This window comes from Lentzea californiensis (assembly GCF_024648825.1).
Taxonomy (GTDB): domain Bacteria; phylum Actinomycetota; class Actinomycetes; order Mycobacteriales; family Pseudonocardiaceae; genus Lentzea; species Lentzea californiensis.
Window position 1 is genome coordinate 114,708 of sequence record NZ_JANBBE010000002.1, and the last position, 55,953, is coordinate 170,660.

The window sequence follows — 55,953 nt, forward strand, 5'->3', positions numbered from 1 at the left end:
CCGCGCTGCTCAAGGTCATCGAGAACTTCGCGGGAAGGTCGTAGACAATGCCGAAGGTCCCAGTCATGCAGGCGGTCGTCGAGGTCCTCAAGTCCGAGGGCATCGACACCGTGTTTGGCTGCCCCGGCGCCGCGATCCTCCCGCTGTACAAGGCGATGGAGCAGGACGGCGGCATCGAGCACCTCATCGTGCGGCACGAGGAGGGCGCGACGCACATGGCCGACGGCTGGTCGCGCACGACCGGCAACGTCGGTGTCGCGATCGGCACCTCGGGCCCGGCCGGCACGAACATGATCACCGGCCTCTACACCGCGCAGGCCGACTCCGTGCCGATCCTGTGCATCACCGGTCAGGCCGCTGTGTCCAAGCTGCACCAGGAGGCGTTCCAGGCCGTCGACATCGTCTCGATCGCCGCGCCCGTCACGAAGTGGGCGGTGCAGGTCAAGGAAGCCGCGCAGATGCCGTGGATCTTCCGCGAGGCGTTCCGGATCGCCCGCTCCGGCCGTCCCGGCCCGGTCCTGATCGACCTGCCGATCGACGTGCAGAAGCAGGAGATCGAGTGGGACTCGAGCATCGACGAGCCGTTGCCCGTCCCGAGGAGCGTGCCGTCCGACGCGCGGGTCGACCGTGCGCTGGAGATGCTGCTGGCCGCCGAACGCCCCCTGCTGCTCGCCGGTGGCGGTGTCATCCTCGGCGAGGCGTCCGCCGAGCTGCTGGACCTGGCCGAGTTCCTGCAGATCCCGATCCAGGCCACGCTGATGGGCAAGGGCGCCATCGACGAGGACCACCCGCTCTACGCGGGCATGACCGGCATCCAGACCTCGCAGCGCTACGGCAACGCGTCGTTCCTGGAGTCGGACCTGGTGCTGGCGCTGGGCGCGCGGTTCGGCGACCGGCACACGGGTGACCTCGCGACCTACCGCGGCGACCGCAAGTTCATCCACGTCGACGTCGAACCGACGCAGATCGGCAAGGTGTTCGGGCCGGACCTGGGGATCGTCGCGGACACCAAGCTGTTCCTGCAGGCGTTGCTGGAGAAGGCGAAAGCACGGGGACCGCGTGCGGCCGGCGAGTGGGTCGACCGCTGCCAGGAGCTCAAGCGGACCCTGTTGCGGCGCGAGGACTTCGACACGGTGCCGGTCAAGGCACCGCGGGTCTTCAAGGAGATCAACGACTTCTACGGCCCGGACACCTACTTCGTCACGGCCATCGGGCTCTACCAGATCTGGTCCGGCCAGCACCAGAAGGCGCACAAGCCACGGCACTACCAGGTCTGCGGCCAGGCCGGTCCGCTCGGCTGGGAGATCCCGGCGGCGATCGGCGTGAAGAAGGCCAGGCCCGACGCCGAGGTCGTGGGCATCGTCGGCGACTACTCGTTCCAGTTCCTGGTCGAGGAACTCGCGGTCGGCGCCCAGTACGACGTGCCGTTCGTGCTGATCATGCTGAACAACGAGTACCTCGGCCTGATCAGGATGGCCGAGGACCACGGTGGCTACGACATGAAGTACGAGGTCGACATCCACTACGACACGAGCGGCTCGGACAACGTGAAGATCATGGAGGCCTACGGCTGCTCCGGCATCCGGGTCGCCGATCCGAGCGAGATCCGCGGTTCGCTGGAGTGGGCGCGCAAGGAGGCCGACAGGACGTCGCGGCCGGTGCTCGTGGAGATCATGATCGAGCGTGAGGGCAACACCGCGAACGGCACGTCGATCGCCGCGATGCGAGAGTACGAGCCGCTGCCGTGACGGAGCGTGACCGCACGCGGGGAGCTTTCGTGCGCTTGGAGCGCACGCAGGGGCCCCGCGTGCCTGAAAAGAGCGTCGTGGTCGTTGCGCCGGACAAGTTCAAGGGATCGCTCACCGCCCCGCAGGTCGCCGCCGCCGTCGCGCGCGGCCTGCGGGAGGCGGTCCCGGACGTGGACGTGCGCCTCCTCCCGGTGGCCGACGGCGGCGACGGCACCGTCGCCGCCGCCGTCGCCGCCGGGTTCGTGAAGGTCGGGCGCTGGGTCACCGGGCCGGTCGGCAGGCCCGTGCCCGCGTCGTTCGCGGTCAAGGGCACGACCGCCGTGGTCGAGGTGGCCTCGGCGGCCGGGCTGACGTTGCTGGAACGGCCCGCACCGCTCGACGCCACCAGTTACGGCGTCGGTGAGCTGCTGAAAGCCGCGCTCGACGTCGGCTGCACCACGATCGTGCTCGGGCTGGGCGGCAGCGCGTGCACGGACGGCGGCGCGGGGATGCTGGAGGCGCTGGGCGAGGCGTCGTTCTCCGGCGTCGACCTGGTGCTGGCCTCGGACGTGGACAACCCGCTGCTCGGGCCGTCCGGTGCGGCGGCGGTCTACGGGCCGCAGAAGGGGGCTTCCCCCGAGCAGGTGGAGGTCCTCGAAGCGCGGCTCGCCGAGTTCGCCCGGCGCGTCGGGCCGGAGTACGCCTCACTGCCCGGCGCGGGTGCGGCCGGCGGGATCGGGTTCGCCGCTCTCGCGGTGCTGGGCGCGCGGTTCCGGCCGGGCATCGAGGTCGTGCTGGAGCTGGCCGGGTTCGCCGAGGCCGTCGCCGGCGCGTCGCTGGTGATCACGGGTGAGGGTTCGCTGGACGAGCAGACCCGGCACGGCAAGGCGCCGTACGGCGTGGTCAGGGCCTCGGGCGCGGTGCCGGTGGTCGCGGTGGCGGGCCAGTGCTCGGTCGAGCCCGGCGACCTGGGGCTCAAGGCCGCCTACGCGCTGCTGGACGTCGAACCGGACGTCACGCGGTGCATGGCCCAGGCCGATTCACTGCTGGGAGTTCTCGGCGGTCGCATCGCCCGCGAGTGGGTGTCAGAGTGAGTGCCATGGACCTGGTCTTCCGCGCCCGCAGGGTCGTGACCCCGCAGGGTGAGATCGCGTGCGACGTCGGTGTCGTCGACGGCCGGATCGTCGCCGTCGAGCCCCGCATCGACTCACCGAACGTCGTGCGCCTCGCGGACGACGAGGTGCTGCTGCCAGGCCTGGTCGACACGCACGTGCACGTCAACGACCCCGGCCGCAGCGAGTGGGAGGGTTTCGAGACCGCCACGAGGGCCGCCGCGGCCGGTGGCGTCACGACGATCATCGACATGCCGCTCAACAGCATCCCGCCCACGGTCGAGGTGGCGGCGCTGGAGATCAAGCGCAAGGCCGCGGCGAACGTGTCGGTGGACGTCGGGTTCTGGGGCGGCATCGTCCCCGGCAACCTCGCGGACCTGAAGCCGTTGCACGAGGCCGGCGTCTTCGGCTTCAAGTGCTTCCTGCTGCATTCGGGCGTGGACGAGTTCCCGGCCGTGACGACCGGCGAACTCGAAGTGGCACTCAGGCAGTTGGCCACGCTCGACGCGTTGACGATCGTGCACGCCGAAGACGCGCACACGGTTCGTGACTCCGAACCCGACTACGCGGGCTTCCTGGCCTCACGGCCGCGCGAGGCCGAGAACAAGGCGATCAGCGACGTCGTGGCGCTGACCCGCAGGACCGGCGCGCGCACGCACATCCTGCACCTCTCGTCGTCGGACGCGCTCTCGATCCTGGGAGCCGCCAAACGCGAGAGCCTGCGGATCACCGCCGAGACCTGCCCGCACTACCTGACGTTCACCGCCGAGGAGATCCACGACGGGCAGACGGAGTTCAAGTGCTGCCCGCCGATCCGCGAGGCGGAGAACCGCGAGGCGTTGTGGCAGGGCCTGCGCGACGGCGTGATCGACCTGGTCGTCAGCGACCACTCGCCGAGCACGGTGGAGCTCAAGGAAGGCGACTTCGCGACGGCGTGGGGCGGCATCGCGTCGTTGCAGCTCGGTCTGCCGGCGGTGTGGACGGGTGCACGGGAGCGCGGTTTCCACCTCACCGACGTCGTCCGCTGGATGTCGGCGCACCCGGCGCGCCAGGTCGGACTGGAGACCAAGGGTGCCATCGAGGCCGGCAGGGACGCGGACCTCGTGGTGTTCGCACCGGACGAAACGTTCGTGGTGGACAAGGACAAGCTCTACCACCGCAACCCCGTCACGCCCTACCACGGCCGCACGCTGCACGGCGTTGTGCGGCAGACGTGGTTGCGTGGCAAGGAAATCAGCACTACGCAAGGCAAGTTGCTCAGACGAGGAGAAGCATGACCCAGTGGACCCGGCTGCCCGATCTCGCCTCGCGCGCGGTCGGTGGTGGTGTGGTGTGGGCGAACGACGAGCTGTTCGCCGAGCGGGAGAACCTGATCAAGCCCGCCGAGCCGGTCTACCAGACCTACACCTTCGGCCACAAAGGCCAGGTGTACGACGGCTGGGAGACGCGCCGCCGTCGTGAGGCCGGCGTGGACCAGGCGGTGGTCAGGCTCGGCATGCCCGGCGTCGTGCGCGGGATCGTGGTCGACACGGCGTTCTTCAAGGGCAACTACCCGCCGTTCTGCTGGGTCGAGGGCGCGCAGGTCGACGGTTATCCGAGTGCTGACGAGATCACCGAGTGGTTCCCGCTCGTCGAACGCGCCGCGCTCAAGGGCGACGAGAAGCACTTCTTCGATGTCACCGAAGGACGCCGCGTCACGCACGTACGGCTGACCATCGATCCCGACGGCGGTGTAGCGCGGTTGCGCGTGCACGGCGAACCGCTCGCCGACCCGCGTCTGCTCGTGGGTGGCATCGACCTCGCCGCGCTGGAGAACGGCGCGGTCGTCACGGGCTGCAGCAACATGTTCTACAGCTCGCCCAACAACCTCATCGCCCCCGGTCAGGCCACGGTCATGGGCGAGGGCTGGGAGACCGCGCGCCGCCGTGACGACGGCAACGACTGGGTGTCGCTCCGGCTCGCCGCCCCTGGCGTGGTTCAGCTCGTCGAGCTCGACACCAGCCACTTCAAGGGCAACGCGCCGGGCTGGGCGTCCGTCCGCGGCCGCGACGAGCGCAAGGACCCCGACGCGTGGTTCGACCTGCTTCCGCGCACTCGGCTGCAGCCCGACACACGGCACCGGTTCGTCGTGGACGCGACCGAGGCGACGGCCGTCCGCCTCGACATCTATCCGGACGGAGGCATGGCACGCCTCCGAATCCTCGGCACCCTTACGGGCGATGGCGTATCACACCTTCAGGCGGTGTGGGCCAAAACGACTAACTGACGGTGGTTGTACGACCACGGTCTGATTCGTGTCCCTACCTAGGTTGGTTGTCTGCGTCACACGATCGGTGGAAGCGTTCCTCCCGCAAGATCGGGGATCTAGGGAGGACATCCATGCAACCGATGGTGCGCGCCTTTGGCGCCGCGATCGCCAGTTCTGCATTGGTTCTAGGTGCGAGTCAGGTCGCGATCGCGGCTCCGGAAGGGCAGCCGGAGTTCAACGTCGGCGCGGTCGACTGGAAGCCGTGTGAAGAGGTGCCGACGGTGGAGTGCGGCTTCCTCGAACTGCCCATCGACTACGCCAAGCCGAACGGTGAGAAGTTCCAGCTGGCCGTGTCGCGCCGCAAGGCGAACGACCCGTCCCAGCGCATCGGCGCGATGGTGATCAACCCCGGTGGACCGGGTGGTTCGGGCGTCGACTTCTCCTTCGGCGCCGACAGGTACTTCAGCAAGGAGATCGTCGACAAGTTCGACGTCATCGGGTTCGACCCGCGTGGTGTCGCGCGCAGTGCGCCGATCAAGTGCTCGGCGGAGGTGCTGCAGAGGCAGCCGTCGGTCTACCCGAAGACCAGGGCCGAGTTCGACGCGCTGGTCACCTACAACAAGGAACTGCGCGCGGACTGCGAGAAGCAGAGCGGCCCGATCTTCAACAACGCCTCGACCGACGAGGTGGCGCAGGACATCGACGCCATCCGCCGCGCCCTGGGCGAGAAGAAGATCAACTACTACGGCATCTCGTACGGCACGATCATGGGCCAGCACTACGCGGAGAAGTTCGGCCGCAACATCCGCGCCATGATCATCGACTCCAACATGGACCACAGCCTCGGCACGAAGCAGTTCCTCGACTCCGAGGCGCGCACCGCCGAGGACTCGTTCAACGAGTGGATCAAGTGGAACGACCGCACGGCGACCTCGCCGTTCCACGGTCAGGACCTCCGCAAGATCTGGAAGGACCTGCTGGCCAAGGCGGAGCGCGGTGAGGTGCCCGCACCTTGGGACCCGGCCGTCAAGATGACGCCGGAGGACCTCGGTGGCGGTGTGGTCAGCATGGCCTACGGGCCGGGCTGGCAGCGGTTCGCCGAGCAGGTCAAGCAGATCATCGACAGTGTCCAGGCGCCCAAGTCGGCCTTCTCGGCGTTCGCGGCCGAGGAGACGTTCGACAACCCGTTCCCGGGCATCTTCTGCAACGACTACAACCTCCGCGTCAGCTCGTGGGGCGAGTACCAGTCGCTGGTGAAGTCCGAGTACCGGATCGCGCCGAACACGCGCGGCTCCTCGCTCGGTCACGGCGCCATGATGGGCTGCGTCGGGTTCCCGAAGGCCACGAACCCGCAGCACCCGCTGAAGATCAAGAACTCGCCGAAGATCCTGCTCACCAACGCCAAGCACGACCCGGCGACGGCCTACGAGTGGGCGGTCAACGCGCACCGCCAGTCCCGTGACACCACCGTCTTCGTGACCTACGAGGGCTGGGGCCACGGTGTCTACGACCGCAGCGAGTGCACGCTGAAGATCAACAACGAGTACCTCGTCTCGCTGAAGCTGCCGCGCAACGGCACCTCGTGTGCCGCTGTCGAGCCGCCGGCCGAGGCGTCGATCATGTCCGCGAAGCCGCGGGTCCCGGCGGGCCCGTTCTCGGTCCGCTAAAGCCGATCAGTCGCGATGCCCCCGGTGTTCGTGCCGGGGGCATCGCGGTGTCACGAGCGATCTCCGACGAGGTGTCCCGCGTCCCCGGAAAGCAGGAGCCCGCGACTACTTCTCGTGACCACTTCGACGCCGTGAGGTGGCCGAATCGAGGCCGTGAACGGCGTGAAACGCGGACGTAACAACGTGGGCCCCACAGTTCACCTCCGCGAAACGTTGCACGTAAGTGCGTGAAACAGGACATCTCGATGCTCCCTGCAACCGACGTGCAGTGGAGGTCGAAGTGGATACAGGGGACACCGCCTGGGTGCTCACCAGCGCCGCATTGGTGCTGCTGATGACGCCGGGCCTTGCCTTCTTCTACGGAGGCATGGTCCGTTCGAAGAGCGTGCTCAACATGATGATGATGAGCCTGGGCGCCATGGCCGTGGTCGGTGTCCTGTGGGTGCTGTTCGGGTACTCGACGGCATTCGGTGCGGACCTCGGCGGAGGCCTGCTGGGCAAGCCGTTCGAGTTCTTCGGCCTCGACGGGCTGCTGGCCGCCGACTCGCTGTTCGGCAAGATCCCGAGCACCGTGTTCGTCGCGTTCCAGGCGATGTTCGCGATCATCACGGTCGCGCTGATCTCCGGTGCGATCGCCGACCGCGCCCGCTTCGGCCCGTGGCTGCTGTTCGCCGGCCTGTGGGCGACGATCGTCTACTTCCCGGTCGCGCACTGGGTGTTCGACTTCGACGGCAAGGACGAGGCCGGCAACGTCGTCGACCCCGGTGGCTGGATCGCCAACAAGCTCCTCGCGATCGACTTCGCCGGTGGTACGGCCGTGCACATCAACGCCGGTGCCGCGGGTCTGGCCCTCGCGATCGTGCTCGGCAAGCGCGTCGGCTGGCCCAAGGAGCCGATGAAGCCGCACAGCCTGCCGCTGGTCGTGCTCGGCGCCGGTCTGCTGTGGTTCGGCTGGTTCGGGTTCAACGCCGGTTCGGCCCTGGGCGCGAACGGCACCGCCGGTGTCACCTTCATCAACACCCTCGTGGCCACCTGCGCCGCGATGCTCGGCTGGCTGCTGACCGAGCGCATCCGCGACGGCAAGGCCACCACGCTCGGTGCCGCGTCGGGTGTCATCGCCGGCCTGGTCGCGATCACCCCGGCCTGTTCCGCGGTCACCCCGGTCGGCGCCATCGCGATCGGCGCGATCACCGGTGTCCTCTGCGCCCTGGCCGTGTCGCTCAAGTACCGCTTCGGCTTCGACGACTCGCTCGACGTCGTCGGCGTCCACCTCGTCGGTGGTCTGTCCGGCACGATCCTGATCGGCCTGTTCGCCAGCGAGTCGGCCCCGGCCAAGGTCAACGGCCTGTTCTACGGCGGCGGCGTCGACCAGCTCTGGCGCCAGGCAGTCGGTGCGTTCGCGGTGCTCGGGTACTCGTTCGTGCTGAGCCTCGCGCTCGGTTACCTGGTGAAGTTCACCGTCGGGTTCCGCGCGTCGGAGGAGTCCGAGGTCGCGAGCATCGACGAGGCCGAGCACGCTGAGCGCGCCTACGAGTACGGCAGCCTCACCAGTGCGCGTGGTACCGGCAAGCCGAGCGTGGCCGCGGGCGCGACCGCGGTCCTCGAGGGGAGCAACAAGAAATGAAGCTGGTCACCGCGATCATCAAGCCGTTCACGCTCGACGACGTGAAGGGCGCCCTGGAACAGCTCGGGGTGCTGGGCATGACGGTCAGTGAAGTGCAGGGCTACGGGCGCCAGAAGGGCCACACCGAGGTCTACCGCGGTGCGGAGTACTCGGTGGACTTCGTGCCCAAGATCAAGATTGAGGTCGTCATCGACGACACGGCCGTCGAGAAGGTGCTGGAAGCGGTGGTCGAGGCCGCCCGCACCGGCAAGATCGGCGACGGCAAGGTGTGGGTGACTTCGGTCGACACGGTCGTGCGCGTGCGCACGGGCGAACGTGGATCGGACGCACTCTAATAATCTAGGAGACGGCCCGTGGAGAACAACGAAACGGCCGTCGTCACGGCTGACGACCTGGTGCGAGCACGCGAAAGGCTGCTCGTGCCAGGTCGTCGTCGCTTGGCCGCCGAACCGCTGCGCGAGGCACTCGTGGACCTGCACGAGTTCTGGCTGACCAAACATGCGGGGGGAGCGGGGGTATCCGGACCGGGTATCGCGCTCGTGGCGGTCGGCGGGCTGGGGCGGCGTGAGCTCGTGCCCTACTCCGACCTCGATCTGGTCCTGGTGCACAACGGCGTCAAGAACGTCGACGAGATCGCCGAGAAGCTCTGGTATCCACTGTGGAACTCCGGCATCGGGCTCGACCACTCGGTGCGAACGGTGGGGGAAGCTCTGAGGGTCGCCGCCGGTGACCTGAGAACAGCGTTGGGGCTGCTGGACATCCGGCACGTCGCGGGTGATCCCGAGGTCACCCAGAAGCTCGCCGAAGGCGCGAAGCAGGCGTGGCGCGGCAACGTCCGCAACCGGCTGGACGAGATGGCCGAGTCGTCGCAGAAGCGCTGGGCGCGCGGCGGCGAGATCGCACACCGCGTCGAACCCGACCTGAAGCACGGCCGCGGGGGACTGCGGGACCTCACGCTCCTGGACGCGCTGTCGCTCGCGCAACTGGTCGACCGGCCGTCCGCCGAGGTCGACGAGGCGCGCCGGTTGCTGCTGGACGTGCGCACCGAACTCCGCCGGGTGGCGCGGAAACCTCGTGACGTGCTGCGGGCGCAGGACGGTGACGAGGTGGCGTCGGCACTGGGGCTGGCGGACCGGTTCGCCTTGGCCCGTTCCCTTTCTTCCGCCGCACGCACGGTCGTCTACGCGTTCGACGTGGCCATGCGGGCCGCTCGCGCCGCCGCGCCGAAACGCGGGCTCGGGGCGTTCCTCCGCGGGCAACCGCCGCGCAGGCCGTTGGACGAAGGCGTTGTGCTGCACGGTTCTGAGGTCTCGCTCGCCCGTGACGCGATCCCCAGCCGTGATCCGGCGTTGTTGTTGCGTGTCGCGACGGCGGCGGCTCGCAGCAAGCACCCGATCGCGACAGGCACGTTGTCCCGGCTCGCGGACTCGGCGCCGGAGCTGCGCCAGCCGTGGCCGCGCGAGGCCCGCGAGGAGCTGCTGGCGTTGCTGGGCAGCGGAAGCGGACTCGTGGACGTCGTGGAAGCGCTGGACCGCACGGACCTGTGGGGCCGGCTGTTCCCCGAGTGGGGTGCGGTGCGGGACCTGCCGCCGCGCGACGCCGCGCACATGTGGACGGTCGACCGGCACCTCGTGCAGACGGTCGCGCACGCGGCCCGGCTGGCGACGACGGTGGCGCGGCCCGACCTGTTGCTGCTGGGCGCGCTGATCCACGACATCGGCAAGGGCCGGCAGCAGGACCACTCCGAGGTCGGGGCCGCGCTGGCGACCCAGATCGGGGAGCGCATCGGGCTGTGGCCGCAGGACGTCGAGACGTTGTCGGCGATGGTGCGGCACCACCTGTTGCTGCCGCACACCGCGACCCGCCGTGACGTCGAGGACGAGGCGACCGTGCACCGGGTGGTGGAAACGCTCGGCGGCGACGCGATCCTGCTGGAACTGCTGCACGCGCTGGCGGAGTCGGACTCCATCGCGACCGGGCCGGGCGTGTGGACGGACTGGAAGGCCGCGCTGATGGCCGACCTGGTCTCCCGTTGCCGCAAGGCCATGGCCGGGGAGGCGCTGCCCAAGCCGGAACCGCTCGACCCCGTGCACGTCGCGATGGCGGAACGCGTTGCGGCGTCGGGAAAGCCGGACGTGCTGCTGGAGAAGCAGGACCACGTGGCGGTCGTCACGGTGATCGCTCCGGACCGCCCGGGCCTGCTGTCCAAGGCCGCGGGTGTGCTCGCGTTGAACTCGCTGGAGGTCCACGCGGCGACGTTGCGCGCACACGGCGGCGCGACGGTGGACGCGTTCACGGTGTCGCCGCGGTTCGGCTCGCTGCCCGACGCCACCCTGCTGCGCGAACAGCTCTCCCGGGCGATCGACGGTTCGCTGTCGCTGGCCGACAAGCTCACCGCGAAGGAACGCGACTACGGTGGCCCGCCGCTCGACCCGCCGCCCGCGAAGGTGCTGTGGTTCGACGACGAGGCGACCGGCGCGGTGGTGCTGGAACTGCGCGCCGCCGACCGGATCGGGCTGCTGCACCACGTGGCGGGCGCGCTGGAGCAGTGCGGCGCCGACGTGCAGTGGGCGCGCGTGTCCACGCTGGGCGCGACGGTCGTCGACTCGTTCAGCATCGCGGGCGCGGACCTCGACCGGCGCCGGATCGAACGGGCGGTGCTCGACGCGGCCAGGTAGAGGTTGAGTAGCTCTACGCACAACCTCTCCGGGTGCTCACGCTCCTGCACGGTTCCGGAACAAGGCAGTGTTCGTGGTGTCCGGAAAGCGTCCTCGAGGGGTGGACCGCTTCCCGGACTGGCAGAGGCGGTGGTGCGCAGTGACGGCGCCGGGGGAGGTACCGGGCACTCGCACCACCGCCGATTCCCTTGTCTGACAACGAGACAGGTTCCTGGACAACCTCCGTCCGGCCTGGGCATGGTCGAGTTCTCGTTGTTCTGACTGGGGAGGAAGAACGTTGAGAATCGCAGTGGTGGCCGCCGTCGTGGCGGCCCTGGTCGTTCCCGCCACCGCACACGCTGCTCCACTTGCCGTGGAGGACCTGGGCACGTTGCCGGGAGATCTGCGGAGCACCGCGGCCGACATCAACGACTCCGGCACGATCGCCGGTGTCTCCCACGGAGCCGGCACCGCGCAGCACGCCGTGCGGTGGGACCGGTGGGACGGCATCAAGAAGCTCGCCGACCTCGGGTTCGACTCGTGGGCGGCGGCCATCAACCGTGACAACGTCGTCGTCGGTTACGCGGTGAACGCGGCCGGTCAGGCGCAGGCCGCGAAGTGGCTGCCCTCCGGTTCACTCGTGCAGCTCACGGTGGCGGGCGCGACGAGTTCCGTCGCGTACGACGTCAACGACTCGGGCACCGTCACGGGTGCCGCGACGATCAACGGCGTGAGCCAGGCCGTGCTGTGGACCTCGTTCGGCGAGGTGACGCTTCTCGGCGCGGGCAGCGGACTCCACGTCACCAACGGCAACTGGGTGGTCGGGAAGACCGGCGGGGACGTGGTCCGGTGGAACGCTTCGGGCGTGCGGACGGTGCTGGACGCGGGCACGTTCGCCGGAGCCAACCAGCTCGGCGACGCGGTCGGCACCGCGAGCACCGGCGGCGTGCTGTGGCTGCGCAGTGGCAAGACCCAGTCGGGCGCTGCCGCCCAGCCGTCCGACATCAACGACAACGGCTACGCGGTCGGGGAACTCTCGTCGCAGGCGACCCGGTGGGACGTCTTCGCCGGCGGCGTCGAGGCGCTGGCCCCAGCACCGTCGAGCGCGGCCGACGTGAACAACTCCGGCGTCGTCGCGGGCACGGTCGGTACTTCGGCCGCCACCTGGAACACGGGCGGCACGCGAACGGTGCTGCCGTCGTTGCCTGGTGCCGCACGTCACTCCGTGACGGGGTTGAGCGAGGTCGGGCAGGTCATCGGCGTGGCGACGTTCGCCAACGGCACCTACCGCGCCGTCGTCTGGCGCTAGCCCCCGTGCATTTCGGCGGAAATCGGACCAAACTGAACGAGAGGGATGGTCGAAACGTCTTCTAGGACATGACCGCCGTGTTGAACACGCAGATCGCAGTCGTCCGAGTGCAGCCGCGCTCGCTCGTAGTCCTCGCCGGCATTCCCGGCGCGGGCAAGACGACCCTGCTCAACCGCCTCGACGCGGACGAGCCGGTCACCGTGCTCGACTCCGACCAGGTGCGCTCGTGGCTGGAGCCGCGAGTCCCGCTCCCGTACAAGTACTGGCGCGTGTTCGTGCACCTCACACACCGGATGCGCGTCTTCTGGGCGGCACTGTTCTGCGCGGGCCTGCTGGTGGTGCACGAGCCGTCCACCCGGCCTGGCACGCGTTCCATGCTGGTGCTCGCCGGCGTGTTGTCGGGGCGTTCCCGTCACTTCCTGTGGCTGGACGCCTCAGCGGCCCAGGCCCTCGACGGCCAGATCGCCCGCAAGCGCGTCGTGCGCACCCACGCGTTCGAACGGCACGTCCGCCGCGGCTCGTCGATGCGCGCGCAGTTCGAGGCGGGCTGGGTGCCGTTCGGTTTCCGCAGCGTGACGCTCCTCACCCGTGCGAAGACCTCGGGTGGTCTGCGCATCATGGTGTCGTGATCAAGGCCGTCCTCTTCGACTTCGCAGGCACCCTCTTCGGGCGCCCGACCTACCAATGGCTCTCGCCGCGGCACCTCTCGGTGCTGCGTGCGCCGGCGCCGTTCGTGGCGCGGATGAACGCCGCCGAGCGCGCGGTGTGGGACGCCCGCGACCTGACCGCGCTGGCGAACCGGTCGGCCCACTGGATCCTGTTCCGCCTCGCGGGGCTGAGTTTCGACGACGAGCTGTTCCAGCGACTGCACAACCCGGCGTTCTGGCTGCCCTACGCCGACACCGCCGCCGCGCTGGAGGCCGCGCGGCCGTTGAAGGTCGGGGTGCTGAGCAACATCTCGTGGGACATCCGGCGGGTGTTCGCGCGTGAGCAGCTGTCCGTGGACGCCTTCGCGTTGTCCTACGAACTGGGCGTCTCGAAGCCGTCCGCCCGCGCGTTCGAAGCCGCCTGCGTCCGCCTGGACGTCGAGCCGTCCGAGTGCCTGTACGTCGGCGACGACCCGGTGGCGGATGGAGCAGCGGTGGCGGCGGGGCTGCGGTTCGCGCAGATCTCCACTGCTCCGGTCGGCCGCCGCGAACCGGTCCTCCTGCAGGCCCTGGCGAGCCACGGGATCGGGTGAACGTTCGGTTAGCTAGTCTGGACGACGTGTTCTCCACGCTTTCCGACCGGCTGACCACGGTTCTCCAGGGCCTTCGCGGCAAGGGCCGGCTCAGCGACGCCGACATCGACGCGACCGCCCGCGAGATCAGGGTCGCCCTGCTCGAGGCCGACGTCGCGCTGCCCGTTGTGCGCAACTTCATCGCGAAGGTGAAGGAGCGCGCCAAGGGCGCCGAGGTCCACCAGGCGCTGAACCCGGCGCAGCAGGTCGTGAAGATCGTCAACGAGGAGCTCGTCAACGTCCTCGGTGGCGAGACGCGACGGCTCAACCTCGCGAAGAACCCGCCCTCGGTGATCATGCTGGCGGGTCTGCAGGGTGCCGGTAAGACGACGCTCGCGGGCAAGCTGGCCAAATGGCTCAAGGGCCAGGGCCACACCCCGCTGCTCGTCGCCGCCGACCTGCAGCGCCCGAACGCGGTGACGCAGCTCCAGGTCGTCGGTGAGCGCGCGGGCGTGCCCGTCTTCGCTCCCGAGCCCGGCAACGGCGTCGGCGACCCCGTCGAGGTCTCGCGCCTCGGCATCGCGGAGGCCAAGGCCAAGCAGCACGACATCGTCCTCGTCGACACGGCCGGCCGGCTCGGCGTCGACGAGGAGATGATGCAGCAGGCCATCGACATCCGGGCCGCCGTCGACCCCGACGAGATCCTGTTCGTGGTCGACGCCATGGTCGGTCAGGACGCGATCAACACCGCCACGGCGTTCCGCGACGGCGTCGGCTTCACCGGTGTCGTGCTCACCAAGCTCGACGGCGACGCCCGCGGTGGTGCCGCGCTGTCGGTCCGCGAGGTCACCGGCCAGCCGATCCTCTTCGCGTCCAACGGTGAGAAGCTCGAGGACTTCGACGTCTTCCACCCGGACCGGATGGCGTCGCGCATCCTCGGCATGGGTGACGTCCTCACCCTGATCGAGCAGGCCGAGCAGCACTTCGACCAGGACCAGGCCGAGAAGGCCGCGGCGAAGCTGCACTCCGGCCAGTTGACGCTCGAGGACTTCCTGGAGCAGATGCTCGCGATCCGCAAGATGGGCCCGATCGCGAACCTGCTCGGCATGCTGCCCGGCGCCGGGCAGATGAAGGACCAGCTCGGGATGCTGGACGAGAAGCACCTCGACCGCATCCAGGCGATCATCCGCGGCATGACCCCGGCCGAGCGCGACGACCCCAAGATGATCAACGGGTCCCGCCGGCTGCGCATCGCGAACGGGTCGGGCGTCAAGGTCAGCGACGTCAACGACCTGGTCAACCGCTTCTTCGAGGCCCGCAAGATGATGGCGTCGATGGCCGGCCGGATGGGCTTCGGCGGCGGTGGCGGCAGCAAGACCCGCAAGGGCAAGAAGGGGAAGAAGGGCAAGGGCGGACGCGGCCCGACGCCCCCCAAGGTCAAGGGCGGCTTCCCGCCCGGGATGTTCCCCGGCGGCATGCCCGGCATGCCCCCCGGTGGGATCCCCGGCATGCCTCCCGGCGGCGGTCTGCCGAACCTCGGCGGCCTGAACGAGCTCCCGCCCGGCTTCGACCCGTCGAAGTTCAAGTTCGACGGGGACGACAAGAAGAAGTGACCATGCACCTGCGTGGCGTCGTCCTGCCGGACGGTGAGCCGCGAGACCTGTGGGTCGTGAACGGCCGTGTTCGCACCAAGCCGGTGCCCGGTGCGGAGACCGTCGTCGACGGCGGGTTCCTCGTGCCGGGCCTGGTCGACGCGCACTGCCACGTCGGCCTGGGCCCGCAGGGCGGCGTCGAGCTGCCCGAGGCCGTCGAGCAGGCTCTGACGGACCGAGACGCGGGCACGTTGCTGATCCGCGACTGCGGCTCACCGATCGACACGACGCCGTTGCAGGAGCGCCTGGACCTGCCGCGGATCATCCGCGCGGGCAGGCACATCGCCCGTCCGAAGCGCTACCTCCCGCACATCGGCGTGGAGGTCGAGACCGACCTCGCGACGGCCGTGGCCGAACAGGCCGCGTACGGCGACGGCTGGGTCAAGCTCGTCGGCGACTGGATCGACCGCGGCGAGGGCGACCTGGCTCCACTGTGGACGGACGACGAACTGGCCCAGGCCATCAAGGTCGCCCACGACGCCGGTGCGAAGGTCACGGCTCACGTCTTCGGCGAGGACGCGCTGCCGGGCCTCATCAACGCGGGCATCGACTGCATCGAGCACGGCACCGGCCTGACCGGCGACACGATCTCGCTGATGGCCGCGCGCGGCACCGCGCTGGTGCCCACGCTGATCAACATCGAGACGTTCCCCGGCATCGCGGACAGGGCCGGCAAGTACCCGAAGTACGCGAACCACATGCGTGAGCTGCACGCCCGCGTCTCCACCACGGTGGCGTCCGCGATCGAGGCGGGCGTCCCCGTCTACGCGGGCACCGACGCGGGCGGTGGCATCCAGCACGGCCGCATCGTCGACGAGATCGTCGCGCTGCACGGCGTGGGGATGAGCGCTGTGGACGCCATCGGCGCCGCGTCGTGGGGTGCCCGCGAGTGGCTCGGCTTCCCGTCGCTGACCGAGGGCGCGGCCGCGGACATCGTCGTCTACGACGAGGACCCGCGGGAGAACCTGGAGACCCTCCGGTCGCCACGCATGGTCATGCTCCGGGGCCGCATCCACTAGTCCTGGAGCTGGGCCAGCGCGCCCACCTGGTACGAGCCGCCCTTCTGGCGCGTGATGACGGCCATCCGGTTGGCGGCGTTGATCAGCCCGAGCAGGCAGACCAGCGCCGCGACCTGCTCGTCGTCGAAGTGCTTCCGCACGTTGTCCCAGGTCTCGTCGCTCACGCCCTCCCGCGTGAGCACTGTGCCCTCCTCGGTGAACGCCAGCGCGGCCTGCTCGGCCTCGGTGAACACCGTGGTCTCGCGCCAGCCGGCGACCAGGTGCAGCCGCAGCGGGTCCTCACCGGCCGCGATGGCCTCCTTGACGTGCATGTCGAGGCAGAAGCCGCAGCCGTTCAGCTGGCTCGCCCGCAGGCTGACCAGTTCCGCCGTGGTCGCGGGCAGCGACGTCTGGTGCACGGCCTGCCCGAGACCCGCGAACCGCTTCGCGATCTTGCCGCCGGTCTCGGTGCCGAAGAGGTTGAAACGCGGTTCCATGATCTTTCCTCCCTCGTGGACTTGCTTGACGACCACGTGATGCCGGCGACCCGTTCCGTGTGACTGTGATCCAGCCCACTGTCACAAAGCCCGGTGGGCTGGTGTCTTGTGACCATGGATGCCGCCACCGACGCGTTCGTCAGCCACCGCAACCTCCTCTTCACGATCGCCTACGAGATGCTCGGCTCCGCCGCCGACGCGGAGGACGTGCTGCAGGAGACGTGGCTGCGCTGGTCGGGCGTCGACCACGGCACCGTCGAGAACCACCGCGCCTACCTGGTCCGGATCGTCACCCGCCAGGCCCTCGGCCGCCTGCGCACCCTGGGCCGCCGCAAGGAGTCCTACGTCGGCTCCTGGCTTCCGGAACCGATGCTCACCGCCCCGGACGTCGCCGACGACGTCGAACTCGCCGACAGCGTCTCGATGGCGATGATGCTGGTCCTCGAAACCCTCACCCCGACCGAACGGGCGGTCTTCGTCCTGCGCGAGGTCTTCGACGTGGACTACGGCGAGATCGCGGCAGCGCTCGACAAGAACCAGGCCGCCGTCCGCCAGATCGCGCACCGCGCCCGTTCCCACGTCGCCGCTCGCCGCCCGCGCGAGGTCGTGACGCAGGCAGCGTCCCGCGAGGCCCTGGCCGCGTTCCAGCGCGCCACCGAGACGGGAGACCTCCAGGCCCTGCTCGACCTGCTCGCGCCGGACGTCGTGTTCCTCGGCGACGGCGGCGGCGTGAAGCAGGCCGTCCCGCGCCCCGTCGTGGGTTCCTCGAAGGTCGCGCGCATGCTGCTCGGCGGCCTGCTGAAGGTGAGCGGCTGGACGATGGAACCGGCCCAGGTCAACGGCTGCCCGGCGTTGATCGTGCGGTTCGGCGGCGAACTCGACACGGTGGTCGCGGTGCGGGTGGAGAACGGGCTGATCAGCGGCCTCTACGCGGTGCGCAACCCGGCCAAGCTCTCGCACATGACCGAGGAGACGACCCTGCGCCGTTGATCAGCGGGCGACGAACCGCGCCACCCCCGCGCCGGCCGCGACGTGCCAGTGCAGGTGCTTGTTGTGCTGCTCGTCGCCGACCGTGGTGAGCACCTGGCAGCCGCCGTGCAGCGCCACGACCTGCGCCGCCGCCTGCTTCACCGCGGCCAGCAACTCGACGGCCAGTTCGTCGTCCAGTTCCAGCAGCGAGGACACGTGCCGGGTGGGGATCACGATCACGTGGTCGGTGCCGAAACCGGGGATCGGCGGACGGAAGGTGAGCGTGTTCGCGGTGCGGGCGAGCACCTCGACCCGCACGTTGCCAGGGATGACGTCGTCGCAGTACCAGTCCGGCCCCATGCCTCGACGTTAGCCGCGCGGCCCTTGGCCTCGGGGGTTTAGTCCCAGCCTTCGCGCGCCGATCCAACCACCAGGAGCAGGACACCCGGCAGGGACCCGATCTGACCATTTTTTGACCAGGTGCTCGATCGGGTTTCGCCGGTGCCGCACAGTAGCCTCGGCTTCTGGGCCGGCGTCGATCGCGAGGTGGGCTGATCATGAGAGTGGCATTGCCTGCTGTTCCACCGCTGGTAGCCGCGGTGTGACTAAATTGCAGAGCGTGAGTGAGCCGGAATCCCTGAAGCCGAGGCGCGGTTTCAAGGAAAGAGTGCGCGACATCCCCCGCGACGCGTTCGAGACAGTGCGGGAAATCAGCCGCAACACGATCGAGAGCGTGCGGGACTTCAACCGCAACCCCGAGCCCGAACGGGTTGGCCAGCGATGGGGATTCGGCGCGTTCCTGCTGGTGGAAGCAGTCTTCATCCTGAGTGCCGTGTTCATCACGGCCGTGGGCGCGAGCTACGGCGCGACGCTCGAGAGCTCGACCACGCTCGTGCTGGTCGGCTCGCTGGTGCCGATCATGCTCGCGGCCTCGCTCGCCGTCGTGATCACGTACGTGCGCGGCAACGGTCCCGTCATCGACCTGCGGCTGAGCTTGACCAAGTCGGACGTGGTCTTCGGTCTCAAGATCGGCGTCGTCGGCCTGGTCTTCACCTACGTCGCCGCCACCGTGTGGGCGAAGATCGTCGGCAAGGACAACGCCACGAGCGCCATCGGCGAGCTCTTCAGCAACGCGAACCTGCCGCTGTCCGCCGCCATCACGATGTTCCTCTACATGAGCTTCATCGGCCCGATCTGCGAGGAGATCATCTTCCGCGGGCTGCTCTGGGGCGCGGTCCTGCGGCAGGGCTGGAGCAGGTTGGCCGCGTTCGTGCTGACCACGGTGATCTTCGCGCTCAGCCACCTCGAACCGCAGCGCACGTGGCTGCTCCTCGTGATCGCCATCCCCATCGGCGTCGCCCGCCTGGTCACTCGCAGCCTCGGGGCGAGCATGGTGGCGCACGTGCTGAACAACTTCCTGCCGGGACTGTCGCTCCTGCTCCTGTCGGCCGGTGTCATCTGATGGACCTGAACAGCGACCTCGGTGAGGGCTTCGGCATCTGGAAGCTCGGCGACGACACCGCGCTGCTGGGCGTCATCACCAGCGCGAACGTCGCGTGCGGCTTCCACGCCGGTGATCCGTCCACGATGCGCAAGGTCTGCGAGGAAGCCGCGAAGAACGGCGTGAAGATCGGCGCCCAGGTGAGCTACCGCGACCTGGCCGGGTTCGGCCGGCGGTTCATCGACGCAGACCCGGTCGAACTCGCGGACGAGGTGCTCTACCAAATCGGTGCGCTCGACGCGTGCGCACGAGCAGCAGGCACCGAGGTCGTGTACGTGAAGCCGCACGGCGCGCTCTACAACGCCACGGTGCACCACGAGAAGCAGGCCGAGGCGGTCGTGAACGGCACCAAGGCGTTCAAGGACCTGCCGATCCTCGGCCTGCCCGGCTCCCAGTTGCTGGAGAAGGCCTCGCGAGCGGGCTTGCGGCCCGTTCAGGAGGCGTTCGCCGACCGCGGCTACACGCCGGAGGGCACGCTGGTCCCGCGCAGCAGGCCGGACGCCCTGCTCACCGACACCGCGCAGATCGTCGAACGGGCCACCCGGCTGCTCCAGGGCGAACTCGTCGCGGTCGACGGCACCGTCATCAAGACGCAGGCGGAGTCGTTGTGCGTGCACGGCGACACGCCGGGAGCGGTCGCGCACGCGCGTGCGGTGAAGGAAGCGCTCGGCGCCGTGACACCGTTCGCGTAGGACCCGATTCGGATCCGCCGGTCCCCATCTGGCACAATTGCCCGCTGTCCGTCGTGGTCGGCCCCTCTGCCCGGGCCGCGACTGTGCGAACCACCAACACAGAGCTCGAGGAGTACCAGGCCAATGGCCGTCAAGATCAAGCTTCAGCGTCTCGGCAAGATCCGCCAGCCGTACTACCGCATCGTGGTCGCCGACGCGCGCACCCGTCGCGACGGCAAGGCCATCGAGACGATCGGCAAGTACCACCCGAAGGACGAGCCGTCGTTCATCGCGGTCGACTCCGAGCGTGCGCAGTACTGGCTGGGTGTCGGCGCGCAGCCGACCGAGTCGGTCCAGCGGATCCTCGAGATCACCGGTGACTGGCAGAAGTTCAAGGGCCTGCCGGGCGCCGAGGGCACGCTGAAGGTCAAGGAGCCGAAGACTCCGAAGGCCGAGCTGTTCGCCGCCGCGCTCGCCGCCGCGAACTCGGAGCCGATGACCGAGGCCACCACGCCGAAGGCGAAGAAGGCCAAGAAGACCGACGACGCGCCCAAGGCCGAGGCCGAGGCGCCCAAGGACGAGGCGTGAGTTTGTTGGCTGACGCCCTCGAACACCTCGTTCGCGGCATCGTCGACCACCCGGAAGAAGTCCGGGTGAACCTCGTCACGACCCGCCGCGGCCGCACCCTCGAGGTCCATGTCCACCCGGACGACCTCGGCAAGGTGATCGGCCGTGGCGGTCGCACCGCGACGGCTCTGCGCACCGTGATGGCCGGTATCGGCGGTCGTGGTGTGCGGGTCGACGTCGTCGACACCGACCGCTGAACGAAGCTGCAAAGGGCAAATGGACGTCGTCGTCGGCCGTGTGGCCAAGGCGCACGGGATCACCGGTGAACTAGCCGTTGACGTGCGCACCGATTCACCCGAAATGCGGTTCAAGCTCGGAGCCACGCTCCAGGCCAAGCTGCGTGACGGCACGTCCCGAAGCCTCACCGTGTCAGCCGCCCGGCCTCACTCCGGGCGGCTGCTCGTGCGTTTCGAGGAAGTCGTGACGCGCGACGTCGCGGAGTCGTTGCGCGGCACGTTGCTGCTGGGCAGCACCGACGACCTGCCGGCGATCGACGACCCGGACGAGTTCTACGACCACGAGCTCGAAGGGCTCGCGGCCGAACTCGTCGACGGCACGAAGATCGGCACGGTCAAGGAGATCCTGCACGGCCCCGGTGGCGAACTGCTCGTGGTCATCCGTGACCAGGGGGAGGCGCTCATCCCGTTCGTGCGCGAGATCGTGCCCACTGTGGACGTTCGCGGCGGCCGTGTCGTGATCGACCCGCCAGAGGGCCTGCTCGATGCAGATTGACGTCGTCACGATCTTCCCCGAGTACCTCGCGCCGCTGCGCGCGGCGTTGCTCGGAAAGGCGATCGACAAGGGCCTGATCAGCGTCGGCGTGCACGACCTCCGGGACTGGACCCAGGACGTGCACAAGGCTGTCGACGACAGCCCGTACGGCGGTGGGCCCGGCATGGTCATGAAGGCCGACATCTGGGGTCCTGCCCTGGACGACGTGTGCACGGACGAGACGCGTCTCATCGTGCCGACGCCGGCCGGACGTCCGTTCACGCAGGCGGTCGCACACGAGTACGCGAACGAGTCCCACCTCGTGTTCGCGTGCGGTCGCTACGAAGGCATTGACCAGCGTGTGGTCGATGACGCCGCACGGCGCGTACGCGTCGATGAGGTGTCGATCGGTGACTACGTGCTGGTCGGTGGCGAGGTGGCGGTGCTCGCGATCGTGGAAGCGGTCGCGCGGTTGCTGCCCGGCGTGCTCGGCAACCCGAAGTCGCACGCCGAGGACTCGTTCCAGGACGGGCTGCTCGAAGGGCCGAGCTACACGCGGCCCGAGGTGTGGCGCGACCTGGCGGTGCCGGACGTGCTGCGTTCCGGTAACCACAAGCTGATCAACCGCTGGCGCCGTGACCAGTCGCTGGCCAGGACCTTCGCCAGGCGTCCTGACCTGCTGGAATCGTTGCCGGTAGAAGCGTTCGACAAGCACGACCGTGCCCTGCTCACGCGCCTGCGCGAGGGCGGGGAGTAGCCCGATTTCGTTCCGGAGTGCCTGGTCTGGCACACTGGAACAGTTGCCGAAGCCGGTGTGATACCGGCATGCGCACACAAGCCGACCCCCATCATGTCGTGCACAGCCATGGAGCATGCTCTGGGGAGTTCAAAACACGTGAGGAACCACCGATGAACATCCTGGACGCGCTTGACGCCCAGTCGCTGCGCACCGACATCCCGGCCTTCCGCGCCGGTGACACGCTGAAGGTTCACGTCCGCGTCATCGAGGGCTCGCGCGAGCGCGTCCAGGTGTTCCAGGGCGTTGTGATCCGTCGTCAGAACGGCGGCATCCGCGAGACCTTCACCGTCCGCAAGGTCTCGTTCGGCGTCGGCGTCGAGCGCACCTTCCCGGTGCACTCCCCGAACATCGCCGAGATCGAGGTCGCCGTCCGCGGTGACGTCCGTCGCGCCAAGCTGTACTACCTGCGCGACCTGCGCGGCAAGGCTGCCAAGATCAAGGAGAAGCGCGAGGCCCGTCCGGTCTCCTGATCGGTGGCTTCGAGCCCAGAAGACTTCGAGGACGCCTCCGCACCGGATGAACCGGAGCGGGGGCGTACTCCTGTCTGGAGAGAAATCCTCTACGTCGTCATGACGGCCGTCGTGCTGACGGTGCTCATCCAGGCGTTCGTGGCGCGGGTCTACGTGATCCCCTCGGCGTCGATGGAGAACACGCTGCACGGCTGCACCGGCTGCGAGAACGACCGCGTGCTGGTCGACAAGCTTACCTACGGCTTCAGCGACGTCGAGCCGGGCGAGGTGGTCGTGTTCCGCGGCCCCGAGGCGTGGACGACGACCGACTTCCGCACGCCCCGATCGGCCAATCCCGTCGCGGGTTTCGTGCAGAACATCGGTTCTCTGCTGGGCATCGCGCCGGCGAACGAGCGCGACTTCGTGAAGCGCGTGATCGCGTTGCCCGGCCAGACGGTGATGTGTTGCGACGAGCAGCACCGTGTCGTTGTGGACGGCAAACCGCTCGACGAGCCGTACGTGCATTGGCAGGCAGGCACTTCGCCCGCGGACCACGAGCCGTTCGCACCGATCCGCGTGCCGGAGGGCCGGTTGTTCGTGATGGGGGACAACCGGATGAACTCCACCGACTCGCGCAAACAGGGCGGTGGTGGCGTAGCGGGCACCGTGCCGATCGAGAACGTCATCGGGAAGGCCCGCTACGTCGTTTTCCCGAAAGATCGGTGGAGTGTTGTGTCGGATCACAACCCCCAGCCCCTAGGCTGATCTCGTGGTCGACGACGCTCCAGAGCAGAACCCTCCCGGTGACGAGCCCAGTTCGGACGCTTCGGACAAGCCCGCGAAGCAGAAGAAAAAGGGCAACTTCTGGAAGGAACTGCCTGTCCTCATCCTGGTCGCGTTCGGCCTCGCGATCGGCATCCAGATCTTCCTCGGCCGCGTCTACATGATCCCGTCCGAGTCGATGGAGACGACGCTGCACGGGTGCACCGACTGCTACGGCGACCGCGTGCTCGTCGACAAGGTCACCTTCCGCTTCAGCGATCCGGCGCCGGGCGACGTGATCGTGTTCCGCGGGCCGCCGTCGTGGCAGAACGACTTCGTCTCCGCCGAGCCGGGCAACCCGATCTCGCAGGGCCTGTCGTGGCTCGGTTCGCTGGTCGGGCTGCCGTCGGCGAACGAGGAGGACTTCGTCAAGCGCGTGATCGCCGTCGGCGGGCAGACCGTGAAGTGCTGCGACGACCAGAACCGCGTGACGGTCGACGGCAAGCCCCTCGACGAGCCGTACAAGCACTTCGACGAGGGCACGCCTGCCGAGCAGGAGTCGTTCGAGGAGCTCAAGATCCCGGACGGGATGCTGTTCGTGCTCGGCGACAACCGCAACCACTCGTGCGACTCGCGCTGCCAGGGCCAGGGCGGCCTCAACGGGCTCGTGCCGGTGGGTGACGTGATCGGCAAGGCGCGCGTGATCGTGCTGCCTCCGTCGAGGTGGGGCGGCGTGTCCGACCACGACCCGCAGGTCGTCTCGATGGGTGCGCCGGGCTGGCAGGAGAACGTCCCGCTGGGCCTCGGTATCGTCGGCGCGTGGCCGCTTCTGCTGCTCGGGCGTCGAGTGCGAGACCGATTCCGCCGATGACCATGCTGATGCCGCCCCGCGCGGTGGTGCGGGGCTCTGCGGGGAACTGGGCGTTGCAGAGCACGCTGGAGCGCCGGGGCCTCGGACCCGTCGCCGGCGTGGACGAAGCGGGGCGCGGGCCGTGCGCCGGTCCGTTGGTGATCGCCGCGTGTGTCCTTCGACCGGGTGATGCTTCGCGGTTCGAAGGGCTGAACGACTCGAAGCTGATGACGGCGGCCGCCCGCGATCGGATGTACGACCTGGTGCTCAAGCGTGCGCTGGATCACTCGGTCGTGGTCGTTCCGCCCGCCGACATCGACTGGCTGGGCATCCACGTCATGAACATCGAGGGCATGCGGCGTGCGGTGGCGCAGCTGGAGACGCACCCCGGCTACGTGCTGACGGACGGTTTCAAGGTGCCGGGAATGCCGGCGCCGAACGTGGCGGTGCTCAAAGGCGACCAGGCCGCGGCGTGCGTGGCGGCGGCATCGGTGCTGGCCAAGGTCACGCGGGACCGCATCATGGCGGATCTGCATGATCGTCATCCCGAGTACGGGTTCAGCGTGCACAAGGGGTACTGCACGCCCGACCACACGGCGGCGTTGATGGAACACGGCCCGTGTGCGGAGCATCGCTGGTCGTATGTAAATGTGGCAGCGGCGGCTGCCAAGCACGGTCTCGCCGCGCCGCACAGGGTGGCGCGCGGCACAACCGCGCAGGCCGTGGTCCAGAATGATGCAACCCCGGCTGACGCCGGGGAGCTCGCGACGAGTGAGGGCGCGGAGCAGATGACCCGCGCGGAGGCGTAATGAGTGCAGAGGATCTCGAGAAGTACGAGACCGAGATGGAGCTGTCGCTGTACAAGGAGTACCGCGACATAGTCAGCCAGTTCTCGTTCGTCGTGGAGACCGAACGGCGTTTCTACCTGGCCAACTCGGTGGACGTGCAGGTGCGCAACGCCGACGGCGAGGTGTACTTCGAGGTGCGCATGTCGGATGCATGGGTGTGGGACATGTACCGCCCTGCAAGGTTCGTCAAGAACGTTCGTGTCATCACGTTCAAGGACGTGAACGTGGAGGAGCTGGACAAGCCGGATCTCCGGTTGCCGGAGAGCGGCCCTTTCCCCAGCTGAAAGAGGAGTGACCCGAAACGTTGGCGGTGCCGTCCGCGGTACCGCGATGAGCCCGTGCGGCCGCGGAATCTCACGGCGGCGTTTCGGGCCACGCTCCTAGCACACCCCACCGACGATTCCGTCGTTCCAAGATCTACAACGGCCGACTTGTCCACAGCCGCCGAGTTGTCCACAGATTCCCCGCGGCCCGGTCGCCCACCCCGTCCCGCCCTGCAAGGTCGTGTCCAACGACCCGCAGGGAGGCGAGGGCAGTGGTGGCACAGGCACTGGTCGAGACCAGGCAGCAGGAGAAGGGGCGCCAGGGCGAAGACCTGGCGTGCAGGTACCTGGAGGGGCAGGGCCTGGTCGTCCTGTCACGGAACTGGACGTGCCGCGACGGCGAACTCGACGTCGTGGCCGTGGAGGGCGACCGCCTGGTCGTCTGCGAGGTCAAGACGAGGTCCGGCCCGGCCTGGGGCCGCCCGGACGAGGCCGTCGACCAGCACAAGCTCTCCCGCCTGCGCCGCACGGCGCTGCGCTGGCTGGCGTCGCACGGCGTCGGCTGGTGCAACGTCCGCGTCGACCTGATCTCGGTCACCTGGCCTCCTTCCGGTGAGGCGCGCCTGCAACACCTGCGGGGAGCCTGAGATGGGCTTGGCGCAGGCCTGGTCCGTCGCGCTCTACGGCGTCGACGGCATCGCGGTCGAGATCGAGGCCGACGTGGGCGTGGGCCAGCCCCGCACCCACCTCCTCGGGCTGCCCGACGCGTCCTTGCACGAGTCGAAGGAGCGGGTGAAGGCCGCCGTCCGCAACAGCGAGGAGGAGTGGCCGAAGCAGCGCATCGTCCTGGGCCTGTCCCCGGCGAACCTGCCCAAGGGCGGCAGCAGCTACGACCTCGCCATCGCCTGCGCCACGTTGGCCGCCGCGGGCTCGGTCCCGTCCGAGCGCCTGGCCACCACCGTCCTGCTGGGCGAACTGGCCCTCGACGGCCGTGTCCGCGCGGTCCGCGGCACGCTGCCCGCGCTACTCGCGGCCCGTCGCGCCGGCCTCACGACAGCGATCGTCCCGGTGGAGGTCCTGCCGGAGGCGTCCCTGGTCGACGGCATCGACCTGCACGGCGCCCAGACCCTCGCCGAAGTCCTGGCATGGCTCCGCGGCGAGCCCGTGGCGCTGCACCCGCCACCGCAGCCGGCCGACCCGCCGCTCCCGGCCGCCCCGGACCTGGCCGACGTGGTGGGCCAGCCAGAGGCCCGCTGGGCCCTGGAGGTGGCCGCGGCAGGGGCCCACCACCTCCTCCTGACGGGCCCGCCGGGCACCGGCAAGACGATGCTGGCCGAACGCCTCCCAGGCCTCCTCCCACCGCTGACACGCCAAGACTCACTGGCGGTCACAGCCGTCCACTCGGTAGCGGGCGTCCTGTCCTCCGACTACCCGCTGGTGGCCAGCCCGCCGTTCGTCAACGTCCACCACACGACGTCGATGGCGGCCCTGATCGGCGGCGGCAGCGGCATGGCGAAGCCAGGTGCCGCCTCCCGCGCCCACAAGGGCGTCCTCTTCCTGGACGAGGCCTGCGAGTTCGGCCAGAAGACCATCGACACCCTCCGCACGGCCCTGGAGGAGGGCGAGGTCCGCATCCCGCGCCGGGACGGCATGGCCCGCTACCCGGCCCGCTTCCAGCTGATCCTCGCCACCAACCCGTGCCCCTGCGCACCACCGAAGGAAACGGACTGCATCTGCACCTCCACAGTCCGCCGCCGCTACCAGTCCCGCCTCTCCGGCCCACTGCTCGACCGCGTGGACCTGAGGGTGCGCATGAGGGCGACAACGGCCATGGCGAACGCAGACGCCACCCCACCAGAGCCGACGGCGGTGGTAAGAGCCAGAGTTCTGAAGGCCAGGACAAGGGCTGCCACCCGCTGGTCCGCTCACGGCCACACCTGGCCGGCGAACGCCCTGGTGCCAGGCCCAGCCCTACGGCGGGAGTTCGCCCTCCCCAGGCCCACGACAGCCCTGCTGGACCGAGCCCTGGCCCTAGGAGCCCTGACGGGCCGAGGAGCCGACCGCTGCCTACGAGTCGCCTGGACCTTGGCCGACCTGGCAGAAGCCGACCGCCCAACCCCAGACCACGTGGCCGCCGCTCTCCACTTCCGAGAACGCAGAGCCCCCTGACCCCACCCCCGCTCAACGCCACAGCCCGCCTACGAGACGCGGATCTTCATCGCCCGCCCCCAAGCCGCCGGTTGCGGAGCTTCAACGCCCCGACTCCGCGTCCGGCCCAGGCGAGCGGGCGCTCGTCCGCTGAGCGCCCGCTCGCCTGACCCGCCGCACCACTTTCGCCGTCTCAGGCCGAGCCTCGGCGCGAATCGCCCGACCCGGCCTGCCCCATGCCGCCGGGTGCGGAGCCCCACTCCCGCTCCGCGCCCGGCACCCACCCGCCCACCGAAGCGGTCGGGCGCCTGTCCCAACCCAGGCGCCCGAACCCGCCGGACAAGAGCTCCGAGCCTCGGCTCGTGTCCGGTCCGAGCGGGTCGCCCGTCCTTCCCAGCGGGCGACCCGCTCGCCTGCTCGTCCCTCTCATCCCGCTCGGACCTCGTGAAACTCCTCCGAAAGGAACGCGACCATGACCCCATGCCTCATGCCCGCCACGACCTGCATCACCACCGCGGCGGCCGCGATGCCCGCACTGCTGCAGTTGCGATGCGCAGTCAGGAGGCGCACATCAGGTGCCAGCCCGCCGAATCCTTGGCGAGCCGAACCCTGGCAGCGCTGGCTGCCGTGGTGGTGGTTCCGGTGACCACAGCGCCGACCACACCGACCGCACCGGCCACCGATGCCGTTCGCCTGGCCAGGGCCTATCTGTCGCGCGTCGCGGAGCCCTATCCGGCGGCGCTGGCGTCCCTGGTCGCCGAAGTCGGGCCGGTGGAGGCCGCGGACCGGGTGAGAGCCGGCGAAGTTTCGCCGTCGGTGGCCAGCCAGACGTCGGCGCGGCGGGCCGAGGAGCACGCCCGCGCAGACCTCGACCTCATCACTCGGCGCGGTGGGCGGCTGGTGATTCCCGAGGACGAGGAGTGGCCGCGGTGGCCGTTTCTCGCGCTCGAGAACGTTGCTGCTCGGCGGTGTGGCGGTGAGCCGCTCGCGCTGTGGGTGCGAGGGCCGCACTTCCTGGCCGACGTGGTCGACAAGGCCGTCGCCGTGGTCGGGTCTCGGGCCGCCAGCGGGTACGGCGAGCACGTTGCCGGCGAGTTCGCCTTCGGGTTGGCGCTAGCGGGGCTGACCGTTGTCTCCGGGGCCGCGTACGGGATCGACGGTGCTGCTCATCGCGGTTCGCTCGGAGCCGGCGGGGTGACGATCGCGGTGCTGGCGTGCGGCGCTGACATCGCCTATCCCGGCGGTCATCAGGGACTGCTCGGCAGGGTCGCGCGGGAAGGGCTGATCGTCAGCGAGTACCCGCCCGGCGTGACGCCCGCGCGGCATCGGTTCCTCACTCGCAACCGGCTCATCGCCGCGTTGGGAGGCGGCACCGTCGTCGTGGAGGCCGGGCGGCGCAGCGGGGCCAAGAACACGGCCGCGATCACGCTCGCGCTGGGGCGGCCGTTGATGGTGGTGCCGGGGCCCGTGACGTCGGTGAGCTCGGTCGGCTGCCACGAGCTGTTGCGGGACGGGCAGGCCGAGTCGGTGAGTTCGGTGGCCGAGATCGTCGAGTCGGTGGGGCGGTTCGGTGACGACCTCGCCACCCGGCCCGCTGAGAAGGAGAGCGACCTCGGGGCACCTCAGGGGGAGGCGATGAGGGTGTACGAGGCACTCGGGAAGCGCAGCGGCGTCAGCGACGAGGCCGTGTCGGTCGAGTCCGGGGTGCCGTTGGACCGGGTTCGGGCGTTGCTGCCAGAACTGGAACTCGCCGGGCTCGCACTGCAGGTGGACCAGGGCTGGCAGAAGCTGGAGGTGAGGTGACTTCCGTCCATTGTGGATAGTTGGCTACTGCTGACCTGCGGCTTCGCCTCGGCTGTGGGAGATGTCGGCCGCTCGGCGGGAGTGTCGCCGGAGCGCGCGCGAGCGGCGTTTGGCCTGCTTGGGGCTTCTGCGATGCCGGAACGGCGCTGATGCCGGACGGCGGCGGGTGCTAGGGCGCGATCTTGCGTGCCGCGTGGCGAGCGATTTCCTCGGCTGTTCGGGTGGCGGTGCCGGCGCCGTCGCTACTCCGAAAGGTGATCTGCAAGTGCCGCCGAACCCCTGCTCGTCACAGGGAGTTGAAACGTTATCGTCATCCTGATCATGAGAGCGCTCCCAAATGGCGCGGGGGTGTGGCGATACTTGACCAAACGCCCCGACTGGCGCAGCGTCTTGGCCTATGTCCCCGCCGCCGCATGGTCGGACACGTCGTGTCGACCTCGTTCGCCTGCGCGAAAAACTGCCGGCGAACGTGGAAGCCGTGTTGCGGCAGTACGAACGGCACCTGATGTTGGAGCGTGACCTGTCGCCGCACACGGTGCGCGCGTACGTCGGTGATGCGGTGGCGTTGCTCGGACACGTCGCGGGGAATATCCCGGAAAACGCAGATCTGGGGCGCATCGACCTGACGAATTTGCGGTCGTGGCTTTCCGCGCAACACACTGCGGGGGCGAGCCGCACGACACTTGCGCGGCGCGCGGCTGCTTCGCGCGCGTTCACCGCATGGGCGCACCGAGCAGGCCATATGGCGTCGGATCCGGGGCCTCGGCTCGCGGCTCCGCGGCCGCACCGGACGCTGCCGTCGGTGTTGCGCGAAGACCAGGCGAAGGACGCGATGAGGGCCGTATCCTCTGGCGCGTCCCAAGGCGATCCGGTTGCGCTGCGTGATCAGGCCGTGGTGGAGTTGCTGTACGCCACAGGTATCCGCGTGGCCGAACTCTGTGGTCTTGACCTCGACGACGTGGACTACTCCCTAAGGGTGATTCGAGTTCTGGGCAAAGGTGGTCGCGAGCGCAGCACGCCGTTCGGCGTGCCCGCTGAGCGTGCGGTGCGGCGATGGGTGGACGAGGGCCGAAACGCCCTGGTAGCACCGGATTCGCCGCCGGCCCTGTTCCTCGGCGCTCGCGGCGGCCGGCTGAACCAGCGGGCTGTTCGAACCCTGGTGCACGAGGTCGTCGCCGTGGTAGCGGATGCACCGGACATCGGGCCGCACGGGTTGCGCCACTCCGCTGCGACCCATTTGCTGGAAGGAGGAGCGGACCTGCGCACCGTCCAAGAACTGCTTGGTCACGCTACGCTCGCAACGACTCAGCTTTACACACACGTCACTGTCGAACGGCTGAAGGCGATCCATGACCGAACCCACCCCCGTTCCTGACGCCGCAGGGGGAGGATCGCGTACGGCGACCGTGCCCCCTGAACCCGTCCTGCCCGCACCAGCGTCGAAGCAGGCGAGCAACGGGCACCGTCAGAACGGCGCGCCACGCACCGAGGCGACCCCCGAGCCCGGTGCCGACACGCATGTCAACGGCACGCCCGCGGCCGTTCCGACTGCGGTGACGCGCGCGGACGTGCGGTCCGGTGACGACGTCGAGGCCGGCATCGTCGCCCTGTGGCGCAGCTACGGCGAGTCCCGCGACCAGAGCCAGCGCGACCGCCTGGTGCTGCACTACGCGCCGCTGGTCAAGTACGTCGCCGGCCGCGTCGGCACCGGCCTGCCCGCGCACGTGGACGTGGCCGACCTGATCCAGTCCGGCATCTTCGGCCTGGTCGACGCGATCGAGAAGTTCGAGCCGGAACGCGGCCTCAAGTTCGAGACCTACGCCATGCAGCGCATCCGCGGCGCGATCCTCGACGACCTGCGCTCCCAGGACTGGGTGCCGCGCTCGGTCCGCAGCCGGGCCCGCGACGTCGAACGAGCCCTCGAACGCCTCGGCGCCAAGCTGCAGCGCACGCCCACCGACCGCGAGCTCGCCGCAGAGCTCAAGATCGGTCTGGCCGAACTCCGCGAGCTCTACGGCCAGCTGCAGCTCACCAGCGTCGTCGCCCTCGACGAGCTGATCGCCCCGAACAAGGGCGGCTCCTCCCTGGCGGAGTCGCTGCCCGACGATGCCGCCGAAGACCCGGTGGCGAGCCTCGTCGACCAGGACAGCCGTCGTCAGCTGGCCGACGCGATCGCCCAGCTGGCAGAACGCGACCGCGTGGTCGTGACCCTCTACTACTTCGAGAACCTGACCCTCGCCGAGATCGGCAAGGTCCTCGGCGTGACCGAGTCCAGGGTCTGCCAGCTGCACACCCGCGCAGTCCTGCGCCTGCGCACGAAGCTCAACGAGCAGTCCGAGGCCTGACGCACCTCGATCACCCAGCAGCCTGGCGACCGCCGGGCTGCCGAACGCCCGTACCGGGAAGCTTCGAGAGCCTCACAAAGCCGCTTCGAACCCCCTTTCTGCTGCCGCCAGGCCTAATTCACTCGAACGGGTGGCGCTTGGACCTGTTCCAAGTACGCCCCGTGCCCACTCGGGCATCGCGCCGATCTCCTGAACCCAAGTCGGGCGAGCACCGCACCGGGCCCACCGAGCGCAACGCCGACGCGACGCTCGGCGGCGTCGCCATCGCACGGTCGGCGAGCGCCTGCGCCGCAAGGCTGAGTAGGGCCTGGGCAGCCGGTCCGCAGGCATCGAGCAGAGGAACAGCTGCGCCGGCAATCGGGCAGCCGGCGGACACGCGCGCCGCCAGCCGGGCGGCCAGAGCTGCCCGGCTGGCGGCAGTGGAGTGCATCGGACGGGCGGGGTTGTCTTGGGGCCGCGCGCCGACCACCCGTTCACGGCCTGACCTGGCTGGCAAGCACCGCTGAACAGCAGCGCCGGGAGCCGGACTTGTTCGGTGACGCCATGAGGCTCCGGGCGGGGTGGCGTGAGGCAGGTGGCCGGGAGGCGGCCTGCGTGAGCGGGCGGCCGCCTCCCGGCGCCTGACGGGCGCTGCGGCGGATGTCGGGGTGCGCCGCTGTCCAGCCGCCTGGGGAACGGCGGGGAGCGCCCGTGCGGAGCGCCGCGCGGGGGAGATGCGCGGCGTGGGTCAGGTGGGGGCTGTCAGCGGCAGCAGGCGCACGCGGCCTGAGCTGACCAGGCGGAGCGGGTCCAGGTAGGCGTGGCCTCGGCGGGCGCCCCAGTGCAGGCACGGGGTCGGGCAGTGGCCTGCCTGCAGGTGGCCGATCACCTCTCCCCGGCGGATCGGGCGGCCTGCGGTGACGGCGGGCGCGATCGGTTCGTAGGTGGTGCGCAGGCCGTTGCGGTGCTGGAGAGACACCAGGGTCCTGGCGGCCACCGCGCCTGCGAAGACGACTGTGGCGTCGCCCGCGGCGAGGACCGCGGTGCCTGCCGGTGAGGACAGGTCGACGCCTCGGTGACCTGGGCCGAACGGGGAGACGGGGGCCTCGAAGGCGCGCACCACCGGATGAGGTGGGGGCAGGGGCCATGAGAAGCGGTCGGCCGGCGGGCTCAGGAGGGTTGTGAGCAGCAGTGCGGCGGGGAGGAGGGGCATGGGTCAACGGTCGGCCAAGGGCACCTCGGCGACCAGCGGGTATCGGGAATCTGTGGACAACTCGCCGCTTGTGGACAACTACGCCCTGCGAGGTGGGGGCGATTCGAAGTTTGTCGGGGATGGGGAGTAGACTTTTGGGCGCGTCCCGTCTGTGTGCGAGACGACTTCGCGTGCCAACGCAGATCCGACCGGGCTGATCCCAGCAGAGTCGAGTCACGACGTTCGACGGTCCTGACGGTGCAGAGATGCTCCGCAGGTGCGGACGGCGGCAATGGCACCAGGGCTGAAGGCCTACCGGCCGGAAGCGACAACCGAACCGACGCGCAAAGGCGAGACCTCGCGCGTCCGACAGATGAGGTGCGAACCGGCCATGGCCGTCGTAACCATGAGGCAGCTGCTTGACAGCGGCGTGCACTTCGGGCATCAGACCCGGCGCTGGAACCCGAAGATGAAGCGTTACATCTTCACCGAGCGCAACGGCATCTACATCATCGACCTGCAGCAGACGCTGACCTACATCGACCGGGCTTTCGAGTTCGTCAAGGAGACGGTCGCGCACGGCGGGTCGATCCTGTTCATCGGCACGAAGAAGCAGGCGCAGGAGGCCATCGCCAACGAGGCGCTCCGCGTCGGCATGCCCTACGTGAACCAGCGCTGGCTGGGCGGCATGCTCACCAACTTCTCGACGGTCCACAAGAGGCTTCAGCGCCTCAAGGAGCTCGAGTCGATGGAGCAGACCGGCGGTTTCCAGGGTTTCACCAAGAAGGAAATCCTGATGATGAACCGTGAGAAGGACAAGCTGGAGCGCACGCTCGGCGGTATCCGCGACATGTCCAAGGTGCCCAGCGCCGTGTGGATCGTGGACACCAAGAAGGAGCACATCGCGGTCGGTGAGGCTCGCAAGCTGAACATCCCGATCGTGGCGATCCTCGACACGAACTGCGACCCGGACGAGGTCGACTACCCGATTCCGGGCAACGACGACGCGATCCGTTCCGCGGCTCTGCTGACCAAGGTCGTGGCCGAGGCCGCCGCCGCCGGTCTCATGCAGCGCTCCGGTGGTCGTCGCGACGCCGCTGACGGCCAGGACAAGCCCGAGGCCGCTGACGAGCCGCTGGCGGAGTGGGAGCAGGAGCTCCTCACCACCAACGCCGCCGTCGCGACCGAGGCCCCGGCCGAGGTTGCGACTGAGGCCCCGGCCGAGCAGCCCGTCCAGTCCTGATTTCCCCACGAGGTGCCCGCACACAAGCGGGCACCTCGTGACCTAAGCGCGTACATCGCAGAAGGAAAACGATGGCGAACTACACCACCGCGGACGTCAAGAAGCTCCGCGAGCTGACCGCCGCCGGCATGATGGACTGCAAGAAGGCGCTGGACGAGGCGGACGGCGACTTCGACAAGGCCGTCGAGATCCTGCGCATCAAGGGCGCCAAGGACGTCGGCAAGCGCGCTGAGCGCACCACGTCCAACGGCCTCGTCGCCGTCAAGGACGGCGCGATGATCGAGCTGCGCTGCGAGACCGACTTCGTGGCCAAGAACGCCGACTTCATCGCGCTGGCCGACGACATCGTCGCGCTCGCCAAGGCGAACAAGGTCGCCGACGTCGAGGCCCTCAAGGCCGTCGAGGTCGATGGCAAGACCGTGGACGCGCTGGTCCAGGAGTTCTCCGCCAAGATCGGCGAGAAGCTCGAGCTGGCCAAGGCCGTCGACTTCGACGGCACCGTCTCGGTCTACCTGCACAAGCGCGCTGCCGACCTGCCGCCCGCCGTGGGCGTCCTGGTCGAGTACACCGGCGACAACGCCGATGTCGCCAAGGGTGCCGCGATGCAGATCGCCGCGATGCGCCCGAAGTTCGTCACGCGTGACGAGGTCCCCGAGGAGCTCGTCGCCAACGAGCGTCGCATCGCCGAGGAGACCGCTCGCGAGGAGGGCAAGCCCGAGGGCGCGCTCCCCAAGATCGTCGAGGGTCGCGTCAACGGCTTCTTCAAGGACGTCGTGCTCACCGAGCAGGCTTCCGTCACGGACAGCAAGAAGACGGTCAAGGCTCTCCTGGACGAGGCCGGCGTGACGGTTACCCGTTTCGCTCGGTTCGAGGTCGGCCAGAGCTGATTCGCACGAGGGCGGGGTTGCGGGTACCAGCGACCCCGCCCTTGGCGTGTCTACAGAAGGCTTCACTCGGGGTGAGGTGCGTTCGCGGACAGCGCGAACCGGGTCGTTCCGCGTCACCGTGGGGGACACCCCCACACCCCCGGCCCAAGGTCAAAGGAGAGGACCCGTGAGCGAAGAAGGTAGCCACGGCTACAGCCGGGTGATGCTCAAGCTCGGTGGCGAGATGTTCGGCGGTGGTGGCGTCGGTGTTGATCCCGACGTCGTCCAGACGGTCGCCCGGCAGATCGCGGCCATCCACCAGTCCGGCGTGCAGGTGGCCGTGGTGATCGGTGGTGGCAACTTCTTCCGGGGATCCGAGCTCCAGCAACGCGGCATGGACCGGTCGCGCGCCGACTACATGGGCATGCTCGGCACGGTCATGAACTGCTTGGCGCTGCAGGACTTCCTCGAGCGCGAGCACGGCATCGACACGCGCGTGCAGACCTCCATCCAGATGACGCAGGTCGCCGAGTCGTACATCCCGCGCCGCGCGATGCGTCACCTCGAGAAGAAGCGCGTCGTGATCTTCGGTGGTGGCGCCGGTCTGCCGTACTTCTCCACGGACACCACGGCCGCCCAGCGCGCGCTGGAGATCGGCTGCGAGATCGTCCTGATGGCCAAGGCCGTCGACGGCGTCTACACGGCCGACCCCAAGATCGACCCGGACGCGCTGATGTTCGACAACATCACCCATCGCGAGGTGCTGGAGCGCGGCCTCAACGTCGCCGACGCCACGGCCTTCAGCCTCTGCATGGACAACAACATGCCGATCCTCGTCTTCAACCTCCTCACCGAGGGGAACATCGCACGCGCGGTGCGTGGTGAGAAGATCGGAACTCTGGTCAGCACCCCCGGTGGCCGCCCGGCCTTCTAGACCTGGTGGGATCTCTCCAGGACCGGGAATTGGGCACGAACACGCAGAGCAAGGAGCAGTCGTGATCGACGAGACCCTCCTCGACGCCGAGGAGAAGATGGAAAAGGCGGTTTCGGTCGCGAAGGAGAACCTCTCCTCCGTCCGAACCGGTCGTGCGACTCCCTCGATGTTCAACCGCATCCACATCGACTACTACGGCTCCATGACGCCGCTGAACCAGATGGCCAGCATCACGGTCCCCGAGGCGCGCATGGCGGTCGTGAAGCCGTACGACGCGGGCCAGCTGAACGCCATCGAGAAGGCGATCCGGGACTCCGACCTCGGCCTCAACCCGAGCAACGACGGGTCGATCATCCGCATCATCATCCCGCAGCTCTCCGAGGAGCGCCGCCGGGACATGGTGAAGGTCGCGAAGTCGAAGGGCGAGGACGCGAAGGTCTCCCTGCGCGGCGTTCGTCGCAAGGCGAAGGAAGAGATCGACAAGCTCGTCAAGGACGGCGAGGTCGGCGAGGACGACGGCGCGCGTGGTGAGAAGGAGCTCGAGGCTCTGACCCACCGCTACGTCGCGCAGGTCGAAGAGCTCGTGAAGCACAAGGAAGCCGAACTTCTCGAAGTCTGATGTTCCACTGATGGTTCGCCCGGCCGAGTCGCCGCAGGCGTGATTGCCCAGGCCGGGCGGAGGTTCTGATGGGAGCACAGGTGGCAGGCGGTCCCGCGGACGTCCCCACGTCGAAGCCGTCGCGCGCGGGGCGTGACCTGCGTGCGGCGATCCTGGTCGGCGCCGGCCTCGGCGCCATGATCATCGTGTCGCTGCTGACGGTCAAGGAGACGTTCATCGCCATCGTCGCGGCCGCCGCGGCGGTGTCGACGTGGGAGATCGCCAACGCGTTCAAGAAGGCCGGCATCAACGTCGCCCTGTGGCCGGCGTTGATCGGCGGCCAGGCGATCATCTGGCTGTCGTGGCCGCTCGAGCGCTCCGGCATGATGACCGCGTTCGTGGTCACCGCCCTGGTGTGCATGATCTGGCGGTTCCGCGGCGGTTCCGACGGCTACCTGCGCGATCTGAGCGCCTCGGTGTTCACCATCGCGTACATCCCGTTGTTCGCGGCGTTCGCGGCCATGCTCGTCGTTCCCGAGGACGGCGCGGGTCGTGCGTTCGCGTTCATCATCGGTGTCGTGCTGTCGGACGTCGGCGGCTACGCGGCCGGTGTCTTCCTCGGCAAGCACCCGATGGCGCCGACGATCAGCCCGAAGAAGTCCTGGGAGGGCTTCGCCGGCTCGCTGACCGCGGGCGCGGTCGGCGGCGCGATCACGCTGACGACGCTGCTCGACGGCCAGTGGTGGCAGGGCGCGCTGTTCGGTGCCGTGCTCGTCGTCACGGCCACCGCGGGCGACCTGGTCGAGTCGCTGATCAAGCGCGACCTCGGCATCAAGGACATGGGCACGCTGCTGCCCGGCCACGGCGGCCTGATGGACCGGATGGACTCGCTGCTCCCGTCCGCCGTCGCCTCGTGGCTCCTGCTGCACCTCTTCGTGCAGTAGTCGCCGCTAGTCGTCGAACGGGTCGTCCACCGCGGCGCGCGGCTCGGCCTCGATCACGCGGGACTGGTCGATCACCGAGAACGCCATCCCCGCGTGGTCCTCGACCACGGTGATGCGTCCGAACGGGGTGTCGTAGGGCTCGACGGTCACCCTGCCGCCCAGCTCCAGCACCCGGTACGCCACCGAGTCGGTGCCGATCTCGGGCGCGGCGTTGAAGTAGACCATCCAGTGGGAGCGCTCTCCGTACGGGAACTCGCGCCCCATCTTCTGCCGGCCGATGACCTCGGTGCCCTCGACGGACCAGGACGCGTAGTCCAGCCGGTGCCCGTCGCCGATCTGCGTGATGTCGTAGTGGCACAGCTCGCCGAAGAACTCGTCGGCCACCGCACCGTCCCGGGTGTTCAGCTCGGCCCACGCGTAGGCACCGTGCCCGCCCGTGCCGAACCGCCAGTCCGGCGGCACGTGCCGGAACCCGACGACGGCGCCGGTCGGGTCCGCGATCACCGTGCTCTGCGTGTGGTCGGAGCCGTCCTCGGGGTTGCGCAGCACCGACCCGCCGAGGTGGAAAGCCTTCTCCGCGGTAGCGCGCGCATGGGGCGTGACCAGATATAACAGCCAGGCATCTGGATCACCCTGGGGTAACCCGGCAACCGGGACGCCGTCCACCATAGCCACCGTGTAGCCGTCGTCGTCGGCGTAGTGCCAGCCGAACAGGCCGGTGTAGAACTCGATCGCGCCCTTGAGGTCGTCGACGGTTCGTTCGACCCAGCACGGACTTCCGGACAGCAACGGCGCGAGCTGGGGCGTGTTGGGCGCGATCGACACTGCCGCCTCCTGCAGGGGAAAGAGATGCTGACACGCTACGCCGTGATTGGACGAATTCGTACGGTCACAGGCAAATGGACGTCCTACAGTGGCTTCGTGAGGGGATTCGTGCGGGCGGCGTTGAACGCGGTGCGTCCGGCAGACGTCGTGCCCAGTCCGAACATCTGGCACTGGCCCGACGTGTACGAGGTCGAGAACCGCGCGCAGGACGTCCACGGCGCGATTTGGTCGGCGTTAAGCGAAGAATGTCCGTTTAGCGGCAAGGACGTCGTAGACGTCGGCTGCGGGGACGGATTCCACCTGCCGCTCTTCGCGCAGGAGGCGAAGTCCGTCACGGGCGTGGAGCCACACCCACCGTTGGTCGTGCGCGCCAAGCACCGCGTCGCCTCACTGCCGAACGCCCGCGTCGTTTCCGGTCCCGCACAAGGCTTGCCGCTGGACGACGCCTCCGCCGATCTCGTGCACGCCCGCACGGCCTACTTCTTCGGGCCAGGCTGCGAACCGGGCCTGCGCGAGGCGGACCGGGTGCTGCGGCCCGGTGGCGCGTTGGCGATCGTGGACCTGGACGGTTCGGCCGATCCGTACGGGCCGTGGCTGCGCGCCGACGAACCGCGCTACGACCCGGCCGTGGTCGAGAAGTTCTTCGCGGACAACGGGTTCTCGCTGCGGCGGGTCACCGCGGAATGGCGTTTCGACAAGCGCGAGGACCTCGAAGCCGTGCTGCGCATCGAGTTCTCCGCGAAGGTGGCCGAAAGGGCGATCGCGTCTGTGAGCGGGTTGAGCTTTCCGGTCGGCTACAGGCTGCACGTGCGCCGCAAGCCGAAGGGCCTGATCCTGTGACCGAGGCGAGGAGCTTTGGTCGCTGTCGTAGATGAAGCCGCTTAGGCCGTCCAGGCCGCTCTGGAGTTTGTGATCATGCCGCAAGAACCGTACAGAGGTTTCGTCGCGGCATTCGAAGCCGCTTCTGACTGGGGTTTGGCTCTGAGTGCGCTTGGATGCGTCCATCGAACGTCGGCCGTTCTGGTGGCTGGAGGCGTTGTGGAGGAGGACGCCGCGCCGTTCTCCACGGGCTCCTTGGTGGAGCTGGCTGAATTGCGTAACACAAGCGCTGTTCTGAGCGCCTTGATGTCGGCGCGGCAAAGTTTGGCGGTCTACGGTGCCGATCCCGAGACTGGTGAGGTGCCAGGGGAGAGTGACCGCGCCGAGCTGCTGGCCATGGCATCGGAACTGGTGCTGAGGGCCGATGCAAACGCGGATCGCGCCTTCCTGGAGGAATGGGCGAGCATGTGCTCCTCCATTTCCATCGATGTGATGCAACACCTGGACTGCATGGAACTGCGGACGGTGGCTGAATTCGGTTCGACATCGCCCAGCCCGTACGAGGACGTCCCGCCGTTGCCCGCGGCGGAGATTCAGGCTCAGCTGGAGGTCTTGAGGCTCGTGGACGGGCGGGACGCTGACGCTTTGACTCACATGGCGGAACTGTCGGATGCGCTGCGAAGCGCACTCGTGGTCATCGCTGCCGAAGCGGTCAGCAGCGGAGAGCTGGAATAGGGTCGATCGGGGCAAGGTGTTTGCGGCTGAGGTGTGCGGAAATGTCGCGTGATGGAAGTTGCTTTGGAAGTTCTGGACAGCAAGGAAATTTGCCACTGCACCTGGAGCACTCTTTCCAGGTGTGGTCGTACAGCAAGTCGCACCGAACGCTCGTCCTGCGTGGCCGCCCAGGTGAGAAGTATGATCACTACGTGGACGTCGTATTTGTCGATGTGCTCGGAATGAAGCTGGTCTCCGGTTACGCGCGACTTTCAGTGGAGGTTGCTGCCGACGTGTCGGAGATGGATGAGCTCCTGCAATGGCCTGGGAGCCACGAACACGAGTACTTGCACCTCGTGGTCTCGGACGGCCGTCGCACGGGATTCGTCGTATGTGGAGCGGTCAGGGTGCTCCGTGGGATCGGCTGGCAGAACCCGAGGCCGTAGGCCCTGTCCGCTCGGCCGTTTAGGCTCGGGTTCGTGGAGAAGCGAAACGCAGGCAGGTTGAACCGTCAGGTCGGCGTCGTGGGGCTGGGTTGCTGGCAGCTCGGCGCAGACTGGGGCGAGGTGGACGAGAGCGACGCCCTCGCGTTGCTGCACGCCGCCGCCGACACGGGGGTCGACTTCTTCGACACCGCCGACGTGTACGGGGACGGCCGCAGTGAGACGCTCGTCGGACGGTTTCTGAAGGAGCGCAAGGACGACGGGATCTTCGTCGCCACGAAGATGGGGCGGCGGCTGCCGGCGCAGGTCTCTGAGGGGTACTCGCGGGAGAACTTCCTCGCGTGGAACGACCGGAGCCGCCGCAACCTGGGTGTCGACACGTTGGACCTCGTGCAGCTGCACTGTCCGCCTACTGCGGTCTACAGCCGTGACGAGGTGTACGACATCTTGGACGAGATGGTCGAGCAGCAGCGGATTGCCGCCTACGGCGTGTCCGTGGAGAAGGTCGAGGAGGCGTTGGAGGCGATCCGGCGTCCGAACGTGGCCAGCGTGCAGATCATCCTGAACGCGTTCCGGCTCAAGCCCCTCGAAGAGGTGCTGCCCAAGGCCGCCGAGGCCGGGGTCGCGATCATCGCGCGGGTGCCGCTCGCGTCCGGGTTGCTGACCGGGAAGTACGACAAGGCGACGACTTTCGGTGCGGACGACCACCGCAACTACAACCGCAACGGTGAAGCCTTCGACGTCGGCGAGACCTTCTCCGGGGTGCCTTACGAGGTCGGCCTGGAGGCCGTCGAGCGGCTGCGTCCGCTGGTGCCGGAAGGCGCCACGATGGCGCAGTTCGCGCTCAGGTGGATCGTGGACCAGTCCGGCGTCACGGTGGTGATTCCCGGTGCTCGCAACGTGGAGCAGGCGCGGGCCAACTCGCAGGCGGCCTCGCTCGAGCCGGTGGACGGCAAGGCCGTCGCCGAGGTGTACGACGAGCTGATCCGGCCGCACGTGCACGACCGGTGGTAGGTCACTCCTCGGCGAGGATGGCGTACAGCTTGCGTCGCAGCTCGTTGTAGAGCTCGGCCGCGCGGGTCTTCTGCTCGGGCGTGCCCGCGTGGGAGATCTGCTCCATCGCGGCGCCCAGCAGCCGGACGGCTGTGCGCAGTTCGCCGTCGACCGGGTCGAGCTGGATCTCGATGTCGCGCCAGGGCGGGGCCGTGTGCTCCGTCCTGCCGTGTTCGGTGAGGGTGAACAGCTTCTTGCCTCCTTCTTCCAGTGCGGAGACGAGGCCTTCGTCGGCGAGCATCTGCAGCGTCGGGTAGACCGAGCCGGGGCTCGGGCTCCACACGCCGCCGGTGCGCCTGGCGATCTCCTGGATGATCTCGTAGCCGTGCATCGGCCGCTCTGCCAGCAGGGACAGAACCGCCGCCCGGACGTTGCCGCGCCTCTGGCGGCCGCCCCTGCCACCGCCCCCGAAGGGTCCGTGGCGGTGCCTGTGGTGGTGATCTCTGTGGTGTGGTTTCATCATCATATTGCTAACGATATATCGGAACCTATCGCGATGCAACGGTCTTGTGTTGCTGAAGTTCGTGGGACACTAGATGTGCTATGACCTCGCTTCCCCTTGTCTTCGACGCGCCCAAGCGCGGCCTGCCGCCGCGCCACCTGGTCGACCTCTCGCCCGCCCAACGCGCGGAAGCCGTTGCGGCCCTTGGCGAGAAGCCGTTCCGGGCGAAGCAGCTGTCGAACCACTACTTCAGCCGCCTGACCGTCGACCCGGCCGAGATGACGGACATCCCGGCGACCACGCGCGACAAGCTCGTGGCCGACCTGATGCCGCCGTTGTTCACGGTCGTGCGCAAGGTCACCGCCGACGAGGGCACGACGTCGAAGACACTGCTCCGCGCGCACGACGGCACGCTCATCGAGTCCGTGCTCATGCGCTACCCGGACCGCGCGACGCTGTGCATCTCGTCGCAGGCCGGCTGCGGCATGGCGTGCCCGTTCTGCGCGACCGGCCAGGGCGGCCTGCAGCGCAACCTGTCGACCGCGGAGATCGTGGACCAGGTGCGCCTCGGTGCCGCCGCCATGCGTGACGGCGACCTGCCCGGCGGTCCCGGCCGGCTGTCGAACATCGTCTTCATGGGCATGGGCGAGCCGCTCGCGAACTACAAGCGCATTCTCGAGGCCGTCCACCGCATCTGCGACCCGGCGCCGGACGGCCTGGGCATCTCGCAGCGCCACGTGACGGTGTCGACGGTCGGTCTCGTGCCCGCGATCAAGAAGCTGACCGAGGAGAACCTGCAGGTCCGCCTCGCGGTGTCGCTGCACACGCCGGACGACGAGCTGCGGGACACGCTGGTGCCGGTCAACACGAAGTGGAACGTCGCCGAGGTGCTGGAGGCGGCGCGCGCCTACGCGGACAAGACCGGCCGCCGCGTCAGCATCGAGTACGCGCTGATCCGCGACATCAACGACCAGGGCTGGCGCGCAGACCTGCTCGGCAAGAAGCTGCGCAAGCACCTCGGGCAGCTCGTGCACGTGAACCTGATCCCGCTGAACCCGACGCCCGGCAGCAAGTGGGACGCGTCGCCGAAGCCGGTGGAGCGGGAGTTCGTGCGGCGGGTCCGCGAGCAGGGCGTCGAGTGCACCGTGCGGGACACGCGTGGGCAGGAGATCGCCGCCGCCTGCGGTCAGCTCGCCGCCGAGGGCTGAAATCAGTAGCTCGAACCGCTGATCTGACTTTACCGTTCCCGCGATGAAACTCGAGGGGGAACGCTGGCGCACGCTCGTCAGCACGGTCCGGCTGGGGCGGGACGAGTACCGGGTGGTGCAGCCGGCCCGGCCGTTGCGCCATGCGCCGTTGTACGAGGGGTACATGGGTGTCGAGACGTGCGTGACCAAGTCGTCGGCGCTCGACATCGCCATGGCCTGGGCGTTCGCGATGCGTTCGCCGCGCACGTTGGTGTACCTGCCGTTGCGGCAGAGCGACTGCGAGTGCCGTAGTGCCGATGGGCCTGCGCTGGATCTGGTGCTGCTGCACCACAGTCTTGGGTTCCGGCTGTCGAAGTGGAAGGACGTGCGGGCCAAGCTTCGGGGTGGACGGCCGCACACCTTTGTCTGCCAAGGACTTGAGCTGGGCGCTGAACGGCCGGTGTATCGCGGGAACCAGGAGCTGCTGCGCGGCGACATCGTGGCCGGCACCGTGTTCGTCGTCGGCAGCAGGCCCGCGTTCGAGGTGGGCGGGCAGGCGTTCCGGCAGCTGGTCGAAGACTGTCCACGGCACATGCACGACGTTCCTGACACGCACTGTTGTGCGGAGATCACGAAGGACCAGCAGCACTGGAAGTGGCTGCACGTGGTGTACTGCGACGAACATCGAGTGCACGCCTGAGGGGACTTGAGACTGTGGGAGTGCTGTTCGACTACTTCGTCGCGCCGTCCGACGAGCTCGCGGCCGCGACGATCGACGGCGGGCCGATGGGGCTGTTCAGGACGGTCGAGATCAAGTCGCTCGATCCCGTCGTGGTGATGGGAGGGCTGGAGGAGTTGCTCACCGGCCGCCCCTACGGCGACGTCCTCAAGGACCCGCGGTGTGGCCACGGTCTCGCGCTGGAAAATGACGGTGAGGTGGTGGTCCTCACCGTCACCGACGGGCTGCGGGACGGGCTCGCAGAGGCGAGCGAACTGGACGAGATCGCGGTGGCCTGGGCGAGGACCGAAGAGCTGGAAGGGTTCGATCCCGCCGTTCTGGCCGAGATGCTGCATGAGCTCAAAGCCCTGGCCGTGCAAGCGGTCGAGGACGGAGAACGGCTCTACTGCTGGACGTGCGTCTAGGGCTTCACCTCGGTCAGCACGCCGGTCGCCACGTCGAACACGAAGCCTCGCACCGAGTCCTTCACCGGCACGAACGGGTTGGCGGTGATGCGGCCGATCGACTGGCGGACGTCCTCCTCCAGGTCACCGAACGCCTCGGCGGACCAGGCGGGCTTCACGCCGACCTCGTCCTGGATCGAGCGCTTGAACTCGTCGTCGGTGAACGTCAGCATGCCGCAGTCGGTGTGGTGGATGAGGATGATCTCGCGCGTGCCGAGCAGGCGCTGGCTGATGGCGAGCGAGCGGATCTCGTCCTCGGTCACGACGCCGCCGGCGTTGCGGATGACGTGCGCCTCGCCCTCGTTCAGGCCCAGCACGCGGTACACGTCGATGCGGGCGTCCATGCACGCCACGACGGCCACGTGCTTGGCCGGGGGCAGGGGCAGCGGGCCCGAGAACTGGGCGGCGTACGTGGCGTTGTTGGCGAGCAACTCGTCGGTCACCGACATGGGTTCTGTCCTCTCACCGGGATGTATAGGTGAGCAAACTGTTGTATGCGCATACCTGCAACAGCGCCCGAAAGGTGAGAATGGCCCCCGCTCAGACATAAGCGGAGGCCGAGGCAATCAGAGCGGCTACCATGCGGCCTCGTGGGGGAGAACGCGAGGCTTGTCGCGGGCAGATACGCGATGCTCAAAGAGCTCGGCCGGGGCGGCATGGGGGTCGTCTGGCTGGCTGAGGACTGGGTGATCGGGCGGCAGGTCGCGCTCAAGGAGCTGCGGACCACCGAGACCGAGCGGGTGCTGCGGGAAGCCCGCACGGCAGGCCGGCTGAACAGCCCGAACGTCGTCGGCATCTACGACGTCATCGTCGAGCACGGTGTGACGTACCTGGTCATGGAACTCGTCGAGGCGCCCACGCTCTCCGAGGTCATGACGCGCAGAAGCCTCACCGAGGACGAGGTCGCGAACATCGGCCTGCAGACGCTCAACGCGCTGGAGGCGGCGCACGCGGCGGGCATCGTGCACCGGGACGTCAAGCCCAGCAACATCATGGTGCTGCCCGACGGACGTGTGAAGCTCGCCGACTTCGGCATCGCCCGTGCGATGGACGACCCGGGACTGACGGCGACCGGCGGCATCATGGGCTCGCCCGGTTACATGGCGCCGGAGCTGTTCGCGGGCAAGCAGCCGTCACCGGCGAGCGACCTGTGGGCGTTGGGCGCCACCATGTTCCACGCCGTCGAGGGCCGTTCGCCGTTCCAGCGCGACACGACCGCGGCCACGATGCACGCGATCATGTACGAGGAGCCGGTCCTCCAGCGCACCAGGGGGCCGCTCGCCGACACGATCATGGCGCTGCTCAGCCAGGACGACACCCGACGGCTCACGGCGGCGCAGCTGCGGGAGCGGCTCAGCGGCGCCACCACGGTGGTCAAGCCGCTGTCGCCGTCCGAGCAGACCGTCGTGATCGAACCTGTCACCGGTTACGTCACGCCGAACACGCCGACGCACGCGGACTGGGACGGCAAACCCCGGTCCGGCAAGAAGATCGGACTGTTCGCCGGGGCTGCCGCCGTGCTCGTGGTGATCGCGCTCGCCGCGGTGTTCGTCCTCAAACCCCAGACGCAGCAAGGGGTTGCGGTCGCGCAGCAGAACATCGGCGCGGTGACGACCGCGGCCCCGCCGTCCAGCCAGGCGACGAGCAGCAGTTCCGCCGCACCGAGCAGCAGTCAGGCGTCCAGTTCGGCACCGTCGAGCACGCCGAAGTCGAGCCAGGCGCAGGCTCAGCCCCCGCAGCCGACGACGCAGCCGAAGCCGCCGCGGCAGACGGTCGCGCTCGTGCGGCACATCAAGCAGGGCACGCCCTTCCACTTCACCGGCACGTCGGCCTTCGGGCCTCCCGCCGGCTTCACCGCCGAGAACACCGGAGGGCTCGGAAAGCTCCTGGTGAACCAGGAACCGGGCACGAAACTGCTGGTCGCCTGCCGCGTGAAGAACTCGGGGGACCACATGACGTCGCCGTGGCCGGACTGCGAGAGGCAGGACAAGCTCGGCGACCTCGGCTACGTCTTCAACGACAAGCCGGCAGACGTCCCCGCCATGCAGCTCTACCGCTGCATCTACCAGGGCACCCACTTCGACTCGCTCGACCCGAAGTGCGAGGGCTATCAGACGGAATGGTCGTATGGCTGGGTCGTCACCGGCTGACAGCGGGCTCCAGGCCGACGGGAGCGGCGTTGTCGAACGTCTCACGCGCCTCGGCGACGGTCTCGTAGTTCTTCTGCGCCCACAACCGCAGCGCGGCCAGCGGCTCGGTGACGCTGCGCCCCAGTTCGGTCAGTTCGTACTCGACGCGCAACGGCACCGAGGGGTAGACCGTGCGCGTGACGAGCCCATCGCGCTCCAGCGTGCGCAACGTCTGCGTGAGCATCTTCTGGCTGACGCCCTCCAGCCGGCGCTTGAGCTCGCCGAACCGCTTGGGCCCGTCCTCCAGGTCGCCGATCACCAACGCCGTCCACTTCGACGCGACCATGTCCAGCAGGTCGCGGCACGGACACATCTTGAGGTAAACGTCCCTGATCACAGCTAGTTTCTATCAGGTACCTAGTGCACAAGATAGTGCCTGATTGCGAACAGAGACCTGCTCTCCCATGCTTGGCAGCATGCGAGCGATCATCCAGAACGAGTTCGGCGGCCCCCTGACCCTCACCGACGTGCCCAAGCCGTCACCACTTCCGACGGAGGTGCTGGTCAGGGTGCACGCGGCCGGCGTCAACCCGGTCGACTGGAAGACCAGCGCGGGCAGTGGCATGGCCGGGATGCAGACGTTCCCGTTCATCAACGGCTGGGACGTCTCCGGCGTGGTCGAGGAGATCGGCTTCGGCGTCACGACCCTCAAGCCCGGCGACGAGGTCTACGGCATGCCGTGGTTCCCGCGTGCCGCGGGCGCGTACGCCGAGTACGTCACGGCCCCGTCCCGTCACTTCGCGAAGAAGCCGAAGAGCCTCACCCACGTCGAGGCGGCCGCGCTCCCGCTCGCCGCGCTCACCGCCCACCAGGTCCTGATCGACACGGCGGAGGTGCAGAAGGGTCAGAAGGTGCTGATCACGGCCGCGGCGGGCGGCGTCGGCCACCTCGCGGTCCAGATCGCGAAGGCCCACGGCGCGTACGTCGTCGGTACCGCGCGTGAGCCCAAGCACGCGTTCCTGAGGGACCTCGGTGCCGATGAGGTGGTCGACTACACCAAGGGCGACTACGAAGGCACCGACGTGGACGTGTTCGTCGACCTCGTCGGCGGCTCGTCACCGGAGCCGGTGCGCCCCGGCGGGTTGTTCGTCGGCGTGCCGTCCGGAGTGGACAGGCCGCTGCGCGACGACATCAGGACCAGCCCGATCCTGGTCGAACCCGACCGCGCGGGCCTGGAGGCGATCGCGGCGCTGGTCGAGTCGGGCGAGCTCAGGGTGCACGTCGACGCGACGTTCCCGCTGGAAGACGCCGGAAAAGCACATGCCCTGGGCGGGACGGGCCGCACCCAGGGCAAGATCGTGCTGGAGACGGTCTAGTGGTGTGGCCCGGAATGTCGCCGGGCGAATTCGCGGTCAGACGGGCGCATCACTAGCGTCGCCACGGCTTCTTGCTGCGCGCGGCGTCCCACAACAGGAACGCGATGATCGAGACCCCGGTGACGACAAGGAAGATGTCCTCGGTCTTGCCCTGGTGGTTGCCGATCAGCATCAGGAAGCAGAAGATCGCCGAGAGCCAGCCCGCGATGCGGGTGCCCTTGGGGAACGTGCCGTGCCAGCCCCACTCGTGCGACGGCTCCTCGTGAGGGTCGACGGCAGGACGCTTGTCCAGTTCCGAGGACGTAGCCACGGTTTCCTCCACTGCTCATCCGGATTACGAGGCCATCGTCGCACATGACAATGAGCACGGAGGTGTGAGGTCGCGCGCGCACGACTGACGAGCGAGGTCGCACGGGTCTAGGCTCTTCGAGGCCTACCCGTCCGATCTTGTGAAGGCGCCTCGACTTGACCGGCTTCTCTCCCGCCGAGGGCTCCACCCCGGACACGTTCGCCCCCGTCGAGATCGGTCTGCACGGTGTGCGCAAGCGCTTCTCGGACCAGGTGGCGGTCGACGGCGTCTCGCTCGACGTCCACGAGGGCGAGTTCTTCTCGGTGCTCGGGCCCTCCGGCTGCGGCAAGACCACGGTCCTGCGCATGATCGCCGGGTTCGTGGACCCCGACGAGGGTCGGATCGAGCTCGACGGCAACGACATGGTGGGCGTCCCTCCCCACCGGAGGGACGTCAACACCGTCTTCCAGTCGTACGCGCTGTTCCCGCACATGTCGGTGTGGGACAACGTCGCGTACGGCCTCAAGCGCAAGAAGATCCGCGGCGACGAGCTGAAGAAGAGCGTCGGCGAGCACCTGGAACTGGTGCGGCTGTCGCAGTTCGCGAAGCGCCGGCCCGCGCAACTCTCCGGTGGCCAGCAGCAGCGCGTCGCCATCGCCCGCGCGCTCGCCGCCGGTCCGCGGTTGCTGCTGCTCGACGAACCGCTCGGCGCGCTCGACGCCAAGCTCCGCAAGGAACTGCAGATCGAGCTGATGCGCATCCAGCGCGAGGTCGGCACGACGTTCCTCTACGTCACGCACGACCAGGAAGAGGCGCTGGTCCTCTCACACCGCATCGCCGTGATGAACGCGGGCAGGATCGAGCAGGTCGGCTACCCCGAGGACGTCTACGAACGGCCGGCGACCCGGTTCGTCGCCGGGTTCATCGGCACGTCCAACATCCTCGGCGCCGAGGTGTCCGGTGTGGACGGTGGCCTGGTCTCGCTGACGGCTCCCGGCGCCACGAACCTGCGTGCCAGGTTCTCCGGCAGCGTCAGCCACGGCCGCAAGGTCGCCGCGACCGTGCGGCCGGAGAAGGTGCACCTGTTCAACGAGTCCGCCGAGCCGCCGACCGGCTGGTGCGTGCTGCGGGGCGTCGTTCAGGACGTCGTCTACACGGGCGTGTCCACGCAGTTCGTGGTCGGCACCCCCGGCGGCGTGCTCACGGCGTTCGTGCAGAACGCCCAGCGCATCGACGACGCGGGCGCACCCGGCCAGTCCGTGCGGGTGGCCTGGGACCCCGAGTTCACCGTGCTGCTGGAGCCGGACGATGGTTGAGCAGGTCCGGATCGCCCGGCTGTGGGACGTCGGCAGCCCGCGGGTGACCCGGCGCACGATGCTGGGCTCGATGGCGTTCTTCGCGCTCGCCGCCTGCGCGGTCGGCCCGGCGCCCACCGACTCCGGCGGCCCGAGTGCCGGCAGGGCCGCGAACCTGGCCGACGAGCCGAAGCTCAACTTCTACAACTGGACCGACTACATCGCGCCGGAGACGTTGCCGGGCTTCACGTCCGTGAGCGGCATCGAGGTCACGTACGACAACTTCTCGACCAACGACGAGATGGAAGCCAAGATCGCTTCCGGCCAGGCCGGTTATGACCTGGTGGTGCCGAGCGACAACTTCCTGCGCCGGTTCCTGCGGTCCGGCCTGCTCCAGCCGCTGGACCACGACGCGATCCCGAACCTGCGCAACCTCGAGCAGCGGTTCGTGGAGGCCGAGTACGACCCCGGCAACCGGTACTCCGTGCCGTGGGCATGGGGCACGACGGGTCTGGCGTACTCCAAGTCGCAGATCGGCGGTGACGTCACCGGCTTCGACGCCTACGACCTGCCGAACACCCAGGGGCGCAGCTCGATCCTCGACGAGGCCCGCGACGGCATGGCCATCGGACTGCTCAAGCTCGGCCACGACCCGAACACCACCGACGCGCGGCAGATCGACGACGCCGCGAACTTCCTGCTGTCGTTGAAGAAGAAGCTCGGCCAGATCACCTCCGACGTGATCGAACCGCTGACCTCGGGCCAGGTGCGGCTGGCGCAGTCGTACTCCGGCGACGCGTTCCAGGCGCGTGCCACCAACGACGACATCGGGTACGCCATCCCCGTGGAGGGCGGACTGTCCTACGTGGACCTGCTCGTCATCCCGAAGGACGCGCCGCACGCCGCCAACGCGCATCGGTTCATCGACCACGTGCTGGGCGCGGAGGCAGGTGCGGCGCTGTCCAACGCCGTCCGGTACGGCAGCCCCAACGCCGCCGCGAAGCCGTTGATCGACGAGGAACTGCTGAACGACCCGGTGGTCTACCCGCCGGACGAACAGCTGGCGAAGCTCCCGTTCACCAAGGACCTCGGCGGCGACGCCGAAGCGCTCTACGCGGACGCCTGGACGAAGGTCAAGACCGGCTGACCGGCATGCTCTTCATCCCGCGGATCACCACCGAGTCGCGGAACACCACCGGACCCGTCTGCCGCAGGTCCGGCATCCGGCGGGCCAGCGCGCGGAACGCCACATCGCCCTCCATGCGCGCGAGCGTCGCGCCCAGGCAGTAGTGGATGCCGCTGGAGAAAGCGAGGTGCTCCGGCTTGTGCACGCGCATCACGTCGAACTTGTGCGGCTCGGGGTAGACCTCCGGGTCGCGGTTCGCGGCGGCGATCAGCAGCGTCACGACCTCGTCCTTGCCGATCCGGTGGACCCGCTCGTGCGCGATCCGGCTGGTCATCTGCACCGGCGGCGCCCAGCGCAGCGTCTCCTCGACCACCGCGGACGCGAGTTCCGGGTTGGCCTTGAAGAGCTTCCACTGCGACGGGTGGTCGAGCAGCGCGCGCGTGCCGTTGCCGATCAGGTTCACCGTGGTCTCGAAGCCGGCGACCAGCAGCAACACCAGCGTGGCGAGCATTTCCTGCGCGGTGAGCTTCTGCTCGGCCTCGGCGGCGACCAGGGAGCTGATCACGTCGTCGCCGGGTGTCCTGCGGCGTTGCGCGATGAGCCGGTCGAACAGTTCGAGCACCTTGTCGTTGGCGTCGGTCATCTCCGGGGTGACGCCGCTGTCGATCGACGCGGCGACGAGCGCGCCGTAGTCGGCGAACTCGGCCGTGTCCGCGTCCGGGATGCCCAGCAGGTCGCTGATCACCGCGATCGGCAGCGGCGCCGCGAAGTCCCCGATCAGGTCGAACTCGTCACGGTCGAGCAGCGCGTCGGCGACCTTCTCGACGCGCGCCCGGTACGTGTCGATCTTCTTCGGGCTGAACGCCGGCACCGCGATTCTGCGCAGCCGGGTGTGGTCCGGCGGGTCGAGTTCCAGGAACGACTCGGCCAGCAGGCTGCCGTTGACCGGAGAGCTCCCGTCGGCGAACCGGACGCCGAACCGCCGGTCGCGCAGGATCGTGCTGGCCACCGGGTGGCTCGTCGTGAACCAGAGGCCCCCCTCACCGGTCAGCGGCCCGAGTGCGCGCAGCCGCTCGTAGATCGGATGCGGGTCTTCATGTCCGGTCAACCGCTCCAACATCACTTACCCCCTCGAACAGCGCGGTCAGCACGAATGTCGCCGTCTGTAGCAGGCGAACACTCATGGTCACAACGGTACGCAGGTGTTCGCCCGGCCGAACGCACTTCGTCTTCCTGGAACGTCACTGGCAGGATGTCGATCCGTGCTCCGACGCTGGCTGAAGGCGAACGCCCTCCTCGCCCCGACCGGCCTCTGGCTGGGGCTCTTCCTGATCGCACCCCTCGTCGTGGTCGTCCAGTTCAGCTTCGCGACGCGGCACACCGGTGTCGCCCGCGCCGTGCTGCCGTGGACGGTCCAGGCCTACCGGACCGCGCTGGACCCGGCGTTCCTGCCGATCTTCGGACGGACCCTGCTGTACGCCGGCGCCACCACAGTCGCGTGCCTGGTGCTCGGGTTCCCGCTCGCGTGGTTCATCGCGCGGTACGGCGGGCGCTACCGGACGGCGCTGCTCGCGGCGGTGCTGATCCCGTTCTGGTCGAGCTACCTCGCGCGGATCTACGCGTGGAAGGCGCTGCTGGACGGCGAAGGGCTCGTGAACACCGCGCTCGGGTGGGTCGGGCTGGACCGGGACGGCGGGTTCCTGCTGACCCACGGCGCGGTCGTGCTCGGTCTGACGTACGGCTTCCTGCCGTTCATGGTGTTGCCGCTGTACGTGGCGTGCGAGCGGTTCGACGTGCGGTTGGTGGAGGCGTCGTACGACCTCGGGCACGGGCGGGTGTCGACGTTCTTCCGCGTGGTGCTGCCGGGAGTCATGAGCGGTGTGCTGGCCGGGTCGTTGCTGGTGCTGGTGCCCGCGGCCGGTGACTTCGTGACGCCGAAGCTGCTCGGCGGGGTGGACCAGTCGACGTTCGGGTCGGTGATCGACGACCAGTTCCGCGGTGGCAACAACTGGCCGCTGGGTTCGGCGATGGCGGTGCTGCTGCTCGTGCTGGTGGTCTTCGTGCTCGTGCTGCGCGGGCGGCGTGGGGAGGACGTGCTGTGAACCGTCGTCCGTGGGCGCTCGGCGCCGTGGCGGCCCTGGTCTTCCTGTTCCTGTACGCACCGATCGCGTGGCTCGCCATCGCGTCGTTCAACTCGTCTCGGTCGTTGTCGCGGATCAGCGGGTTTTCGCTGCAGTGGTACGCGGAGCTGCTCGACGACACACGCGTCTTCGCGTCGTTGCAGCTGACCCTGCAGCTGGCATTGGCGTCGGCGGCGATCTCCACGGTGATCGGGACGCTGGCGGCGTTCGGGCTGCGGCGCGCGTTTCCCGGTCGCGGGCTGTGGACTGTGTTGCTGTCGTTGCCTCTCGTGGTCCCCGAGGTCGTCATGGGCGTGGCGATGCTGGGGTTCTTCGTGAGGCTCGCCGGTGTGCCTTTGGGGTTCGGGGCGCTGTTGTTCGCGCACGTGGCGTTCTCGCTGAGCTTCGTGGTGGTCGTGGTGCGCTCACGGGTGTCCGGAATGGACGTTCGGTTGGAGGAGGCCGCGGCCGATCTCGGGGCGTCGCCGTTCGTCGCCTTCCGGACCGTCACGCTGCCGCTGGTGGCGCCGGCCGTGGTGGCCGGTGCGGCGTTCGCGTTCCTGCTGTCGTTCGACGACGTGGTGATCTCGTCGTACCTGACCGGCGTCGGGTCGACGACGTTGCCGGTGTTCGTCTACGCGCAGGCCTCGAAGCGCGGGATCTCGCCGGAGATCGTGGCGCTGTCGACGTTGATGGTCGCGGCGACGGCGCTCTTGTTGATCATCGGAGTGGTGGTCGCCTCCTGGCGAGCGAGGAAAGCGGGATCAGCCGCCGAGCTGGCCGTGTAGTCAACTTTCGTCGCGGGAATTCGATACTCCAGCGTGCCGCGCGGACATGGGACGTCTCGTAGGTTGAAAACGTGACTACTGCTGTGCGGACCAGGGCCGAGGCGTTCCGCGCCGACACCCTGGCCCGGCTCCGGGCGCTGACCGCGGTGCGGCTCGCCGGCGACCTGCTCGTCATGGTCGGCGTGCTCCTGCTGGACCTGTGGCCGGGGCCGTGGGCGGAGACGAAGGCGTCGGGCTGGACGCTCGTCGCCTACTTCGCCGTCTACGTGGTGATGCTGCCCCTGCGGCACCTGCTGCCTGCGACGGTCATGATCGCGGGTGCGGCCGTCCCGTTCTTCGGCCCCGCCATGATGGTCGTGCTGAGCTACACGGCGGGCCGCCGGATCGAGTCGTGGGTCAAGGCCGTCGTGTCGACCGCGATGACGTTCGTCGTCGTGGTGCTGTGGTGGGACTGGGTCGAGCGGCCGCTCGACATCGAACCCGTCTACGGCATGCTGATCCTGGTCACGATCTTCGGCGTGGGCGTGGCGCTGCCGTTCCTCGTCGGCCGCTACCTGGCGCAACGCGAGGCGCTGGTGCAGGCCATGCAGGACCGCGAGGCGCGCATGCGCGTCGAGCACAAGATGCTGTCGCGGCAGGTCCGCCTCCGCGAACGCAGCCGCATCGCCCAGGACATGCACGACAGCCTCGGCCACCGGCTCTCGCTGATCTCCGTGCACGCCGGTGCGCTGGCGCTGGACCCGTCGCTGGGGGACAAACAGCGCGAGGCCATCGGGGTGCTGCGCTCGGCGGCGTTGACCGGCATGGGGGAGTTGCGGGCGATCATCGGCGTGCTGCGCGCGGAGGACGGTCCCGACGACGACCCCGCGACACGGACCGCGGAGTCCATCGACTCGTTGGTGAGCGACGCGCGCAAGGCCGGTGTTCTGGTCAGTCTGGTGCGGGGCGGGCAAGCACACCCGTTGCCGTCCCGGGTCTCTCACGCGGCCTATCGCGTGGCCCAGGAGGGCCTGACGAACGCCGCGAAGCACGCACCGGGCGCCGCCGTGCAGGTGACGGTGAAGTACGAGCCGGACGCGCTGGTCGTGGAGGTGCGCAACAACCCGTCGCGCAACGGGTCACCGGTCCAGGCACCGGGCGTGGGCCTGATCGGGCTCACCGAACGCGTGCGCCTGGCCGGCGGCATCCTGCACGTCGGCGCGTTGCCCTCCGGTGGCTTCCGCATCGCCGCCGTGCTGCCGTACGAGGAGACGCCGCTCCCCGACGAGCCCGAGGACGAGCAGGACGAGACCGAGTCCCCGCGCGGCATCCGCAAGTGGGCGGGCGTCGGCTCGATCGCGGGGGCGTCGGTGGTGCTGACGATCATCATCGGCGGCTTCACCTACCTCGGCGCGCAGCCCATCACCGACGTCGTGTCGCAGGAGAGCCTCGACCGGATCGAGGTGGGCCAGCCGGAGGCCGAGGTGCTCGCCATGCTCCCGGCCGGTGACGAACCCCTGGTCGCCGACGGTGAGCGCAAGTCCCAGGCCAGCCCCGAACCGCCAGGCGCACGCTGCGTCTACCACATCACCGACGAGCAGTCGTACCTCGCGAAGGGCACCCGGGTGGTGCGTTTCTGCTTCCGAGACGGCAAGCTGGTCGAGAAGAAGATCCACGTTCAGAGGACAGGTCAATGATCCGGGTGCTCATCGCCGACGACGAGCCGCTGATGCGCGCCGGCATCAAGGCCATCCTCGGCACCGCCGACGACATCGAGCTCGTGGCGGAGGCCGGCGACGGCCGCGAGGCCGTGCAGATCGTCCGCGAACGCCGGGTGGACGTGGCCGTGCTCGACATCCGCATGCCGCGCATGGACGGGCTGGCGTGCGCGAAGGAACTGCGGGTCGTGGCGCCTTCGGTCCGGGTCGTCATGCTGACGACGTTCGGCGAGGACGACAACATCGTGCGCGCGCTGTCCGACGGCGCGGCCGGGTTCCTGCTGAAGGACTCGGCGCCGGAGGAGCTCCTCCGAGCCGTGCGCGCGGTGCACAACGGCGAGGCGTATCTGTCGCCGATGGTCACGTCGCGCGTGGTCGGCATGGTGGCGACGTCCGGCCAGCCGAAGCGGCAGGAGGCCCAGAAGGCCGTCGAGGGCCTGACCGACCGCGAGGTCGAGGTGCTGGCGCTGCTCGGGCAGGGCATGTCGAACGCCGACGTCGGCGCGAAGCTGCACATGTCGGAGGCGACGGTGAAGACCTACGTGTCGCGGTTGCTGGCCAAGCTGGGGCTAACGAACCGCGTCCAGGCGGCGCTGCTGGCGCGGGACGCGGGCATCGCGATCTGACTTCCGGGGGAAAAGCAAAGGCCCCGCGTCTCCTGACAGGAGTCGCGGGGCCTCTGCGTACCGTGCGGTGAACACAACGTGTGTCACCCGAACGGCCTCAAACGTCTGTGGCGGCTATGCGTGACTGCGCCGGCCCGTTACCAGGCGGTAGATGCCCAGCAGGATCAGCGATCCGACGATGGCCAGCAGCCAGGTCCTGATCTCGAAGAACGAGCCGAGGTCGGTCCCGAAGAGCGCGGATCCGATGAACCCGCCCAGAATCGCACCCACGATGCCGATCAGCATCGTGATGATGAAACCACCGGGGTCGTTACCAGGCATGATTGCCTTGGCGATGGCGCCTGCCAGCAGACCGAGCACGATCCATCCGAGGATGCCCACGGAGAGTCTCCTTCCAACGACTTGACGCCGATGGAATGCCCTCGAACTGGCGACTTCACACCTCCAAGACCACTCCGTTATCAAAGTAACGGGCTGTGCCGTGCTCTCAGGCACTCTCCGGAACAATGAGGGGCGATGAGTACTCCACGCACTGTCCTGGTCCTGGGCTCGACCGGCTCGGTCGGCACCCAGGCGCTCGACGTCATCCGGCGCAACCGCGACCGCTTCCAGGTCGTCGGTCTCGGCGCG

Annotated in this window: 61 protein-coding genes (2 of these 61 running past the window's edge); 51 read left to right on the top strand and 10 right to left on the bottom strand. The window is 68.8% G+C overall.

Annotated elements, in window-relative coordinates; genetic code table 11:
• The 14 genes from LX88_RS11380 to LX88_RS11445 form a co-directional block, all read left to right on the top strand.
• Positions 1-44, top strand: the end of a protein-coding gene (locus tag LX88_RS11380; protein ID WP_258947756.1) for an NAD(P)-dependent oxidoreductase. Its footprint begins 814 nt before the window's first position; only the last 44 of its 858 coding nucleotides appear in the window; its start codon lies off the left edge, out of view; its stop codon occupies positions 42-44.
• A gap of 3 nt (positions 45-47) precedes the next feature.
• Positions 48-1,748 carry a glyoxylate carboligase gene (gcl, locus tag LX88_RS11385; RefSeq protein WP_258947757.1) on the top strand — a complete coding sequence of 567 codons (1,701 nt, stop codon included), beginning with the start codon at positions 48-50 and terminating at the stop codon, positions 1,746-1,748.
• Between the two features lie 59 nt (positions 1,749-1,807).
• Positions 1,808-2,821 carry a glycerate kinase gene (locus LX88_RS11390; RefSeq protein ID WP_258947758.1) on the top strand — a complete coding sequence of 338 codons (1,014 nt, stop codon included), beginning with the start codon at positions 1,808-1,810 and terminating at the stop codon, positions 2,819-2,821.
• Positions 2,822-2,826: 5 nt separating this feature from the next.
• The gene (allB, locus tag LX88_RS11395) at positions 2,827-4,116 is read left to right on the top strand and encodes an allantoinase AllB (RefSeq protein WP_258947759.1); all 1,290 of its coding nucleotides are present in this window, start codon (positions 2,827-2,829) and stop codon (positions 4,114-4,116) included.
• Positions 4,113-5,105: an allantoicase gene (gene alc, locus LX88_RS11400; RefSeq protein WP_258947760.1), complete on the top strand. Its 993-nt coding sequence runs from the start codon at positions 4,113-4,115 to the stop codon at positions 5,103-5,105. The genes allB and alc overlap by 4 nt, the downstream gene beginning before the upstream one ends.
• A gap of 113 nt (positions 5,106-5,218) precedes the next feature.
• A complete protein-coding gene (locus LX88_RS11405) occupies positions 5,219-6,754 on the top strand; it encodes an alpha/beta hydrolase (protein ID WP_258947761.1) in 1,536 nt (511 codons plus the stop codon).
• A gap of 280 nt (positions 6,755-7,034) precedes the next feature.
• On the top strand, positions 7,035-8,378 hold the full coding sequence (locus LX88_RS11410; protein WP_258947762.1) for an ammonium transporter: 1,344 nt from the start codon (positions 7,035-7,037) through the stop codon (positions 8,376-8,378).
• Positions 8,375-8,713, top strand: coding sequence for a P-II family nitrogen regulator (locus LX88_RS11415; RefSeq protein WP_089917583.1), 339 nt, complete (start codon positions 8,375-8,377; stop codon positions 8,711-8,713). Before LX88_RS11410 ends, LX88_RS11415 begins: the two co-directional genes overlap by 4 nt.
• Before the next feature lie 18 nt (positions 8,714-8,731).
• On the top strand, positions 8,732-11,056 hold the full coding sequence (locus tag LX88_RS11420) for a [protein-PII] uridylyltransferase (RefSeq protein ID WP_258947763.1): 2,325 nt from the start codon (positions 8,732-8,734) through the stop codon (positions 11,054-11,056).
• A gap of 277 nt (positions 11,057-11,333) precedes the next feature.
• Positions 11,334-12,344, top strand: a complete 1,011-nt coding sequence (locus tag LX88_RS11425) for a hypothetical protein (protein WP_258947764.1) — start codon at positions 11,334-11,336, stop codon at positions 12,342-12,344.
• Between the two features lie 68 nt (positions 12,345-12,412).
• Complete coding sequence (locus tag LX88_RS11430; protein WP_258947765.1) at positions 12,413-12,973, top strand: AAA family ATPase; 561 nt, start codon at positions 12,413-12,415, stop codon at positions 12,971-12,973.
• Complete coding sequence (locus LX88_RS11435) at positions 12,970-13,584, top strand: HAD family hydrolase (protein WP_258947766.1); 615 nt, start codon at positions 12,970-12,972, stop codon at positions 13,582-13,584. Before LX88_RS11430 ends, LX88_RS11435 begins: the two co-directional genes overlap by 4 nt.
• 26 nt (positions 13,585-13,610) lie before the next feature.
• The gene (gene ffh / locus LX88_RS11440) at positions 13,611-15,176 is read left to right on the top strand and encodes a signal recognition particle protein (RefSeq protein ID WP_258947767.1); all 1,566 of its coding nucleotides are present in this window, start codon (positions 13,611-13,613) and stop codon (positions 15,174-15,176) included.
• Positions 15,177-15,178: 2 nt separating this feature from the next.
• A complete protein-coding gene (locus LX88_RS11445) occupies positions 15,179-16,234 on the top strand; it encodes an amidohydrolase family protein (RefSeq protein ID WP_258947768.1) in 1,056 nt (351 codons plus the stop codon).
• On the opposite strand, the gene LX88_RS11450 is transcribed toward LX88_RS11445, so the two are convergent.
• Positions 16,231-16,710 carry a carboxymuconolactone decarboxylase family protein gene (locus LX88_RS11450; protein WP_258947769.1) on the bottom strand — a complete coding sequence of 160 codons (480 nt, stop codon included), beginning with the start codon at positions 16,708-16,710 and terminating at the stop codon, positions 16,231-16,233. The genes LX88_RS11445 and LX88_RS11450 overlap by 4 nt on opposite strands.
• A 114-nt stretch (positions 16,711-16,824) precedes the next feature.
• Here LX88_RS11450 and LX88_RS11455 point away from each other — a divergent pair, with 114 nt between their 5' ends.
• Entirely contained in the window at positions 16,825-17,700 is an 876-nt protein-coding gene (locus LX88_RS11455) for an RNA polymerase sigma-70 factor (RefSeq protein WP_258947770.1), read from the top strand.
• On the opposite strand, the gene LX88_RS11460 is transcribed toward LX88_RS11455, so the two are convergent.
• Complete coding sequence (locus tag LX88_RS11460) at positions 17,701-18,039, bottom strand: HIT domain-containing protein (protein ID WP_258947771.1); 339 nt, start codon at positions 18,037-18,039, stop codon at positions 17,701-17,703.
• Positions 18,040-18,298: 259 nt separating this feature from the next.
• Here LX88_RS11460 and LX88_RS11465 point away from each other — a divergent pair, with 259 nt between their 5' ends.
• The 16 genes from LX88_RS11465 (at position 18,299) to LX88_RS11540 (ending at position 31,456) form a co-directional block, all read left to right on the top strand.
• Entirely contained in the window at positions 18,299-19,141 is an 843-nt protein-coding gene (locus tag LX88_RS11465) for a CPBP family glutamic-type intramembrane protease (protein WP_258947772.1), read from the top strand.
• On the top strand, positions 19,141-19,872 hold the full coding sequence (locus LX88_RS11470) for a LamB/YcsF family protein (RefSeq protein ID WP_258947773.1): 732 nt from the start codon (positions 19,141-19,143) through the stop codon (positions 19,870-19,872). The genes LX88_RS11465 and LX88_RS11470 overlap by 1 nt, the downstream gene beginning before the upstream one ends.
• Positions 19,873-19,995: 123 nt before the next feature.
• Positions 19,996-20,439: a 30S ribosomal protein S16 gene (rpsP, locus tag LX88_RS11475; protein ID WP_258947774.1), complete on the top strand. Its 444-nt coding sequence runs from the start codon at positions 19,996-19,998 to the stop codon at positions 20,437-20,439.
• Positions 20,436-20,675: an RNA-binding protein gene (locus LX88_RS11480; protein ID WP_090066400.1), complete on the top strand. Its 240-nt coding sequence runs from the start codon at positions 20,436-20,438 to the stop codon at positions 20,673-20,675. Before rpsP ends, LX88_RS11480 begins: the two co-directional genes overlap by 4 nt.
• Before the next feature lie 19 nt (positions 20,676-20,694).
• Entirely contained in the window at positions 20,695-21,210 is a 516-nt protein-coding gene (gene rimM, locus LX88_RS11485; protein ID WP_090066399.1) for a ribosome maturation factor RimM, read from the top strand.
• Positions 21,200-21,946 carry a tRNA (guanosine(37)-N1)-methyltransferase TrmD gene (gene trmD, locus LX88_RS11490; RefSeq protein ID WP_258947775.1) on the top strand — a complete coding sequence of 249 codons (747 nt, stop codon included), beginning with the start codon at positions 21,200-21,202 and terminating at the stop codon, positions 21,944-21,946. Before rimM ends, trmD begins: the two co-directional genes overlap by 11 nt.
• Positions 21,947-22,098: 152 nt before the next feature.
• The gene (gene rplS / locus LX88_RS11495) at positions 22,099-22,458 is read left to right on the top strand and encodes a 50S ribosomal protein L19 (RefSeq protein ID WP_090066397.1); all 360 of its coding nucleotides are present in this window, start codon (positions 22,099-22,101) and stop codon (positions 22,456-22,458) included.
• A gap of 3 nt (positions 22,459-22,461) precedes the next feature.
• Complete coding sequence (gene lepB / locus LX88_RS11500) at positions 22,462-23,202, top strand: signal peptidase I (RefSeq protein ID WP_372511268.1); 741 nt, start codon at positions 22,462-22,464, stop codon at positions 23,200-23,202.
• Between the two features lie 4 nt (positions 23,203-23,206).
• Positions 23,207-24,070: a signal peptidase I gene (lepB, locus tag LX88_RS11505; RefSeq protein WP_258947776.1), complete on the top strand. Its 864-nt coding sequence runs from the start codon at positions 23,207-23,209 to the stop codon at positions 24,068-24,070.
• Positions 24,067-24,858 (top strand): ribonuclease HII, encoded by a 792-nt coding sequence (locus LX88_RS11510; protein WP_258947777.1) that lies wholly within the window; start codon positions 24,067-24,069, stop codon positions 24,856-24,858. The genes lepB (LX88_RS11505) and LX88_RS11510 overlap by 4 nt, the downstream gene beginning before the upstream one ends.
• Positions 24,858-25,181: a DUF2469 domain-containing protein gene (locus LX88_RS11515; RefSeq protein ID WP_030479657.1), complete on the top strand. Its 324-nt coding sequence runs from the start codon at positions 24,858-24,860 to the stop codon at positions 25,179-25,181. Before LX88_RS11510 ends, LX88_RS11515 begins: the two co-directional genes overlap by 1 nt.
• A 254-nt stretch (positions 25,182-25,435) precedes the next feature.
• Positions 25,436-25,807, top strand: a complete 372-nt coding sequence (locus LX88_RS11520) for a YraN family protein (protein WP_258947778.1) — start codon at positions 25,436-25,438, stop codon at positions 25,805-25,807.
• Between the two features lies 1 nt (position 25,808).
• Positions 25,809-27,329, top strand: coding sequence for a YifB family Mg chelatase-like AAA ATPase (locus LX88_RS11525; RefSeq protein WP_258947779.1), 1,521 nt, complete (start codon positions 25,809-25,811; stop codon positions 27,327-27,329).
• Positions 27,330-27,950: 621 nt separating this feature from the next.
• Positions 27,951-29,111 carry a DNA-processing protein DprA gene (dprA, locus tag LX88_RS11530; RefSeq protein WP_258947780.1) on the top strand — a complete coding sequence of 387 codons (1,161 nt, stop codon included), beginning with the start codon at positions 27,951-27,953 and terminating at the stop codon, positions 29,109-29,111.
• 397 nt (positions 29,112-29,508) lie between these two features.
• A complete protein-coding gene (locus LX88_RS11535; RefSeq protein ID WP_258947781.1) occupies positions 29,509-30,486 on the top strand; it encodes a tyrosine recombinase XerC in 978 nt (325 codons plus the stop codon).
• Complete coding sequence (locus LX88_RS11540; RefSeq protein WP_258947782.1) at positions 30,461-31,456, top strand: FliA/WhiG family RNA polymerase sigma factor; 996 nt, start codon at positions 30,461-30,463, stop codon at positions 31,454-31,456. Before LX88_RS11535 ends, LX88_RS11540 begins: the two co-directional genes overlap by 26 nt.
• Before the next feature lie 727 nt (positions 31,457-32,183).
• On the opposite strand, the gene LX88_RS11545 is transcribed toward LX88_RS11540, so the two are convergent.
• Positions 32,184-32,648, bottom strand: a complete 465-nt coding sequence (locus LX88_RS11545) for a M23 family metallopeptidase (protein WP_258947783.1) — start codon at positions 32,646-32,648, stop codon at positions 32,184-32,186.
• Positions 32,649-33,018: 370 nt separating this feature from the next.
• On the opposite strand from LX88_RS11545, the gene rpsB reads away from it, so the two are divergent.
• From rpsB to LX88_RS11570, 5 genes are all read left to right on the top strand, one after another.
• Complete coding sequence (gene rpsB / locus LX88_RS11550; RefSeq protein ID WP_258947784.1) at positions 33,019-33,870, top strand: 30S ribosomal protein S2; 852 nt, start codon at positions 33,019-33,021, stop codon at positions 33,868-33,870.
• Positions 33,871-33,941: 71 nt separating this feature from the next.
• A complete protein-coding gene (gene tsf / locus LX88_RS11555) occupies positions 33,942-34,757 on the top strand; it encodes a translation elongation factor Ts (protein ID WP_090066388.1) in 816 nt (271 codons plus the stop codon).
• A gap of 202 nt (positions 34,758-34,959) precedes the next feature.
• Entirely contained in the window at positions 34,960-35,670 is a 711-nt protein-coding gene (pyrH, locus tag LX88_RS11560) for a UMP kinase (RefSeq protein WP_307790168.1), read from the top strand.
• A gap of 61 nt (positions 35,671-35,731) precedes the next feature.
• Positions 35,732-36,289, top strand: a complete 558-nt coding sequence (frr, locus tag LX88_RS11565; protein WP_258947785.1) for a ribosome recycling factor — start codon at positions 35,732-35,734, stop codon at positions 36,287-36,289.
• 68 nt (positions 36,290-36,357) lie between these two features.
• On the top strand, positions 36,358-37,212 hold the full coding sequence (locus LX88_RS11570; RefSeq protein ID WP_258947786.1) for a phosphatidate cytidylyltransferase: 855 nt from the start codon (positions 36,358-36,360) through the stop codon (positions 37,210-37,212).
• A 6-nt stretch (positions 37,213-37,218) separates the two neighbouring features.
• Here LX88_RS11570 and LX88_RS11575 read toward each other — a convergent pair whose 3' ends face one another.
• Positions 37,219-38,037, bottom strand: a complete 819-nt coding sequence (locus LX88_RS11575) for a VOC family protein (protein WP_258947787.1) — start codon at positions 38,035-38,037, stop codon at positions 37,219-37,221.
• Between the two features lie 96 nt (positions 38,038-38,133).
• On the opposite strand from LX88_RS11575, the gene LX88_RS11580 reads away from it, so the two are divergent.
• The 3 genes from LX88_RS11580 to LX88_RS11590 all read left to right on the top strand — a co-directional run bounded on the left by LX88_RS11580 (position 38,134) and on the right by LX88_RS11590 (position 41,027).
• Positions 38,134-38,877: a class I SAM-dependent methyltransferase gene (locus LX88_RS11580; RefSeq protein ID WP_258947788.1), complete on the top strand. Its 744-nt coding sequence runs from the start codon at positions 38,134-38,136 to the stop codon at positions 38,875-38,877.
• Between the two features lie 198 nt (positions 38,878-39,075).
• A complete protein-coding gene (locus LX88_RS11585; protein WP_258947789.1) occupies positions 39,076-39,591 on the top strand; it encodes a hypothetical protein in 516 nt (171 codons plus the stop codon).
• 458 nt (positions 39,592-40,049) lie between these two features.
• Positions 40,050-41,027, top strand: a complete 978-nt coding sequence (locus LX88_RS11590) for an aldo/keto reductase (protein WP_258947790.1) — start codon at positions 40,050-40,052, stop codon at positions 41,025-41,027.
• 1 nt (position 41,028) lies between these two features.
• Here the strand turns inward: LX88_RS11590 and LX88_RS11595 are convergent, their stop codons facing one another.
• Positions 41,029-41,532 (bottom strand): PadR family transcriptional regulator, encoded by a 504-nt coding sequence (locus LX88_RS11595; RefSeq protein ID WP_258947791.1) that lies wholly within the window; start codon positions 41,530-41,532, stop codon positions 41,029-41,031.
• Between the two features lie 77 nt (positions 41,533-41,609).
• Between LX88_RS11595 and rlmN the strand changes: the two genes are divergently transcribed.
• From rlmN to LX88_RS11610, 3 genes are read left to right on the top strand one after another with little or no spacing between them, the layout of a single operon-like run.
• Complete coding sequence (gene rlmN / locus LX88_RS11600) at positions 41,610-42,716, top strand: dual-specificity RNA methyltransferase RlmN (RefSeq protein ID WP_093593423.1); 1,107 nt, start codon at positions 41,610-41,612, stop codon at positions 42,714-42,716.
• Between the two features lie 43 nt (positions 42,717-42,759).
• Positions 42,760-43,395 (top strand): hypothetical protein, encoded by a 636-nt coding sequence (locus tag LX88_RS11605; RefSeq protein ID WP_258947792.1) that lies wholly within the window; start codon positions 42,760-42,762, stop codon positions 43,393-43,395.
• 14 nt (positions 43,396-43,409) lie between these two features.
• Positions 43,410-43,838 (top strand): hypothetical protein, encoded by a 429-nt coding sequence (locus LX88_RS11610; RefSeq protein WP_258947793.1) that lies wholly within the window; start codon positions 43,410-43,412, stop codon positions 43,836-43,838.
• On the opposite strand, the gene LX88_RS11615 is transcribed toward LX88_RS11610, so the two are convergent.
• The gene (locus LX88_RS11615) at positions 43,835-44,326 is read right to left on the bottom strand and encodes a beta-class carbonic anhydrase (RefSeq protein ID WP_090066373.1); all 492 of its coding nucleotides are present in this window, start codon (positions 44,324-44,326) and stop codon (positions 43,835-43,837) included. The genes LX88_RS11610 and LX88_RS11615 overlap by 4 nt on opposite strands.
• Positions 44,327-44,467: 141 nt before the next feature.
• Here LX88_RS11615 and LX88_RS11620 point away from each other — a divergent pair, with 141 nt between their 5' ends.
• Positions 44,468-46,027, top strand: a complete 1,560-nt coding sequence (locus LX88_RS11620) for a serine/threonine-protein kinase (protein ID WP_308203435.1) — start codon at positions 44,468-44,470, stop codon at positions 46,025-46,027.
• Here LX88_RS11620 and LX88_RS11625 read toward each other — a convergent pair.
• Complete coding sequence (locus LX88_RS11625; protein WP_258948228.1) at positions 46,017-46,379, bottom strand: winged helix-turn-helix transcriptional regulator; 363 nt, start codon at positions 46,377-46,379, stop codon at positions 46,017-46,019. The genes LX88_RS11620 and LX88_RS11625 overlap by 11 nt on opposite strands.
• Positions 46,380-46,482: 103 nt before the next feature.
• Here LX88_RS11625 and LX88_RS11630 point away from each other — a divergent pair, with 103 nt between their 5' ends.
• Positions 46,483-47,382 carry an NADP-dependent oxidoreductase gene (locus LX88_RS11630; protein ID WP_258947794.1) on the top strand — a complete coding sequence of 300 codons (900 nt, stop codon included), beginning with the start codon at positions 46,483-46,485 and terminating at the stop codon, positions 47,380-47,382.
• A gap of 52 nt (positions 47,383-47,434) precedes the next feature.
• On the opposite strand, the gene LX88_RS11635 is transcribed toward LX88_RS11630, so the two are convergent.
• Positions 47,435-47,692: a DUF2631 domain-containing protein gene (locus tag LX88_RS11635; protein WP_258947795.1), complete on the bottom strand. Its 258-nt coding sequence runs from the start codon at positions 47,690-47,692 to the stop codon at positions 47,435-47,437.
• Between the two features lie 155 nt (positions 47,693-47,847).
• Here LX88_RS11635 and LX88_RS11640 point away from each other — a divergent pair, with 155 nt between their 5' ends.
• Positions 47,848-48,987, top strand: coding sequence for an ABC transporter ATP-binding protein (locus LX88_RS11640; protein ID WP_258947796.1), 1,140 nt, complete (start codon positions 47,848-47,850; stop codon positions 48,985-48,987).
• Complete coding sequence (locus LX88_RS11645; RefSeq protein WP_258947797.1) at positions 48,980-50,113, top strand: polyamine ABC transporter substrate-binding protein; 1,134 nt, start codon at positions 48,980-48,982, stop codon at positions 50,111-50,113. The genes LX88_RS11640 and LX88_RS11645 overlap by 8 nt, the downstream gene beginning before the upstream one ends.
• Here the strand turns inward: LX88_RS11645 and LX88_RS11650 are convergent.
• The gene (locus LX88_RS11650; protein WP_258947798.1) at positions 50,100-51,212 is read right to left on the bottom strand and encodes a cytochrome P450; all 1,113 of its coding nucleotides are present in this window, start codon (positions 51,210-51,212) and stop codon (positions 50,100-50,102) included. The two genes, LX88_RS11645 and LX88_RS11650, sit on opposite strands and share 14 nt — an antisense overlap.
• A gap of 142 nt (positions 51,213-51,354) precedes the next feature.
• On the opposite strand from LX88_RS11650, the gene LX88_RS11655 reads away from it, so the two are divergent.
• The 4 genes from LX88_RS11655 (at position 51,355) to LX88_RS11670 (ending at position 55,323) form a co-directional block, all read left to right on the top strand.
• The gene (locus tag LX88_RS11655; protein WP_258947799.1) at positions 51,355-52,194 is read left to right on the top strand and encodes an ABC transporter permease; all 840 of its coding nucleotides are present in this window, start codon (positions 51,355-51,357) and stop codon (positions 52,192-52,194) included.
• Positions 52,191-53,000 carry an ABC transporter permease gene (locus LX88_RS11660; protein WP_258947800.1) on the top strand — a complete coding sequence of 270 codons (810 nt, stop codon included), beginning with the start codon at positions 52,191-52,193 and terminating at the stop codon, positions 52,998-53,000. The genes LX88_RS11655 and LX88_RS11660 overlap by 4 nt, the downstream gene beginning before the upstream one ends.
• Before the next feature lie 71 nt (positions 53,001-53,071).
• Positions 53,072-54,676, top strand: coding sequence for a sensor histidine kinase (locus LX88_RS11665; RefSeq protein WP_258947801.1), 1,605 nt, complete (start codon positions 53,072-53,074; stop codon positions 54,674-54,676).
• Entirely contained in the window at positions 54,673-55,323 is a 651-nt protein-coding gene (locus LX88_RS11670) for a response regulator (protein WP_258947802.1), read from the top strand. The genes LX88_RS11665 and LX88_RS11670 overlap by 4 nt, the downstream gene beginning before the upstream one ends.
• Before the next feature lie 114 nt (positions 55,324-55,437).
• Here the strand turns inward: LX88_RS11670 and LX88_RS11675 are convergent, their stop codons facing one another.
• Positions 55,438-55,704, bottom strand: coding sequence for a GlsB/YeaQ/YmgE family stress response membrane protein (locus tag LX88_RS11675; RefSeq protein WP_258947803.1), 267 nt, complete (start codon positions 55,702-55,704; stop codon positions 55,438-55,440).
• Positions 55,705-55,839: 135 nt separating this feature from the next.
• Between LX88_RS11675 and dxr the strand changes: the two genes are divergently transcribed.
• On the top strand, positions 55,840-55,953 hold the 5' end (the start) of the coding sequence (gene dxr, locus LX88_RS11680) for a 1-deoxy-D-xylulose-5-phosphate reductoisomerase (protein WP_258947804.1). It continues 1,017 nt past the right edge of the window; only the first 114 of its 1,131 coding nucleotides appear in the window; its start codon is at positions 55,840-55,842; its stop codon lies off the right edge, out of view.

Excerpts from the sequence above, each read along its gene's own strand:
- LX88_RS11525 (WP_258947779.1), top strand. The coding sequence starts at position 25,809 with ATGGGCTTGGCGCAGGCCTGGTCCGTCGCGCTCTACGGCGTCGACGGC.
- rlmN (WP_093593423.1), top strand. The coding sequence starts at position 41,610 with ATGACCTCGCTTCCCCTTGTCTTCGACGCGCCCAAGCGCGGCCTGCCG.
- LX88_RS11455 (WP_258947770.1), top strand. The coding sequence starts at position 16,825 with ATGGATGCCGCCACCGACGCGTTCGTCAGCCACCGCAACCTCCTCTTC.
- LX88_RS11535 (WP_258947781.1), top strand. The coding sequence starts at position 29,509 with ATGTCCCCGCCGCCGCATGGTCGGACACGTCGTGTCGACCTCGTTCGC.
- LX88_RS11450 (WP_258947769.1), bottom strand. The coding sequence starts at position 16,710 with ATGGAACCGCGTTTCAACCTCTTCGGCACCGAGACCGGCGGCAAGATC.
- LX88_RS11630 (WP_258947794.1), top strand. The coding sequence starts at position 46,483 with ATGCGAGCGATCATCCAGAACGAGTTCGGCGGCCCCCTGACCCTCACC.
- trmD (WP_258947775.1), top strand. The coding sequence starts at position 21,200 with ATGCAGATTGACGTCGTCACGATCTTCCCCGAGTACCTCGCGCCGCTG.
- pyrH (WP_307790168.1), top strand. The coding sequence starts at position 34,960 with ATGCTCAAGCTCGGTGGCGAGATGTTCGGCGGTGGTGGCGTCGGTGTT.
- LX88_RS11405 (WP_258947761.1), top strand. The coding sequence starts at position 5,219 with ATGCAACCGATGGTGCGCGCCTTTGGCGCCGCGATCGCCAGTTCTGCA.
- rpsP (WP_258947774.1), top strand. The coding sequence starts at position 19,996 with ATGGCCGTCAAGATCAAGCTTCAGCGTCTCGGCAAGATCCGCCAGCCG.
- LX88_RS11430 (WP_258947765.1), top strand. The coding sequence starts at position 12,413 with ATGACCGCCGTGTTGAACACGCAGATCGCAGTCGTCCGAGTGCAGCCG.
- LX88_RS11615 (WP_090066373.1), bottom strand. The coding sequence starts at position 44,326 with ATGTCGGTGACCGACGAGTTGCTCGCCAACAACGCCACGTACGCCGCC.
- LX88_RS11595 (WP_258947791.1), bottom strand. The coding sequence starts at position 41,532 with ATGATGATGAAACCACACCACAGAGATCACCACCACAGGCACCGCCAC.
- LX88_RS11415 (WP_089917583.1), top strand. The coding sequence starts at position 8,375 with ATGAAGCTGGTCACCGCGATCATCAAGCCGTTCACGCTCGACGACGTG.
- alc (WP_258947760.1), top strand. The coding sequence starts at position 4,113 with ATGACCCAGTGGACCCGGCTGCCCGATCTCGCCTCGCGCGCGGTCGGT.
- rpsB (WP_258947784.1), top strand. The coding sequence starts at position 33,019 with ATGGCCGTCGTAACCATGAGGCAGCTGCTTGACAGCGGCGTGCACTTC.
- LX88_RS11515 (WP_030479657.1), top strand. The coding sequence starts at position 24,858 with ATGAGTGCAGAGGATCTCGAGAAGTACGAGACCGAGATGGAGCTGTCG.
- LX88_RS11650 (WP_258947798.1), bottom strand. The coding sequence starts at position 51,212 with ATGTTGGAGCGGTTGACCGGACATGAAGACCCGCATCCGATCTACGAG.
- LX88_RS11470 (WP_258947773.1), top strand. The coding sequence starts at position 19,141 with ATGGACCTGAACAGCGACCTCGGTGAGGGCTTCGGCATCTGGAAGCTC.
- LX88_RS11540 (WP_258947782.1), top strand. The coding sequence starts at position 30,461 with ATGACCGAACCCACCCCCGTTCCTGACGCCGCAGGGGGAGGATCGCGT.
- LX88_RS11570 (WP_258947786.1), top strand. The coding sequence starts at position 36,358 with ATGGGAGCACAGGTGGCAGGCGGTCCCGCGGACGTCCCCACGTCGAAG.
- rplS (WP_090066397.1), top strand. The coding sequence starts at position 22,099 with ATGAACATCCTGGACGCGCTTGACGCCCAGTCGCTGCGCACCGACATC.
- LX88_RS11645 (WP_258947797.1), top strand. The coding sequence starts at position 48,980 with ATGGTTGAGCAGGTCCGGATCGCCCGGCTGTGGGACGTCGGCAGCCCG.
- LX88_RS11510 (WP_258947777.1), top strand. The coding sequence starts at position 24,067 with ATGACCATGCTGATGCCGCCCCGCGCGGTGGTGCGGGGCTCTGCGGGG.
- rimM (WP_090066399.1), top strand. The coding sequence starts at position 20,695 with ATGGACGTCGTCGTCGGCCGTGTGGCCAAGGCGCACGGGATCACCGGT.
- LX88_RS11605 (WP_258947792.1), top strand. The coding sequence starts at position 42,760 with ATGAAACTCGAGGGGGAACGCTGGCGCACGCTCGTCAGCACGGTCCGG.
- LX88_RS11670 (WP_258947802.1), top strand. The coding sequence starts at position 54,673 with ATGATCCGGGTGCTCATCGCCGACGACGAGCCGCTGATGCGCGCCGGC.
- gcl (WP_258947757.1), top strand. The coding sequence starts at position 48 with ATGCCGAAGGTCCCAGTCATGCAGGCGGTCGTCGAGGTCCTCAAGTCC.
- LX88_RS11460 (WP_258947771.1), bottom strand. The coding sequence starts at position 18,039 with ATGGGGCCGGACTGGTACTGCGACGACGTCATCCCTGGCAACGTGCGG.
- allB (WP_258947759.1), top strand. The coding sequence starts at position 2,827 with ATGGACCTGGTCTTCCGCGCCCGCAGGGTCGTGACCCCGCAGGGTGAG.
- tsf (WP_090066388.1), top strand. The coding sequence starts at position 33,942 with ATGGCGAACTACACCACCGCGGACGTCAAGAAGCTCCGCGAGCTGACC.
- LX88_RS11545 (WP_258947783.1), bottom strand. The coding sequence starts at position 32,648 with ATGCCCCTCCTCCCCGCCGCACTGCTGCTCACAACCCTCCTGAGCCCG.
- LX88_RS11625 (WP_258948228.1), bottom strand. The coding sequence starts at position 46,379 with ATGTGTCCGTGCCGCGACCTGCTGGACATGGTCGCGTCGAAGTGGACG.
- LX88_RS11445 (WP_258947768.1), top strand. The coding sequence starts at position 15,179 with ATGCACCTGCGTGGCGTCGTCCTGCCGGACGGTGAGCCGCGAGACCTG.